General features: G+C 68.4%; 50 protein-coding genes and 4 pseudogenes (2 of these 54 only partly in view). 27 read left to right on the top strand and 27 right to left on the bottom strand.

The genetic code is table 11. The annotated features are described in order from the left end of the window. A protein-coding gene (locus ACGFZQ_RS36360) for a TetR/AcrR family transcriptional regulator (RefSeq protein ID WP_393843942.1) crosses the window boundary here: on the top strand, positions 1 to 246 show its final stretch. Its footprint begins 342 nt before the window's first position; only the last 246 of its 588 coding nucleotides appear in the window; the start codon falls outside the window, past its left edge; the stop codon is at positions 244 to 246. 341 nt (positions 247 to 587) lie between these two features. Here the strand turns inward: ACGFZQ_RS36360 and ACGFZQ_RS36355 are convergent, their stop codons facing one another. Continuing rightward, positions 588 to 1,199: a TetR/AcrR family transcriptional regulator gene (locus ACGFZQ_RS36355; RefSeq protein WP_393843941.1), complete on the bottom strand. Its 612-nt coding sequence runs from the start codon at positions 1,197 to 1,199 to the stop codon at positions 588 to 590. Between the two features lie 165 nt (positions 1,200 to 1,364). Here ACGFZQ_RS36355 and ACGFZQ_RS36350 point away from each other — a divergent pair, with 165 nt between their 5' ends. Both ACGFZQ_RS36350 and ACGFZQ_RS36345 read left to right on the top strand, forming a co-directional pair. Further along, complete coding sequence (locus ACGFZQ_RS36350) at positions 1,365 to 1,913, top strand: ester cyclase (protein ID WP_393843940.1); 549 nt, start codon at positions 1,365 to 1,367, stop codon at positions 1,911 to 1,913. Between the two features lie 72 nt (positions 1,914 to 1,985). Continuing rightward, positions 1,986 to 2,375: a hypothetical protein gene (locus tag ACGFZQ_RS36345; RefSeq protein WP_293989609.1), complete on the top strand. Its 390-nt coding sequence runs from the start codon at positions 1,986 to 1,988 to the stop codon at positions 2,373 to 2,375. A gap of 300 nt (positions 2,376 to 2,675) precedes the next feature. On the opposite strand, the pseudogene fabG reads toward ACGFZQ_RS36345, so the two are convergent. Continuing rightward, positions 2,676 to 3,394 (bottom strand): annotated as a pseudogene (gene fabG / locus ACGFZQ_RS36340) (3-oxoacyl-ACP reductase FabG). A 201-nt stretch (positions 3,395 to 3,595) separates the two neighbouring features. On the opposite strand from fabG, the gene ACGFZQ_RS36335 reads away from it, so the two are divergent. Beyond that, complete coding sequence (locus ACGFZQ_RS36335) at positions 3,596 to 5,842, top strand: SpoIIE family protein phosphatase (protein ID WP_393843939.1); 2,247 nt, start codon at positions 3,596 to 3,598, stop codon at positions 5,840 to 5,842. A gap of 1,545 nt (positions 5,843 to 7,387) precedes the next feature. Here ACGFZQ_RS36335 and ACGFZQ_RS36330 read toward each other — a convergent pair. Next, the gene (locus ACGFZQ_RS36330) at positions 7,388 to 7,636 is read right to left on the bottom strand and encodes a hypothetical protein (RefSeq protein ID WP_393843938.1); all 249 of its coding nucleotides are present in this window, start codon (positions 7,634 to 7,636) and stop codon (positions 7,388 to 7,390) included. Between the two features lie 20 nt (positions 7,637 to 7,656). Here ACGFZQ_RS36330 and ACGFZQ_RS36325 point away from each other — a divergent pair. Further along, a pseudogene (locus ACGFZQ_RS36325) lies at positions 7,657 to 8,136 on the top strand (glutamate ligase domain-containing protein); the annotation flags it as partial. Positions 8,137 to 8,222: 86 nt separating this feature from the next. Beyond that, complete coding sequence (locus tag ACGFZQ_RS36320) at positions 8,223 to 8,570, top strand: hypothetical protein (RefSeq protein WP_393843937.1); 348 nt, start codon at positions 8,223 to 8,225, stop codon at positions 8,568 to 8,570. Positions 8,571 to 8,681: 111 nt separating this feature from the next. Here ACGFZQ_RS36320 and ACGFZQ_RS36315 read toward each other — a convergent pair whose 3' ends face one another. After that, positions 8,682 to 8,810 carry a hypothetical protein gene (locus tag ACGFZQ_RS36315; protein ID WP_293989630.1) on the bottom strand — a complete coding sequence of 43 codons (129 nt, stop codon included), beginning with the start codon at positions 8,808 to 8,810 and terminating at the stop codon, positions 8,682 to 8,684. A 739-nt stretch (positions 8,811 to 9,549) separates the two neighbouring features. Between ACGFZQ_RS36315 and ACGFZQ_RS36310 the strand changes: the two genes are divergently transcribed. Continuing rightward, a complete protein-coding gene (locus ACGFZQ_RS36310; RefSeq protein WP_393843936.1) occupies positions 9,550 to 10,185 on the top strand; it encodes a YbaB/EbfC family nucleoid-associated protein in 636 nt (211 codons plus the stop codon). A 99-nt stretch (positions 10,186 to 10,284) separates the two neighbouring features. Here the strand turns inward: ACGFZQ_RS36310 and ACGFZQ_RS36305 are convergent, their stop codons facing one another. Continuing rightward, entirely contained in the window at positions 10,285 to 10,962 is a 678-nt protein-coding gene (locus ACGFZQ_RS36305) for a TetR/AcrR family transcriptional regulator (RefSeq protein ID WP_393843935.1), read from the bottom strand. A gap of 511 nt (positions 10,963 to 11,473) precedes the next feature. After that, the gene (locus ACGFZQ_RS36300; protein ID WP_393843934.1) at positions 11,474 to 11,752 is read right to left on the bottom strand and encodes a hypothetical protein; all 279 of its coding nucleotides are present in this window, start codon (positions 11,750 to 11,752) and stop codon (positions 11,474 to 11,476) included. A 189-nt stretch (positions 11,753 to 11,941) separates the two neighbouring features. On the opposite strand from ACGFZQ_RS36300, the gene ACGFZQ_RS36295 reads away from it, so the two are divergent. Next, positions 11,942 to 12,763, top strand: coding sequence for a hypothetical protein (locus tag ACGFZQ_RS36295; protein ID WP_393843933.1), 822 nt, complete (start codon positions 11,942 to 11,944; stop codon positions 12,761 to 12,763). Between the two features lie 275 nt (positions 12,764 to 13,038). Beyond that, a complete protein-coding gene (locus ACGFZQ_RS36290; protein ID WP_393843932.1) occupies positions 13,039 to 13,500 on the top strand; it encodes a hypothetical protein in 462 nt (153 codons plus the stop codon). A 17-nt stretch (positions 13,501 to 13,517) separates the two neighbouring features. On the opposite strand, the pseudogene ACGFZQ_RS36285 reads toward ACGFZQ_RS36290, so the two are convergent. Together ACGFZQ_RS36285 and ACGFZQ_RS36280 are read right to left on the bottom strand one after the other, a co-directional pair. Further along, a pseudogene (locus ACGFZQ_RS36285) lies at positions 13,518 to 13,760 on the bottom strand (IS5/IS1182 family transposase); the annotation flags it as partial. A 152-nt stretch (positions 13,761 to 13,912) separates the two neighbouring features. Then, on the bottom strand, positions 13,913 to 14,107 hold the full coding sequence (locus tag ACGFZQ_RS36280) for a hypothetical protein (protein WP_393843931.1): 195 nt from the start codon (positions 14,105 to 14,107) through the stop codon (positions 13,913 to 13,915). Positions 14,108 to 14,892: 785 nt separating this feature from the next. Here ACGFZQ_RS36280 and ACGFZQ_RS36275 point away from each other — a divergent pair. The 6 genes from ACGFZQ_RS36275 (at position 14,893) to ACGFZQ_RS36250 (ending at position 22,180) form a co-directional block, all read left to right on the top strand. After that, positions 14,893 to 16,158 (top strand): ParA family protein, encoded by a 1,266-nt coding sequence (locus ACGFZQ_RS36275; protein WP_393843930.1) that lies wholly within the window; start codon positions 14,893 to 14,895, stop codon positions 16,156 to 16,158. After that, complete coding sequence (locus ACGFZQ_RS36270; protein ID WP_393843929.1) at positions 16,155 to 17,492, top strand: ParB/RepB/Spo0J family partition protein; 1,338 nt, start codon at positions 16,155 to 16,157, stop codon at positions 17,490 to 17,492. Before ACGFZQ_RS36275 ends, ACGFZQ_RS36270 begins: the two co-directional genes overlap by 4 nt. An 885-nt stretch (positions 17,493 to 18,377) precedes the next feature. Further along, positions 18,378 to 19,379 (top strand): bifunctional DNA primase/polymerase, encoded by a 1,002-nt coding sequence (locus ACGFZQ_RS36265; protein ID WP_393843928.1) that lies wholly within the window; start codon positions 18,378 to 18,380, stop codon positions 19,377 to 19,379. Then, a complete protein-coding gene (locus ACGFZQ_RS36260; protein WP_393843927.1) occupies positions 19,376 to 20,905 on the top strand; it encodes a phage/plasmid primase, P4 family in 1,530 nt (509 codons plus the stop codon). Before ACGFZQ_RS36265 ends, ACGFZQ_RS36260 begins: the two co-directional genes overlap by 4 nt. Beyond that, positions 20,902 to 21,303 carry a DUF6009 family protein gene (locus ACGFZQ_RS36255; RefSeq protein ID WP_393843926.1) on the top strand — a complete coding sequence of 134 codons (402 nt, stop codon included), beginning with the start codon at positions 20,902 to 20,904 and terminating at the stop codon, positions 21,301 to 21,303. Before ACGFZQ_RS36260 ends, ACGFZQ_RS36255 begins: the two co-directional genes overlap by 4 nt. A 361-nt stretch (positions 21,304 to 21,664) precedes the next feature. Next, positions 21,665 to 22,180 (top strand): hypothetical protein, encoded by a 516-nt coding sequence (locus ACGFZQ_RS36250; RefSeq protein ID WP_393843925.1) that lies wholly within the window; start codon positions 21,665 to 21,667, stop codon positions 22,178 to 22,180. A gap of 30 nt (positions 22,181 to 22,210) precedes the next feature. Here the strand turns inward: ACGFZQ_RS36250 and ACGFZQ_RS36245 are convergent, their stop codons facing one another. The 3 genes from ACGFZQ_RS36245 to ACGFZQ_RS36235 all read right to left on the bottom strand — a co-directional run bounded on the left by ACGFZQ_RS36245 (position 22,211) and on the right by ACGFZQ_RS36235 (position 25,750). Next, complete coding sequence (locus tag ACGFZQ_RS36245) at positions 22,211 to 22,594, bottom strand: DUF6009 family protein (protein WP_393843924.1); 384 nt, start codon at positions 22,592 to 22,594, stop codon at positions 22,211 to 22,213. A gap of 199 nt (positions 22,595 to 22,793) precedes the next feature. Then, positions 22,794 to 24,275 carry a phage/plasmid primase, P4 family gene (locus ACGFZQ_RS36240; RefSeq protein WP_393843923.1) on the bottom strand — a complete coding sequence of 494 codons (1,482 nt, stop codon included), beginning with the start codon at positions 24,273 to 24,275 and terminating at the stop codon, positions 22,794 to 22,796. 539 nt (positions 24,276 to 24,814) lie between these two features. Then, a complete protein-coding gene (locus ACGFZQ_RS36235; protein WP_393844067.1) occupies positions 24,815 to 25,750 on the bottom strand; it encodes an SGNH/GDSL hydrolase family protein in 936 nt (311 codons plus the stop codon). Between the two features lie 285 nt (positions 25,751 to 26,035). Between ACGFZQ_RS36235 and ACGFZQ_RS36230 the strand changes: the two genes are divergently transcribed. Both ACGFZQ_RS36230 and ACGFZQ_RS36225 read left to right on the top strand, forming a co-directional pair. Further along, positions 26,036 to 26,230 (top strand): hypothetical protein, encoded by a 195-nt coding sequence (locus ACGFZQ_RS36230; protein WP_393843922.1) that lies wholly within the window; start codon positions 26,036 to 26,038, stop codon positions 26,228 to 26,230. A 420-nt stretch (positions 26,231 to 26,650) separates the two neighbouring features. After that, positions 26,651 to 27,217 carry an ester cyclase gene (locus tag ACGFZQ_RS36225; RefSeq protein WP_393843921.1) on the top strand — a complete coding sequence of 189 codons (567 nt, stop codon included), beginning with the start codon at positions 26,651 to 26,653 and terminating at the stop codon, positions 27,215 to 27,217. A gap of 109 nt (positions 27,218 to 27,326) precedes the next feature. Here ACGFZQ_RS36225 and ACGFZQ_RS36220 read toward each other — a convergent pair whose 3' ends face one another. The 3 genes from ACGFZQ_RS36220 to ACGFZQ_RS36210 form a co-directional block, all read right to left on the bottom strand. Next, positions 27,327 to 27,782, bottom strand: a complete 456-nt coding sequence (locus ACGFZQ_RS36220) for a MarR family winged helix-turn-helix transcriptional regulator (RefSeq protein ID WP_393843920.1) — start codon at positions 27,780 to 27,782, stop codon at positions 27,327 to 27,329. 273 nt (positions 27,783 to 28,055) lie between these two features. After that, complete coding sequence (locus tag ACGFZQ_RS36215; RefSeq protein ID WP_393843919.1) at positions 28,056 to 28,655, bottom strand: hypothetical protein; 600 nt, start codon at positions 28,653 to 28,655, stop codon at positions 28,056 to 28,058. A 187-nt stretch (positions 28,656 to 28,842) separates the two neighbouring features. After that, complete coding sequence (locus ACGFZQ_RS36210; RefSeq protein ID WP_393843918.1) at positions 28,843 to 29,580, bottom strand: MBL fold metallo-hydrolase; 738 nt, start codon at positions 29,578 to 29,580, stop codon at positions 28,843 to 28,845. A gap of 388 nt (positions 29,581 to 29,968) precedes the next feature. On the opposite strand from ACGFZQ_RS36210, the gene ACGFZQ_RS36205 reads away from it, so the two are divergent. Continuing rightward, complete coding sequence (locus tag ACGFZQ_RS36205) at positions 29,969 to 30,367, top strand: 6-pyruvoyl tetrahydropterin synthase family protein (protein ID WP_393844066.1); 399 nt, start codon at positions 29,969 to 29,971, stop codon at positions 30,365 to 30,367. 135 nt (positions 30,368 to 30,502) lie between these two features. Next, entirely contained in the window at positions 30,503 to 31,054 is a 552-nt protein-coding gene (locus ACGFZQ_RS36200; RefSeq protein ID WP_393843917.1) for a sigma-70 family RNA polymerase sigma factor, read from the top strand. Positions 31,055 to 31,087: 33 nt separating this feature from the next. Here the strand turns inward: ACGFZQ_RS36200 and ACGFZQ_RS36195 are convergent, their stop codons facing one another. After that, positions 31,088 to 33,187: a BTAD domain-containing putative transcriptional regulator gene (locus tag ACGFZQ_RS36195; RefSeq protein ID WP_393843916.1), complete on the bottom strand. Its 2,100-nt coding sequence runs from the start codon at positions 33,185 to 33,187 to the stop codon at positions 31,088 to 31,090. A gap of 586 nt (positions 33,188 to 33,773) precedes the next feature. Next, on the bottom strand, positions 33,774 to 34,328 hold the full coding sequence (locus tag ACGFZQ_RS36190) for a TetR/AcrR family transcriptional regulator (RefSeq protein WP_393843915.1): 555 nt from the start codon (positions 34,326 to 34,328) through the stop codon (positions 33,774 to 33,776). A gap of 191 nt (positions 34,329 to 34,519) precedes the next feature. Between ACGFZQ_RS36190 and ACGFZQ_RS36185 the strand changes: the two genes are divergently transcribed. The 3 genes from ACGFZQ_RS36185 to ACGFZQ_RS36175 all read left to right on the top strand — a co-directional run bounded on the left by ACGFZQ_RS36185 (position 34,520) and on the right by ACGFZQ_RS36175 (position 37,280). Next, positions 34,520 to 35,149, top strand: coding sequence for an isochorismatase family cysteine hydrolase (locus ACGFZQ_RS36185; RefSeq protein WP_293989597.1), 630 nt, complete (start codon positions 34,520 to 34,522; stop codon positions 35,147 to 35,149). Further along, entirely contained in the window at positions 35,146 to 36,723 is a 1,578-nt protein-coding gene (locus ACGFZQ_RS36180; protein ID WP_393843914.1) for an aldehyde dehydrogenase (NADP(+)), read from the top strand. The genes ACGFZQ_RS36185 and ACGFZQ_RS36180 overlap by 4 nt, the downstream gene beginning before the upstream one ends. 71 nt (positions 36,724 to 36,794) lie before the next feature. Next, positions 36,795 to 37,280: a lipocalin-like domain-containing protein gene (locus ACGFZQ_RS36175; protein WP_393843913.1), complete on the top strand. Its 486-nt coding sequence runs from the start codon at positions 36,795 to 36,797 to the stop codon at positions 37,278 to 37,280. A gap of 447 nt (positions 37,281 to 37,727) precedes the next feature. Here the strand turns inward: ACGFZQ_RS36175 and ACGFZQ_RS36170 are convergent, their stop codons facing one another. Beyond that, positions 37,728 to 38,837 carry an acetamidase/formamidase family protein gene (locus ACGFZQ_RS36170; protein ID WP_393843912.1) on the bottom strand — a complete coding sequence of 370 codons (1,110 nt, stop codon included), beginning with the start codon at positions 38,835 to 38,837 and terminating at the stop codon, positions 37,728 to 37,730. Between the two features lie 389 nt (positions 38,838 to 39,226). Here ACGFZQ_RS36170 and ACGFZQ_RS36165 point away from each other — a divergent pair, with 389 nt between their 5' ends. The 5 genes from ACGFZQ_RS36165 (at position 39,227) to ACGFZQ_RS36145 (ending at position 45,319) form a co-directional block, all read left to right on the top strand. Then, a complete protein-coding gene (locus ACGFZQ_RS36165; RefSeq protein WP_393843911.1) occupies positions 39,227 to 40,885 on the top strand; it encodes a penicillin-binding transpeptidase domain-containing protein in 1,659 nt (552 codons plus the stop codon). Between the two features lie 254 nt (positions 40,886 to 41,139). Next, the gene (locus tag ACGFZQ_RS36160) at positions 41,140 to 41,655 is read left to right on the top strand and encodes a (2Fe-2S)-binding protein (RefSeq protein WP_294010357.1); all 516 of its coding nucleotides are present in this window, start codon (positions 41,140 to 41,142) and stop codon (positions 41,653 to 41,655) included. Next, entirely contained in the window at positions 41,642 to 42,634 is a 993-nt protein-coding gene (locus tag ACGFZQ_RS36155; RefSeq protein WP_393843910.1) for an FAD binding domain-containing protein, read from the top strand. The genes ACGFZQ_RS36160 and ACGFZQ_RS36155 overlap by 14 nt, the downstream gene beginning before the upstream one ends. Beyond that, entirely contained in the window at positions 42,631 to 44,838 is a 2,208-nt protein-coding gene (locus ACGFZQ_RS36150; RefSeq protein WP_393843909.1) for a xanthine dehydrogenase family protein molybdopterin-binding subunit, read from the top strand. Before ACGFZQ_RS36155 ends, ACGFZQ_RS36150 begins: the two co-directional genes overlap by 4 nt. 25 nt (positions 44,839 to 44,863) lie before the next feature. After that, positions 44,864 to 45,319, top strand: a complete 456-nt coding sequence (locus tag ACGFZQ_RS36145) for a lipocalin-like domain-containing protein (RefSeq protein ID WP_393843908.1) — start codon at positions 44,864 to 44,866, stop codon at positions 45,317 to 45,319. 245 nt (positions 45,320 to 45,564) lie between these two features. On the opposite strand, the pseudogene ACGFZQ_RS36140 reads toward ACGFZQ_RS36145, so the two are convergent. From ACGFZQ_RS36140 to ACGFZQ_RS36095, 10 genes and pseudogenes are all read right to left on the bottom strand, one after another. Then, positions 45,565 to 45,986: pseudogene (locus ACGFZQ_RS36140) on the bottom strand (peptide-binding protein); the annotation flags it as partial. 368 nt (positions 45,987 to 46,354) lie between these two features. Then, entirely contained in the window at positions 46,355 to 48,490 is a 2,136-nt protein-coding gene (locus ACGFZQ_RS36135) for a SpoIIE family protein phosphatase (protein WP_393843907.1), read from the bottom strand. 255 nt (positions 48,491 to 48,745) lie between these two features. Beyond that, positions 48,746 to 48,910 carry a hypothetical protein gene (locus ACGFZQ_RS36130; RefSeq protein ID WP_393843906.1) on the bottom strand — a complete coding sequence of 55 codons (165 nt, stop codon included), beginning with the start codon at positions 48,908 to 48,910 and terminating at the stop codon, positions 48,746 to 48,748. Between the two features lie 357 nt (positions 48,911 to 49,267). Then, complete coding sequence (locus ACGFZQ_RS36125) at positions 49,268 to 50,281, bottom strand: CU044_5270 family protein (protein ID WP_393844065.1); 1,014 nt, start codon at positions 50,279 to 50,281, stop codon at positions 49,268 to 49,270. Positions 50,282 to 50,322: 41 nt separating this feature from the next. Beyond that, complete coding sequence (locus ACGFZQ_RS36120; RefSeq protein WP_393843905.1) at positions 50,323 to 50,961, bottom strand: RNA polymerase sigma factor; 639 nt, start codon at positions 50,959 to 50,961, stop codon at positions 50,323 to 50,325. A 477-nt stretch (positions 50,962 to 51,438) separates the two neighbouring features. After that, a complete protein-coding gene (locus ACGFZQ_RS36115) occupies positions 51,439 to 52,227 on the bottom strand; it encodes a DUF5707 domain-containing protein (protein WP_393843904.1) in 789 nt (262 codons plus the stop codon). Positions 52,228 to 52,600: 373 nt separating this feature from the next. Further along, positions 52,601 to 53,857 carry an Ig-like domain-containing protein gene (locus tag ACGFZQ_RS36110; RefSeq protein WP_393843903.1) on the bottom strand — a complete coding sequence of 419 codons (1,257 nt, stop codon included), beginning with the start codon at positions 53,855 to 53,857 and terminating at the stop codon, positions 52,601 to 52,603. After that, positions 53,854 to 54,651, bottom strand: coding sequence for a L,D-transpeptidase family protein (locus tag ACGFZQ_RS36105; protein ID WP_393843902.1), 798 nt, complete (start codon positions 54,649 to 54,651; stop codon positions 53,854 to 53,856). The genes ACGFZQ_RS36110 and ACGFZQ_RS36105 overlap by 4 nt, the downstream gene beginning before the upstream one ends. Positions 54,652 to 54,940: 289 nt before the next feature. After that, a complete protein-coding gene (locus ACGFZQ_RS36100; RefSeq protein ID WP_393843901.1) occupies positions 54,941 to 56,173 on the bottom strand; it encodes a CU044_5270 family protein in 1,233 nt (410 codons plus the stop codon). Next, a protein-coding gene (locus ACGFZQ_RS36095) for an RNA polymerase sigma factor (RefSeq protein WP_393843900.1) crosses the window boundary here: on the bottom strand, positions 56,170 to 56,580 show its 3' portion. 159 nt of this gene lie beyond the right edge of the window; only the last 411 of its 570 coding nucleotides appear in the window; the start codon falls outside the window, past its right edge — the gene reads right to left on this strand; it ends in the stop codon at positions 56,170 to 56,172. Before ACGFZQ_RS36095 ends, ACGFZQ_RS36100 begins: the two co-directional genes overlap by 4 nt.

Here is a 56,580-nt window from a genome sequence, read left to right as displayed (position 1 = left end):
GGACGCGACGACTCCCAGTTCAAGGACGCTTACGAGCTCCAGGTACGCACCTACCTGGAGCTCATCGAAGGCCTCGACGACTCCGAGGACGCCCGCGCCGAAGCCATGCTCACCCTCAGCGCACTCGTCGGCGCCATGCTCATGTCCCGCGCCGTCGCCGACCAGGACTTCTCCGAGGAACTCCTGGAGACCGTCGCCGAACGCCTGAAGCAGCGCGGGGCGCAGGCGTCGCCGGTCCTCGCCTGACGACAAGGCCTCGGCGCCCCCAGGCTCGGCCGGAGACGGCAACCAGGACCCGGGGCCTACGGCCTCTCCCCGGCCCGCCGTGACAGCGGAACGGCCTGCGACCCCCTGGCAGGCACCGTCGCGGCACACCGGGCAACGCGCGACGGCACCTCGACGTCCGGCGACGGTCGGCACGTCGGCCGGGGAATGCCTTCCCTGGCCGTGTCCTCGGGGCTCACGTGATCCCCCGGTTGCCGGCGGAGTCGCCGCCCGGCTCGTCCGACCCGCTTCCCCGGCGGCGCGGCCGCGCCCGGCCGTCCCCGCGCCGCGCGAACCGCACGTGCCGCGGCACGGGAGCCGTGTCAGAGGAGTGCCGCGACGGCGATCCGGCACAGGACGTCCTCGGCGCGGCCCCACGTCCAGCCGCTCTCCACCACCAGGGTGCGCCAGCCCGGAGGGCCGAACCAGTACCACAGCAGATCGGCCGTCTCCTCGACCGGACACGAGGGCTCCGGATCCAGCGTGTGCAGATGGCCGGCGACGGCCTGCAGCGCGTCCCGGTAGGCGGCGGTCGCCCGCTCCCACAGGGCCTCTCCGTCCTCGTGGACAGGAAGTGCCTTGTGGATCGCCTCGTGCACGGCGAACTGGCTTTCATTACCCAGACGCGTTCCGTGGGCCAGCGCCGCGAGGACCTCCCGCGGCGTTCGCAGGGCGAGTACGCCCTGCGTCGCCTGCTCGTAGCCCGAGGCGGCCACGCCCTGGTCGATGATCTCGTTCAGGATGTCGCTCTTGCTGCCGACGCTCGAGAACACGGTCTTCGAGGCGACCCCGGCGGCCGAGGCGATGTCGGCCACCGTCACTCGTCCGTAGCCCCGTTCCGCGAACTGTTCCGTGGCATGACGAAGGATCAGCTCCCGTGTGCGGATCGCGCCCCGCTCACGCAACGGGGACACATAGGGACGTTTCGACGACATAGATCGATGCTATCAGCATGAATTCATTAGGTATCCTGTTACTCGAATGGCGCTGTGCCCGGTCTCGTGCCGATGTCGGCACCGACCGCAACCGGACGGACCCCCGGTTCCCGAACGTTCACAGCGCCGAGCGGCACTGCCCAGAAAGGCATCACCACCATGGCAATGGACGCATCGGAACCGGGCCGCGGCCTCTTCCGCATCCTTGAGACAGGGGATCCCACACTGGCCGTCGAGGTGGTCCACCGGGACTTCCGCAACCGCGAGGCCGCCGCCTCGCCGACGGCCTGCTCAACTCCCGGGCCCGCCGGGGTCCTCGCCTCCAGCGCCTGGATGCGCTCCGCGTTCAGCGACCTGCGTTTCGCCGTCCTCGGAGTCATACACGACAGCGACCAGGTCTGGGTGCGGCTTCGCATGCAGGGCCGGCACACCGGGGCCTTCGTCCGCTTCAAGGACGGCGCGCTCGACCAGGCCGTGCCCCCCACCGGGCGCGAGATCGACTTCGAGCAGATACATGTGCTCGGCCTCCGTGACGGCAAGGTCGTCACACACGAGGCGGTGCGTGACGACGTCACCATGCTCGGCCAGCTCGGTGTGTTCCCCCCGACCCCCTCCGGCATGCTCAGCATGATCTCCTGGCGGCTGACCGGACGAGCCAGTCGCGCCGCCACCCACGTGAGCGCGCAGGCGGCGGCAGCGGCCGCGCAGGTGTAGGCAGAACCGGGGCGCATCCGCCTGCGCCCCGGACGTACAGGACCACTGATTCCCGCAGGAAAACCGAGGCACATGCACATCAACAAGAACGACGCGCCGGCCACCGTCGAGACCCCGGGATACACGGGCAAGTGGGCGGAACTGGGCGACATGCACTACGCCTTCGAGACCTGCGCGAACGGCTACAGCATGGACGACCTGCTCACCGCGTTCCCCGACCGCGCCTGCCCCGTCGAGCACTGGGGCTACCTCTTCCGCGGTGAAGTCCGGGTCGAGTACGCGGACGGCAGCGAAGAGTTCCTGAAGGCCGGGGACGCCTTCTACATCAAGCCCGGCCACCGGCCCTACATGACCGCCGAGACCGAACTGCTCCAGCTCACCCGGGTCGCCGACCACCAGCACCTCGTGAAGACGTTCACCGAGGCCGGCCTGCTCGGCGGCGAAGGACCCGCCCAGGCGTGACGCGGTGCTCCGACCCCACAGGCTCGCAGGGTCGAGGGTCGTGCCGGTTGGGACGCGAGGATCGCCCGCTTGTGACGTACCGATTCGGTGCGTCACAAGCTGGGCGAAGTCGCTCCGGCGTCGGCCGACAGCACCGTCCACGGGCCTCGGTACCGGGCACTGCCCGGTCCCCACAACGCCTCCATCCGCCCGGCGGCACAGGAACACCGCGAGACCCGAAGGCTGCGCCGGCATGGACGACCGCTGTTCCCGGGGGACGGCCTCGGGTCTCCCCCGCGCCGGCCGCGAGCCGGCGGGGTGTCAATGCCCCATTCCCACACCGCCGTCGACGGGGATGACCGCACCGGTGATGTAGCCGGCGGTCTCGGAGGCGACGAACGCGACGGCGGCGGCGATCTCCTCCGGCCGGGCCAGGCGGCCCAGCGGAATGTGCTGCACCACAGCCGCTCGCTGCGCGTCGGTGAACTCCGCGCTCATCGCCGTCTCGGTCAGACCGGGCGCGACCACGTTGAAAGTGATGTTGCGGGAGCCCAGTTCGCGGGCCAGGGAACGGGCAAAGCCGACCAACGCGGCCTTGGACGCCGCGTAGTTCGCCTGACCGGCCTGACCCGCCAGACCTGCGGCGGACGAGATCAGCACCACGCGGCCCCTGCGCGCCCTCAGCATGCCGCGGTTGGCGCGCTTGACCACCCGGAAGGCACCGGTGAGGTTGGTGTCGATGACGCTCGTGAAGTCCTCCTCGGTCATCCGCATGAGCAGCTGGTCCTTGGTGATCCCGGCGTTGGCCACCAGTACCTCCACGTTTCCATGGGCGGCCTCCACCTCCCTGAAGGCCTGCTCGACCTGCTCGGGCTCGGTGATGTCGCACCGTACGGCCAGCACACCGAGGTCGAGCAGGTCGCCGGCGGCTCACCGGAGCGGAAGGTGACGGCCACTTTGTCGCCCGCCTCGGCGAACGCCCGGGCGACCGCGAGGCCGATCCCGCGGTTGCCGCCGGTGATGAGGACTGAACGGGACAGCGCGCATCCTTCGCTGCGCCGACAGAGAGGCACCACTCAATCATTGACCATGCAAATACATGCACCGGGGATGCCACGGGCATGCCGGCCGGCACACTCAGGGTTCGCGCGTAGCCTCCTCCCGCCGAATAATGGCATATCGTACTGAAAGGTGACAGATCTCCTCTCGACATCCGGTGCCGCGCTGGAGGGAGCCGTCCCGTGACGAGCAGCAGACCAGGAAGAGATCCGAACCGCGGAGGCGCATCCGTCGCCATCCACGGCGCGGACCTCGCGGAGGTCCTGTACTGCGCCGCTCGCGAGGCCAGACGCGGGCTGAACGCCGTGGCGGCCGGCGTCTACATGCCCGACGAAGGCGAGGGCGAGCTTCGGCTCGCCCTGGCAGGCGGAAGCACGCCCTCGTGCTTCACCCTCCCCGGCCGGATGGGGCTGGACACGCCATCCGCCTCGGTCCAGGCGTGGAAGACAGGGGAAGCGGCCGTACTGCTGGACCCGAATCCCACCCGGCCCGACCGGAGACACGTACTGCCCTACCCCTACACCGCCCTCTCCGTCCCGGTCACCGCCGACGACCGGCGCTTCGGTGTGCTCACCGTGCTGCGTCCGGAAACCTCCGGCGACTTCAGCCCCGCCGAGCGCACCGCGCTCGGGGACATCGGGAGCCGGCTGGCCGACGCCCTGGCAAGGCTCGCCGGGGACGGAATCAGCCTGACGCCCGGTCTTCTGCCGACGCTGATCCCGCCGGAGGCCGACATCGACGCGCAGGCCTTCATCCCGGGCTGGGGGGTGCGCGATGTCCCCGGATCGACGGGTGCGAGCATGATGTACCCGCTGCGACGGCTGGCCGAACTGCTCAACCGGGCCGCCACGACGGACGAGATCGTGGCGGCCGCCCGGTACTGCGTCATGTCCCCGCTGCACGCCCGGGCTCTGGTGCTGCTCTGCGCCAAGGAGGGCCGGCTGTGGGTCCTCGGGCACAGCGGTGACTCCTCGCGCATGGTGCGCGACCTGCACGGGACCGGGCTCGACGCCCGGACGCCGGCGGCCGAGGCTTTCGAGGGACGTCCGCTGTCCGTCCATGAGAAGCGGGCGGCGGACAACGATCCGCTCGCCGACGACGAGGCCCGCACCGAGCTCTTTCTGCCACTCGTCGGCGACGGGCAGTTCATCGACCTGCCCCTGACGGACAGCAAGCAGGTCGTCGGCGTCTGCTGCCTTTCCTTCTCCGGCCCCCGTGGTTTCCCGCCCGAGGAACGCGCCCTGCTCGGCATGATGGCGGGTCTGCTGGGTGCCGCGGTGGAACGCGTCCGGCTGAACGCCCGGCAGCGGGAGGTGGCCCGGTGTCTGCAACGCTTCCTTCTGCCGACCCGGCTCCCTGACCTGCCGCGGCTGGCGACCACGGCGCGCTACCGGCCCGCCGACGTGCGCTCCAAGGCGGGCGGCGACTGGTACGACGTACTCAGACTGCCGAACGACCGCGCCGTCATGGTCGTCGGCGACGTCGAGGGTCACTCCATGGAGAGCGCCGCCGTCATGGGGCAGGTACGCACCGCGGTGGCCTCGTACGCCACCGAGGGCCACCGTCCCACGACCGTGATCGACCGCACCGGCGGACTCCTTGCCGACCTGGGCACCGACCTGACGGTGACCTGCTGCGTCGTCGCGCTGGACACCCTGGACGGCATCGCCGAGGTCGCCCTGGCCGGTCACCCCGCTCCCCTGGTACGGCGCCCCGACGGAAGCATCGGCGTCCTTGACGCACCGGCCAACCTGCCCCTGGGTGTATGCGCGGCCGACCCTTGTCAGGGACGCGAGCACGCCATCGGCTCCGGTTCGGTTCTGATGCTCTACACGAACGGCCTCGTCGGCCTGTACTCCGCGGATCCGCAGGACTGCGCACGCGAGCTGCTCGGGTCCGGCGACGGCGGATCCGCACCCGACCTCGAACGACTGGCGGATGCGGTCGTCGCGGAGTTCTGCACTCCCCAGATGCGCCGCGACGCCGCCGCCCTGCTGCTCGCGCGGTACGAGGGGGCACAGGGCCAGAACGAACCCCGGACGGCCGGTCTGCACATTCAGCGTCGCGATCTGCGCGGGGTCAGGGCCGCGCGCGGCTTCGTGCACGATCATCTCGACTCGTGGGGACTTGAGGACCTGTCGGACCCGCTGGAGCTGATCGTTTCGGAGATCGTCACCAACGCGCTCGTGCACGCCGGCAGCGATGTGGACGTCCGTCTGCGGGCCTTCCCTGACCGCGTCCGGCTGGAGGTCCGGGACTCGGACAGCAATCCGCCGGTTCCGTCCCCCCTGGCCCTCGCCGAGGAGGAGAACGCGGAAGCGGAGCACGGGCGAGGCATGCTGATCGTGCAGACACTGGCCGAGGAGTGGGTCAGTTCCCCCAACGGCCGGGGCAAGACCGTGTCACTCACCCTGCCCATCTCCTCGTAATCAACGGCACGTTCACCAGGCGGCAATGCAGGGGCAGCGGTTCAGCCCGGCCTCATCGTAGATATTTGCATGGTCAATCTCTTCATGGTCTACTTGCCGCGCCGGAGCGGCCGGTGTGATCACGCGGAACATGTAATCGATTACACCCGGAGCCGGTCCGGCCCGGCCTGCAAAGCCAGATACGTGTGCCGGTGTGCGGGCCATGACCGGTTGCTCCAGCGGATCCTGCGAGTACCGGCCGTTCCGCACATGCCTGTGTCCACCCGGGCGCCCTTTCGTGTCCACACGCCTCCGCACCCCCTCCGCACCCCCTCCGGAGGCCGTGACGGCCTCCGCCCACGTGCATTCGTGCGCCTCAATCACCGACTAGGACAAACAATGACAGACAGGCACGTCCAGGCGATCCCTTCTGGGCATGGCCTGCTTCACCACGGCCGCCGTGGCCGGCACCGGCATCGTCCGCGGTAACGACTCCGTGGACGACAGCACACTGGCGGCCGGCGCCCTGCCCGGGGTGAGCGAACCGACGCATGCGACGTTGACCCCGTTCAGGGACCCGTTGCGCATCCCGCCCACGCTGCGACCCGGCGCCAATGGCGTCACGGAGATCGACCTGGTCGAAGCCAGGCTGCGGCTGCACTCACAGATGCCACCCACCCGTCTGTGGACCTATCGGGGACACTTCCCCGGCCCGACCATCGAGGCGCGCAGCGGACACAAGTTCCGCGTCGCCTGGAACAACAAACGGTCAGGAACCATGCACGTCAAGGCGGTCTGGGTCCACCCCGAAGACCCCGGCCCCGGTCTGCTGCCTTACAACCGGCCGGGCTCCGCAGGCTCGTTCGCACGTCCCGAGATCGTCAGTCTCACCGCCTGGACGTCGGTGCACCTGCACGGCGGCCACCAGAACGCCCTCAACGACAGGGCCGCCGAGTACGGAGTCGGCCCCGGCAACGGGCAGTTGGCGGAATACGCCAACGACCAGGCGGTGACGCACCTCTTCTACCACGATCACGCCATGTCGGTGACCGCGCTCAACGTGTCGGTCGGCCTGATAGGCAATTACATCGTCGGCGACGCGCAGGAGTCACGGCTCGGCCTGCCGCACGGCACCTACGAGATCCCGCTGACGATCCAGGACGTCAACTTCGACACCGACTCACAGGGGCGCCTCGACGGGCAGATCGTCTACAAGAGGATCATCGGCGCGCACGACGCGCCCGAACCCGGCAGGCTGCCTTCCGCGCTGTCCACCCTCGCTCCGTTCACCTTGGTCAACGGAGTGGTCTGGCCACACCTCGACGTGGCGGCCCGCGCCTACCGCTTCCGCATGGTCAACACGTCGGACACCCGCGTCTACCGGCTCGCCGTGGTCGACGAGGAGACCGGCGAGGCCGTGCCGGGCGTCATGAAGCTGATCGGCGCCGACATGGGTCTGCTTGGCACATCGCAGACCATCGAGGAGGCGGTCTCCCTCTCCCCCGCGGAACGCGCCGACATCGTGATCGACTTCGCCGCGTTCCCCGGCAAACGGCTGAGGCTCGTTCAACCCCGTCGCGGGTCAGCGTCCCGGAACTGCGCCTGCCGGACCACGCCATCCCCTTCCCCGAGGTCATGCAGTTCCGCGTCGGCAAGCAGCGCCACGCAGCTCCCGACAACGTTGTCGAAATCGTTCCGCAGACTCAAGGCCTCCGACGTGCCGTCGGACGCCACCGAGCGTTTCGTCCTGATGGCCTTCGACAAGACCGGCGCCATGCCGCGGCTCTGGGAAATGCAGGAGGTGGCGACGGACACACCGGCCGGGGACGGCATCCGAACCGTTGGACATCGCGACCGTGCGCGACGCTTTCGCCTCGGTCACGTCCCCGGGCCGGATCGAGGTCGTACGCCGATGGCCCATGGTCGTCCTGGACGCCGCCCACAACCCGGCCGGAGCCCGTGCCGCCGCCGCTGTCCCCGAGGTGTTCGGAAGCGGCCGCCGCCTGATCGGTGTCGTCGGCGCCAGTGCCGACAAGGACGTCCGAGGACTGCTGGAGGCCTTCGAACCGGTCTTCGCCGAGATCGTGATCACTCGCAACTCCAGTGCCCGGGCGATGAACACCGGCGAACTGGCCGCCGTCGCCACCGACGTCTTCGGCAAGAACCGCGTCAGCGTGGTGCCCGCACTGGCCGGAGCCCTGGGCACCGCGGTCGCACGCGCCGGCGAGGAGTTCGGTCCCACGGGCGGGGGCGTTCTGGTCACCGGCTCCGTCATCACCGTCGGCGAGGCCCGGCTGCTCCTCGGCGAGGGCTGATACGGCCGTACGCCACCGGCATCGTCACGGAACGTCTGGTACCCGCACATCAAGATCGCACCACCGGCGCGAGGAGGAACTCACCCATGTACGACCAGCAGCTGACCGACTTCACCGTCGTCGGCGAGTCTCCGCACAGGCCGGCCGGACGCTCACGGGCGGAGGAACGACGCCTGCGCAAGGTCAGGATCAGAAGGCGACGGCGCGTCAGGTGGACCGTGGCGACCGGCGCCGTTCTCCTCGGCTTCGCCAGCGCGTACACGGCGCACCGTCTCCACCTCGTCACCGCCGACGGCATCCCGACCGACCCGCGGCCCGTCGCGACCGGCGCCGGAATGGTTCTTGCGCCGGCATCGGCCGCCGCCGCGGCCCCGCAAGGCGCCACCACGACGCCGGTCCCGCTTCTCGACACCCTCGACGGCCTCGGCGCATAAGACCACCGGGCACTCTGCCCCGGCCACTCCCCCTCGACCCGGCCGAACGGATCCGAAGATGCCCCGAAGAGGCTTCGCGCCGTCCGGGCCCCGGATGACAGAGCGGTGCCGTCAGTCGCTTCCGGGTGCGGTGCATGTTCCCTCGGGCGCCTGCGCGGTGGCGGACACGTCCCCGGCCCGATCCAGCGCCACCCGCTGGTCGTACTGGATCGTGTACATCTTCTTGGCCCCGAGGACCATCGCTCCATTGGACGGGAAGCAGTCGTCCGTGACCGCGGCCGGCCGGCCACGTACGCCTGCCCCGCCGGGACGCCATGTAGGTCAGCGGCGCCTGTGGGGAGGGCTGAGACCGGCCGGGGACTCGGCGCGGTCCTGATAGTCGGACCCGTACGCGGCCAGCGGGCGGATCCGGGACGGTGCCCTGCTGATCCGCGCGGCCGCACATGCCATACGGCCCGTCCACGGGAGTCGATCGGCTGCCAATGGACACCTCTGGCGTGAACCTCTGCGCCCCTCACACTCGTGTACCGGGTGAAGACTCCCGCCGTCGCGGATATTTGGCTGGCCCCGGCGGTGGGACAGGCGGTCGTCCTCGCGCCTTCCCCGGTAGTGAGGGCGACCGCCATGCTCCCAAGCCTGCACCGCCCTCTCCCGGCAAGGCCGCCCTCGCGGAACGCCGCCGAAGCGCACCGCTACGCAAATCGTCACTCACCTAGCACACCTCCATCGCGATCGCAAATAGATCTCAATCAACTTTCCCGTCGATTAGAGCAAGTGGATTCCCTGATGGCATATCCTGTACTTGCTATCGCAATGTGTGATCATGTCTTCGGTCGGCGCGTCGCCATTTTCCATCAGTCATGGATTTTTCGTGAACTATTCGTGATGGCCCTTCGTGTTCTTCATATACCGGGCAGCTGTTGACGCCACGGCCCGGTGTCGACCAGCGCCAAGTGGGGCATGCCGGCAGAGGAGAACGATGCACGCGTCACCGGACCACGGCCTGGAACAACTTCTCGCCGACTTCGCCGAACGGTATGAGGCCGTCGTCAGAGCACGGGCGCAGCTGGAGTCACTCGCGGTGACCGCTCAGTCCAGGGACGGGGTGGTGGAGGCCACCATAGACATCAACGGCACCGTGCCCACCGTTCGCTTCGTCGACAGGAGGTTCAGGAGCATGCCTGACTCCGAGCTGGCCAAGGACGTTCTGGACGCCTTGGCAACCGCGCAGGCTGAGGCGGTCCTCCGTATCGACGTTCTCAGAGCATGGGCCGAAGCTCTGCCTCCGACCGTGGAAAGCCGTTGGATGGGAAGCGGTTCGAGCACACGGGCCGCAACCTCCCGCACAGAACAAGGCCCCGGCATGATCGGTTCGCCGCTGGGATCCGGGCCGTCGGCCCTGCAGCCGCCAGAAGCCTGCTGCGAGCGGATGGGAACCGGCTCCAGTCCCGGCATCGCTCCCCTGCCCACCGATCTCCGTGATGCCGTCATCTCGCTGGGCAACGCGATCTGCGTCGCCACAGATTGCTTTTGCCTCACACCGGCATCCGAAGACAGCAACTGGTTCGACGGAGTACCCGACAGCAGCTCTCACGGTCCATCAATCACCACCTGACGGTCCGTCAGTTTCTTCGTCAGGAACGATTCTCCGCTCGAGGGCTTTCTGCGGGTGCGGCGCTGCAGACGGACAGAAAGCCACTGTGCTGGACCCATTTCAGCGGTCAGAGCGTGCTGCTCGTCCGTCGACCTCAGCGGGAGCGGAAACGCTTAGGCCATCGAGGAGCAGGTCCACGCCCCGGTGAGTGTCCGCGTCCCGATATCTCACGCCGGGCAGTGGACGAGCCAGTTGGGACATCGAGACGACAAGCTCGTGGAGTCCGACATCAGTACGGATCTGGCCATCGCGTCGGGCCCTTTCCATCAGCCTCTCCCCCGCGGTCTCCAGTCGGCCGCACAACACCGCCAGCTCGGCGGAGATCTGCTCGGTCGTGTCGACCAACAGTCCGCACACCACGCCCACCCGCTCATCGATGGCGTCGTGCATGAACCTGCGCAGAGCGGCCAGGGCATCCGTGTTCTCCGCCGCTTCTCGCTCCGCGTGCTCGGCCGTTCGGGACATGATGAACAACAGAACCGCCTGAAGCAGCGATCGGCGATCGGCGAAGTGCCGGTAGAGCGTGGCATTGCCGATACCGGCGCGCTTGGCAACCTCGTCCAGCGGGGCTTCGGGACCCTCGGCCAGAAACACATCCCGGGCGACGGCCACGATCCGCGCGCGGTTTCGCACGGCATCCGCGCGCGGACGAGAGACACGGCAGGTACCAGTTCCTGTGGTTCCGGCCTCCTCAGCCGTTGCCACACTCGACCCGGCGTTAGCTCCCAGCGACGGCATGCTGTTGTCACCTCTCTGTATGCGGCAAGTTGAGTCCAGACTCTTACTTGCACAGTCAAGCAAAGTTGATCACTCTCGGGAAGCCCCACTCCGCTCGTGTGAGGCGAGTCATGGCCTCTGGACGGGGAGGGGACTTCGTTGAGCGCCTCAGTGATTACGGCGTAATCACCCGCCGGGGGGCCGGCTTGCACTCCCCCACCCCAGCGCCCTGGCCAACTCGCCCTCTCACAACCACGTGCACAGCTGCACAGGGATGTGACTGAGCGCCGTAGTCGGTTGTGGCCGCGCTTCCGTGACGGCTACGGCAGGGGACGAGCCTATGGTGGACACGGCCTTTTCGGCGGGTGACGGAAGCCCATCTCTCGGGCAGGACAACCGTTGCCGAAGCGGTGGGAGATCTTCTCGCCGACGCAGGGTTCCCTCATGCCGCGCTCGACCTCGACTGGTTGAGCAACTCGTGACCCACACCTCCTGGTGACCGGTTCAACTTCGACATGCTGCTCTGCGGAACCTACGAAGCGTCGCCGGTCACTACCTCGACGCGGGAGGGACGCGCCTGGTACTCGCCGGCGTTATCGAGGAACAGGATGAGCAGAAACAATTGGCCGATGCAGTATGTGTTGATCTCACGGTGTGCCTGCTCCAGGCCGAACGGCCAGTCATGCAGTAGCGCTTGGCCCACCGACACGACAGCAAGCCCGAGGCACTGCAATGGCATCTGAACCCGGTCCGGCGAACAGACCAGCACGGGCGCCTGCCACCAACTTCGGTCAGGGGCCAACTGCCCCACGATCGCCGCTCCTCGACCGGATCCGCCAGGGCTTCAAGGCCGTGTCCACCACAGGCTCGCCTCCCCAGCTGTAGCCGTCACGGAAGCGCGGCCACAACCGACTACGGCGCTCAGTCACAAGGTCTCAGGACAGTCTCGATCAGGGATTCACAGTTTGTGAATCCCTGCCACAAGGGGGAGGCACACCCCATGGCCAAACCACAGACGCGGTCTCCTCGTCCCACAAGTTTGCTGCTCAAGGTACCTGTACGGATCGGCAAGCTGGACGCGAGCGCACTGGTGGGGCGGCTCCGCCACCTCCACGAGGCAGCGGAAGACCCAGATGTGGAGCGCATGCCTGCGGACGACGAGATCTATACGGCACTTCTGTACGTGGAGAAGCACGCCACCGCCCTCCGTAGATGTTCAGCAGAGTCCCAGCAGGAGGCGGCCTTGTACCGAGTGCGGTTGTGGGAGTACCTCCGGGAGCGGGCCGACATCCACCAAGCTCAAGCAGTCTCCGACGCACGGGCTGCCGGTGTCGAATGGGCCCACCTGGCACCCGAGCTGGCCGTCGCCGCTCCGAGCGCTGCCTATAACAAGGCCAAGAGGCTTCGCGCTGCGGCACTCAACGAAAGCGCCCCTCGGCAGCCGCTCCTTCGCCGCACCCCCGAGGCGGTACTGGACGCCGAGTCGCGTCTCTCAAAGGAGAGAGCCGTCGAGCAGCGCGCGCTTGATGCGGCACAGCAACGACACCGACTCCTTCTGCCTACCGCGCAGCGTCTTGTTTCCCATCAGGACGGCTTGGTGCTCGATGACGACGCCGAGTACTGGCTCGGTGAGGTCGAGGCAGTACTCCCCAGTTGCGAGACACCGACTCAGGTGATGGGCCTGAGTCGCTACTTGGGGGCCACAATCAGGGCTCTGCGGAGGATCGAACAGCGCACTGCCAGGCCCGTAGCCACCACCCCTGAGGCGGTGGCCGCACTTGAGGCTGCTGCAGCAGTCCTCCCGCCAGAGCACAAGCAGTGACACCGCTGCGCCAGTCCCGCACACAGAGGCCCTCAGAACGACCGGCACGGGCTCGGTGATTACGCCGTAATCACTGCTGTCCCCTCTACGGCACTGTCACATCGTCCTGACGGCGACCAGGCTCGGCCTCCTCGGTGATTACGCCGTAATCACCGAGGAGGGATCGGGAACTGGGTGCTATGCCCCGGGGACTAGAGCGTGTCTCTCATACGAGTTGATCAACGGATCGTTGACCTCCTGAAGGCTTGCAGCGTCGTCCATGGAAGCCTGGCGGCATGGATACGTTCGCGGGCCGGTTCGACGATGGAACGCGGTGGTGGCACGCCGCCATCGAGGAAGCGCAGGAAGGGCGCTGGATCCGTGACGCCGTGGAGCGGCAGGTGATCAAGGACATCGGGGCTGCCACGAACCCTCTTCATGGTGGACGGATGGCCCCGTTCACCGAGGACTCTTGGCACATACGCATCGGGAGGATCGCGAACTGGGCCGGGGTGCTGCGGCTCGCTGCTCGGTCAGGCGGGTGGGTGCTCCAGCCAGTCGTCGGACGCCGCCCGCCGCACCCCGCAGGCATGGCCGAGCTGTTGTCTGGCATCTACGCGGTCGGTGAGCAGGGAGAGATCTGGATGAAGCAGTTCCTGAAGGGTGAGCTGCCACCAGACGACGAGATCGCGCAGGCGGAGGGTTTCCTGACAGGACCAGGGTCCATCGAGGACCTCGAGCTGTTCTTCTACGACTGAGCCGCGTCTTCGTCCCGTCAGTGACGCGTCCAGATGAGCGCGGCGAGATGGAGGGCGGCCTGGCAGACGATGGCGAGCTTGTCTGTTCGCATGGCCAGGCAGCGCCACTGTTTGAGCCGGTTGATGCATCGTTCGACCGCATTGCGCTGCTTGTATGCCTCGGCGTCGAAAGTGGGAGGGCGGCCACCGAAGCGACCTCGCCGCAGCCGGTGACGGACCTGGCCGGATGGCTGAGGGATGACTGCGCGGGGCCCGCGCCGATCGCCTCCAGGGTTCGATGGTGATCAGCCCACCACCGACCGCGGACCGGATCGGCCGGCATCAGCGGCTCGATCCGGTCCCACCTCGCATCAGTGATCATCAACCGAACGGACACATCCGATCAACTGACGAACGATCAAGGAGACACGCTCTAGGCATCGCCGGGGAAGCCCATGAGGGGGACAGCGCGGGGGAGCAGCGGTCGGCCAATGATCTCAGCGCGCTCCTTGACGACCTCGCGGTCGGCCATGCAGACCCGGAAGGCGATCTCGGTGCCCTCCACGACAGAGATGAGCAGCTCGTAGCCGCACAACAGACAGCGCTGAGCCCTCGCTTGGAGGCGCACCTGGAGTCTGCGGTACAAGCCGGAAACTGGTACGGCCGCTGCATGCTGGCCCTCATACTCGCCACGATTGCCGGCCGCGCTTCTCTGGCCGCCCTGTTCCGTGCCCATTGCCGCGACCTGGGTGACGACCAGGACGACCTCACGACATCGCTCTCCGCATTCGCGCAAGAGGACCCCGCTGCTGCGCGCTCCATCCCTGGACCATGGGCTGAAGCCTCCGACAAGGATCTGCGTCGGACAGCGATCTGGCTGCTCGGGTACGTACCCGAGCCCGCCGATCCGACGCTGCTGACACAGGCAGCCCGGGACCCGGACGAGGGGAACGAAGAGCGCCCGCTTGTCCACCACACCGTGGAAGTCGTCGAGAGCCGAACACCTACTGCCACCGGGCGCGTAGGCCGGAGACCATTCAGCACACAGCGGGGAGCAGGCGCGGGCTCGATGAACCAACAGCAGAAGCTGCGGCCAAGGTCCTGGTCGTCACGGTCGGCGGGCCGTTGCGCGGAAGCCGACACAACTCCCAGACCTCGAAAGAGGCTCGCACCAAGGCCGTCGTCGACGCCACGACGCCTGGCGCTGGCGCCAGTTACCAGGCGTCAGGCGCCTCTGACGGGAGGGGAACACAGCGCCACAGGTGATTACGGCGTAATCACCTGTGGCGCAGCCGCCGCTTCCTTGCGGGTGATTACGGTGTAATCACCCGGGCGCTGAGACTGCGAAGCCCAACTTGGTGTAACTAACGTGTCGATGGCTTCAACGATCATGCGCGTTAGTATGCTGTCCCCATGAGCTCACCAGCCACATCCAGCGACCGCGAAAAGGTCGTTTCCAAGCTGCCGGGATGGCTCCGGCAGAACTTGAAGATCAGAACCGCTCAGTACGGCATCGACATCCAGACTGCCGTCGAACAGGGCATCAAAGACTGGTGCGACCTGGCTTCCACCGTCTCGACTGTCGACACCGCGGGCGCGGACTCCTTCGCCACCTTCCTGCCTCCAGGCCAATGGGACGAGTTCAAACAGATCACGACTGATCGCCGCGTCTCGCTCATCCAGGGGCTGGCGCAGTCGGTGCAGCTGTGGCTCGACGCGAATCCGGCACCGGACATTCAGCGCCCGGCCATCACCCGCCGCATGGTGGTGTGCAACCAGAAGGGGGGAGTGGGCAAGACAGCTATCACCGCGGGACTTGGCGAGGCCTTGGCGGAGGACCCCAACTCCCTGCACTCCGTGCGTGTGGCCAAGGCTCTCACCAAAGCCTTGCGGGCCAGCGACTTTGACAGCTCTGGGACCGAGTCCGACGACGATCCGCTCGAAATCGAGAATCTCCCCGGCCCCGGCATGCGCGTACTTCTCGTCGACTTCGACCCTCAGTGCCACCTCACGAATCAACTCGGCGCCACACCTCTGCCGATGAACGGAGACAGTCTCACTAATCACATGGCGGGGGACCCCAAGGGCGAGCTCCGCGATCTCATCGTCAGCGTCGACGAGGACGTCTTCGCCGGCCGGCTGGATCTGCTGCCCGCGTGCAACGACGCCTTCCTTCTCGACGTACGTCTGTCCGCCGTCCGCGCGCGAGAAGCAGCGCTGGAACGGGCACTCGCGCCGCTCGAAGCTGATTACGACGTAATCATCGTCGACTGTCCTCCCAGCCTCGGTCTCAGCATGGACGCCGCCGCGTACTACGGTCGCCGTCGGGAGAACGAGAGACCCGGACAATCCGGTGCTCTGGTCGTCGTCCAGGCCGAGGACAGTTCGGCTGACGCCTACGAACTGCTCACCACCCAGATCGACGATCTACGGGCCGACCTCCAGGTCGACATCGACTACCTCGGTATCGTCGTCAATCTGTACGACTCGCGTCGCGGGTACATCGCCACTTCCTCGCTCCAGGGATGGGTCGACATAAAGGATCCGCGCGTGGTCGGCCTCATCGGAGACCTCAAGGAACAGAAGGAAGCCGTGCGAGTGAAGAAGCCGCTGCTCTCCTACGCACCGAAATCCCAGCAGGCGGTCGGCATGCGTGCCCTGGCAAGGGAGATCATGTGAGCAAGGCCGATCAGTTGGGCGCCGGCCGGTTCGGCGGGGGAGTGCGCCCCGTCAGTGCCCGGCGGCAAGCGGTCGCCGCCGCCACAGGTGTACCCACCGACGGGGTGGCTCCACCCACCGAACTCCCCGTCGACCGCATCAGCCTCAATCCCGCCAACCCTCGGTCCAGCTTCGGGGATCTCACCGATCTTGCCGGCAGTCTCAAGACCCATGGCCAGAAGCAAGCCATCACGGTGATGAACCGTGATGCTTTCATCAGGGCGAACCCCGAGCGGGAGGCAGACCTAGAACCGCACACCACGCATGTGGTGGTGGACGGCAGCAGCCGTCTCGCTGCGGCACGCCAGGCAGGGCTCGCCTCGGTCAAGGTCATGGTCAGTGATGACCAGGGCACGACCTCGGATGAACTTCTTGAGTCGGCTCTTGTCGCAAACATTCACCGTCAGGACCTCGAAGAGCTGGACGAAGCACGAGCACTCCACCAACTCCTGGGCATCTACGGGAGTCAGAGGGCTCTGGCCAAGCGGCTGCACCGCTCACAGGGGTGGGTGTCCCAGCGTCTCGCTCTGCTGAACCTGGTGCCGGAGCTCCAGGCCCGCATCGGGGAGGAACCCATCGACCTCCTGAGGGCCGTGGGCAACAAACCTCCGGAACTTCAGGAATCGGCTCTGCACGACCTCAAGGCAGAGCGGGCGCGCAAGGAAGAAGAAGTACTGGCCGCCAGAGGCCAGCGCGAAGCCGACTCGGCCACCGGAGCTTCCTCGGCGGGGGCGATGCCTGCGGAAGCGCCCACAGGGGAGGAGCCTGTTGAGTCCGTCTCCTCGAACAGTCACGCGGAAGACGACGATGCTGTCGCCACTGCCCTCACTCCCCACACCCAAGCCGAAGTGGTGCCGGAATCGGACCCAGTAGAAGAGGAGGACCCGCAACCCCCAAGCCGGCCGGAAATCGTGGCGCAGAAGTCGGCGGCCCGCGACGCCGACGACTTCGTCCGGTCCAGTGGCACAGTGACTGGTTCCGCGGTGGTGGCCGCGGAGGAGGAACAGCCCAGGGCAGAGGAAACCGCGCCTGGAGTACCCGAGCCCCGGACCAGGAACGCGGAGCAGAGTGCGGATCTGTCCGTCACGACTGCCGAGCAGCCCCGCACGTTGCCCTACGACGACCCGGCCTTCATCGCCATGCACCTGGCAGTCAAGATGGACGACTCGGCCTTCTACGAACTCCTGCGCGTTCTCATGGGAATGAGCCGGGACCGGAATCCCGCGGAATTCGAGGCACTCGTCAACCAGTACATGAGCGGACCTGGCTCCGAAACTCTCTCAGCCGACTCCTGAATGACCTGCGCGGGGCGGGGAAGGCAAGCGCAGGCGGCGGCAAGGTTGGCGGAGCAGCGACTGAACAGGCAGCGACTCAAGAAGCAGCGACCGAGGGGCCAGTGGGCCACAGACTCGGACTCGGACTGGCTCAACGATCCTGCTTCAGTCGCTGCCCTGTTCTCAGTCGCTGTCGTATCCGATCCGCATAAGCGCAGATCAGCCAGCAGAAGCTTTGGTTACAAGCGACTGAAGCGACTCAGAGTTCGAGTTGCCTGCGGAGCGGCACCGAACCAACGGGCACAGCGGCGGGGCGGGCGGGGGAGGAGCCGAGTTCAGTCGCTTCGGTCGCTTCGGTCGCTCCGGCCTTTTGCCCCCGAATCGAGGCAGCGACTGAAGCAGGAGCTACTCAACGAAGCTTCAGTCGCTGTTCAGTCGCTAATAAAAGCGCAGGTCAGATGGGGTGTCCTGGCAGGGCAGCGACTGAAGCGACTCAAGGTTGCTATATATGAAGACATTCGTGTGTGCGCGTGTGCGTCATATATAGAAGGCTTCAGTCGCTTCAGTCGCTGTTTGGTTAGAAGCAGCGCTCTGACCTGCGATTTTTCTGAGACCCACAACAGCTACCGAACGAGCGACGGTAGCTGTGCCCTGTGCTTCAGTAGCTGGCCCCTTGCTCAGGCCTCAATCGACACGGCACTCACGTTGTTTCGCATGTGCTCCACAACCGCGGCGTCCACGTTCGCTAGTCTGTGTCCATCGTTGAGTCGCTTCGGTCGCTGATAGGGGGTGTAGATGTCTGCTGAACTGGGCTTTTCCACCAGCGACCCACGCTCCCGTCCGCCTGCGCTTTCGGTCCCTGCCTCCCTGGCCACAGCCAGCTGGTGCGCCCGCCGGGGCTGGCCTGTGCACCCACTTGCCGCCGGGCGCAAGACACCACCCGCCAACTGCGCGGCCTGCCGCGCCGCCCGGCACACGCCCGCACAGTGCCCCTGTCTGGCCGTCGGCCGTTGGTGTCACGGATTCCATGCCGCGACGCTCGACCAGCGCCGTATCAGCCGGTGGTGGGGCTCAAGGCCCGACTTCGGCGTCGGTGTCGCCTGCGGTCCCGCAGGTCTCGTCGTCATCGACATCGATGCCCACCAGGACCAGCCCCCCAGCCGAGACCGCATCCTGCCGGGAATCCCTATCGCAGAGCACGTAGACCTCACGGGGCTGGCCAACGGCTTCCACACGCTCGCGGTCCTGGCCGCGCTCCGGGGCCGGCCGAGCCCCACGGACGACCAGGCCACCCTCCGGGTGCGAACGCCCTCCGGCGGCCTGCACGTCTGGTACCGGGCCGCCGACAACCGGCGCTGGCAGTGCTCCTCCGGCTCGAGCTCCGGCCGTGCCCTCGCCTGGCAAGTCGACGTCCGAGCTCACGGCGGATACATCGTCGCTCCGGGCACCACCACGGAGCAGGGCACGTACACCGTCGTCGGCGACGTCCGTGAGCCCGCGCCTCTCCCTGGTTGGCTCGCCCAGGAACTGGAACGCACCGGACACCTGCCCGCCCCGCACATTCCTGCCCCCCGTCCAGTGCCGCCACGTGCCCAGCAGGCCGTCCTGGCAGCAGGAGGCGGCAAGGACCGCACGCAACGCCTCCTGAGGGCTGTACTGGCCCCTGTAGAGGCTTGTGGAGAGGTCAGCGAGGGCGCGGGCTTCTCCGACACCCTCAACCGGGCCGCGTACACGCTGGGCGGTCTGGTGGCCGCCGGGCGCCTTTCCGAGGAAGAAGCCACGCGTCTGCTGACAGAGACCGCCGTCGCCGCCCGTCCGGGTCAGGAGCGCCGCGTCGAGCAGATCGTCCGCAGCGGCCTTGCCGCAGGCCTCAGGAACCCCCTCCACTCCCAGGGCGGACGCCCATGACGACACCGGGAAGCAACGAGACGCTCTTCGAGTTCAACCCCGAGGCCGTCGCCGCCCAGATCCGGGCTCAGGGCCCCAAGGTGCCCCTGCCGGCCCAGTCCGACGCGAAGCGGGCCCCGATGGGTCCCGCGACCGAGGCGGGTCTGCTCCCCGACACGCTCTCCGACCGCGGCAACGCGAAGCTGTTCGTGCGGCTGTACGCCAACGACTACCGGCACGTTCCCGGCATCGGCTGGTACCGCTGGGACACGACGCGCTGGCAGATCGACGAGGACGACACCGTGTTGTGGGCCGCGGGTGACCTCGCGGAGAACATCGCGGGTCACGACCCCCGCGGCCTTTTCACCAGTTCCGCCCTCAACCAGCACCGGCGGCGGGCGCTGTCCACCACGGGTATCAACGCGATGCTGACCCAGGCCAAGTCCGCTCCCGGCATGGTGCTCAACGCAGCCCTGCTCGACGCCGACCCGTACGCCCTCTGTACGCCGGACGGCATCGTCGATCTGCGTACCGGCCTGGTGAAGACCCCCGATCCGAACAAGGACTTCCACTCACGGTCCACCAGCGTCGGTCCCGAGCACGTACCCGCTCCCCGCTGGGAGCGCTTTCTGACCGACACTTTCGGTGACGACACCGAGGGCCGAGAGATGATCAGGTACCTTCAGCTGTTGCTGGGGTACTCCGTCACCGGGGACGTCGGTGCGCAGGTCCTGCCCTTCCTCTTCGGCTCGGGAAAGAACGGCAAGTCCGTCCTCCTGGACGTGCTGATGAAGCTGCTCGGTGACTACGCCGATGCCGCGCCGCCCGGATTCCTCATGGCTCGCCCCTACGAAGGCCATCCCACGGACCTGGCCGAACTGCACGGTCGGCGCGTCATCGTGTGCTCCGAGGTCAAGCCCGGCGACAAGTTCGACGAGGCCCGGGTCAAGCTGCTCACCGGCGGAGACCGCATCAAGGCACGCCGTATGCGCCAGGACTTCTTCAGCTTCCAGCCGACGCACAAACTCTGGCTCCTCGGCAATCACCGTCCCGAGGTCGGAACCGGCGGCTTTGCGTTCTGGCGCCGTATGCGTCTCATCCCTTTCGAGCGCGTCGTGCCCGACGACCGGAAGATCGACAACCTTGCAGACATCCTGGTCACGGAAGAGGGACCAGGCATCCTGGGCTGGCTCATCGACGGAGCCCGCCGCTACCTCGCCGGGGACCGGGATCTCACCGGTCCCGAGCGCGTCCGCATCGCCACGACTGCTTATGCCGAGACCGAGGACCACACCGGTCGTTTCTACGAAGAAGCCTGCGTGATGGCCCCCGAGCTCAGGGCCGAGCAGACCGCCCTCTACAACGTCTACAAGGCGTGGTGCCACAATGAGGGAGCACCGGCCATGTCTTCCAGGGCGTTCGCCGCCCGTACCCGTGAACTTGTGGGGTTGAATTCTCCCAAGGAGATGATCCTGTCGAACCAGCGCAAGCACTACCCGGGTATCGGACTGCTCACCGATGATGAGGAAAGGGACGCCCGCCCATGAGCTCCCTGATCACCGAGGACGAGATCAGCCACGAGGTGGACCTCGTCTGGCTGGAAGACATCGACGATCTCGATTACGTGCGCCAGAGCCTCGACAGGCTGCCCACCAGAAAGGGCAAGCCCGCCTACCACCGCGACGGCCGCATGGTCGGCTACGCCCTTCTCGGTCCCACGGCCAAGCCGTCCCGCTCGTCGGGCACTTTCCGCCGCCGGGTCTTCTGGCTCCTGCCCCACGACCGGGACTCGGAGCCGGAGGGCCTCTATGCCAAGGGCGCTCCGGCAGAAGCCGTCGATCCCCGCACTCTCGCGGCGCGTGTGAAGGGCTTCAAGACGGAGCGCTCCGAGGGCGGGCCTCCTTCAACCGCCATGCGGGAGCTGGGGATACAGCTCCCGCTCTAGACGACCGGACGGACCGGCCCCGCGGGCCTCGCGGAGACCTGCGGGGCCCCCGCTCCCGCTGCCCGTGAACCGCACCATTCCGGTATCGTCCGGCTGTTGATGACAAGGATCACAGTCCGGCGTACGAGCCTTTGAGTCCCCTTCCACCGTGTCGGTTTCAGAAGCACCCCCACGACACGGAGTTTTCATGGACATCTCAGTTGTGCACCCGGACGTCCTGCCGCGGGATCCCGACCCGCTCTCGCCCGGTGCCCACTCCTTCCGACTCGGTGGTATCGCTCAGCGTTATCACGTCTACGGAAACGGTCCAGTGTGCGTGGCGCACCCCGGTGGGCCGGGGCTGTTCTGGCAGTACCTGCGCATGCCCGCACTGGAGAAGTACTTGACCATGGTCTACGTGGAGCCGATCGGTACGGGTGAGTCGGGTCGGCTTCCCTCGCACCCGCACGGCTACACGGAAGACCGCTACAGCCGGTTCCTGCAAGTGCTCATCAACCGGTTGTGCGTGAGCGAGGTGTACCTCCTCGGTCACGCACACGGCGCTCATGTCGCGGCTCACCACGCAAAGCACCGTGCGGATCGGCTGGCAGGCGTGATCCTCTACGACGCGATGACGGTCCGTGACCCCGATGACGGTCCCCTGGACCGCTGGCAGGCTGTGTCCGTCTCCGGGCTCGACGAAAACCTCTCTCCGGCGGTGGTCGACGATCCCGTCGACCTCGAAGGGGTTCCGGTCCCGACCCTGCTGATACCGGAGGGGCACGTTCGTGACCGTAGTGGTCGTCTGCCGCACGTCGGCAGGCCGCTGCGTTTCAGCCGGACGGTTCGTGAGTTCGTGCGCGAGACCACCGGTGACGCTGCTCCGGCTCTTGTCTGATACGTGTTGCCGGACCGGGTGAGGCAGCCCTCAGAGTGCCGCGGGCGCCAGGCGCGGCGCACGGGCCTGAGACCGCGGGGTCTTGATCCCCGGCTTGCGGGGAGCGATGGACCGCGGGTTCACCGCTTCCCCGGGGGCCCCTTCGTGGTAACAGCTTTCCGGGCGGCTGTCGCGGTCGTGCGGCAGCAGGAAGAACAGGCGCCGCCGGTACAGGCCGCTGTCCGGATCGGGGCTGGCCTCGCTGTTCAGGAGGGCGTAGCCGATCATACGTCCGTCACGCGTGTACGGGGGCTTCCGGTCGCGTCGCCTTGTCTTGTCCAGCGCCTGGCGGACGTAGTCGAGCCGTTCGGTGTCCTCCAGCCACACCACCTCTTCCTCGTGACTGAGGTCGCTCTCGGTCAACAGGGCACTCATGGCGCAACCCTTCTCCGTCGGTGCCTGCCCCGGCCAGGGGGTGGTGTCCTACGACGCGTCCGTGCCGCTGCGTGCCGTGTTCGCCCGCTGTGTGGTGTGTGGAGGCCGCCGTGCGGGTGGCCTGAGGGCCATCGTAGAACGGAGGTTCACGGTGGGGGAGGGGCTTGCCCCAGGGGACCGGCGCGACAGGGTCGTCGGTTCACATGGGGAGCACCGCGATTCCCGGGTAGTACTTGCGGCCGTTCGACTTGATCATGTCGGTCGGTGAGGCCAGGCCGACTTCCTGGCGGACGCGCTGCGCGAAGGCTCTGGGCGTCGCCGGTCGGATGCCCTCGACCGTGTGGCACCAGGAGGTGTACTCCGAGTGGAGAAGGCCCTGTTCGACGCGGAGTTCGTGGCCGGCGTCGCGTTCCCGCCTGCAGCGCTCGGCGAGGAACCGGCCGATGTGGTCCTCGGCGGTGGCATAGGCGGTGGTGGCGGCCGTGACCGGACCGGGTCCCCTGAGCGGGTCTCTGGTGGCCAGGTAGCGCTGTGCCCCTTCGATGAGCCACTGAAGAATGCCGGGTCCTTCGTCCCGTACGAGGTCGAGGGCCAGATTGTCTATCTTGCGCTCGGTGGGCACCGTCCGGGTGCACGGGATCAGCCGGATGCGCCGCCAGAAGGCGAAGCCTCCTGTTGTCACCTCGGGACGGTGGTTGCCCAGGAGCCACAGATGATGCGTGGGACTGAACGAGAAGTAGTCCTGATGCATCCGCCGTGCCTTGATCCTGTCCCCTCCGGTCAGGAGACGGACCCGGGCCTCGTCGAACCTGTCATTGGTGCTCAGTTCGCTGCACACCACCAGACGCCGCCCGTGGAGTTCGGTGAGCGCCGTCGAGTGTTCGGCCGCTCCGCGTTCGGTGAGAAAGCCCGGTGAAGCGGCGTCGGCGTAGTCGCCGAGGACCTGGATCATGGTGTCGAGCAAGACGGACTTGCCGTTCCTGCCTTCCCCGTGCAGGAACGGAAGTACCTGGGCACCCACGTCCCCGGTGATGGAGTACCCCAGCAGAAGGTGCAGGAAGTCGATCATCTCCCGGCCCTCCGCGTCCTGGCCGAAGGTGTCGCCGAGGAACCGGTGCCAGCGAGGGGTCTTCATGGTGTGCGGCGTGACGCTCGTGGCGCGGGAATGGAGGTCGTGGGCGGGATCCGCCCTGCGCAGGCGACCGTTCCGCAGGTCGACCACGCCGGCGGGTGTGCACAGTGCGTACGGGTCTCCGTCCAGCTGATCGGCATCCACCGAAAGCTCGGGCGCGGCCTTCGCCTGGGCGAGGAGAGCTTTCATGCCGGCCGTGGAGAGCGTCCGACGCTTGTGATGCGCGATCATCCGGTCGCTGAAAGCGCCGTGGGGATCGCTGTCGGGCATGCGCTCGGCCATTTCCCCCGCGGCCCATATGGCGGCCTTTCTGCCTCCCTCGCGTCTCCAGCGATGGCCGTCCCACGAGAGCCAGCCCAGACCCTCCACATGGCGGAAGCGTTCGCGGTGGAGCACGGCGAACAAGCGGGCGTTGCCACGGTCGGAGAGCGACGGTGGCAAGGGGCCCGCCGGGAGGGTGTGCTCAGACCCTGAGGCGAAACGTTCCGCCGTTGTCAGAGCAGGTTTCGTGGCGGCATTCGGCCGGTTCGCGGCCGTCGTTTCCAACATCACATCGTCACCGAAGTCCGTGTTCAGGGCGGACCCTTGGAGCCGGGACGGCCATACAGGGCGGGTACGGTCCGTCCGCGTCCCGCCGTCCGCCGGTGTGCGCAAGCGGTGGCCCGGCTCCGGATGACCCGCGGCAGGTTTGAGCTTCGCTCGGCACAGACTCAGTCCTTGTCACGTCTGATCGCTCGGTCCTTGAGAAACCTCCTGTCCGCAGGCAGGGACCGAAGGGACTCCGTGCGGGAGCAGAGTGTAGGTGACAACTCCGCGAGGTGCCGGACCTGGGCACGTATGTATACGCCCCGGCACGGGAAGTGCAAGGTATGCGTTCGCCGGGAACCTGGTCCGGGCGAAGGTGTGAACCTTTCCGCGCTCTGGCCACGTCTTTGAGGTATGAGCACGGGCGGCCGGCGAACGACAGATGTCGGCTGCCCGGCGGCGCTGCCGGATCGCTGGTGACGCCGCACACACCTCGCCTGTCAGTCGTGGGGACGGGACGGCGGGATGGGGCCCGGCACCCGTGCCGGGCCCCTGGTGCGTTCTCAGCGGGTGGCCGTGGCCGGCTGCCGTGGCGGGCTGGTCACCGTACCGCCGCGGAATTCCGACCGGTGTCCGGCGTGGCCGAACAGCCCCCGCCGGACAGCGTTCGCCATTGCACGCTCACCAGTCGCGTTGGGATGCACGGGGGCGGCCGGGCTCTCCGGAACGAACGGCTCGATCCACCGGTCACCGGCGGGCCGGCAGAGGTCGTGTCCGATGGTGGGCTTGTAGGTGTTCACATACCGCGCCCGGCCGTCGCGTGCGGCACGCGCGAGCATCGCGTTGAGCTCCTTCTCCTTGTCCCGCAGATAGGAGAAGTCTCCGGCCGCCAGCGGCACCTTGGCGCTCGTGCAGCCGATGCCGTCCTCCGGGAAGAGGTCGGGGTAGCCCACCACGACGACGCGGGCGTGCGGAGCACGGTGGTGGATGGCGCTCAGCACCGAAGCGACCTTCGGCGCGGTCTGCTTGATGGAGTCGGCGACCGCGTCGCTGCCGTCGGCCGTGAAGTGGGCGCGGCAGGGGGCACCGGCGGGGTCCGTGGCGGAGACCTGCGCGCAGGTCCCGAGGACGGTGGAGAAACCGATGTCGTTGCCACCGATGGTGAGGGTGACCAGTTCGGTGCTGCGGTCGACGGCGTCGAGCTGAGCCGGCACCGAGCCCTGAACAAACATCATGTCGGCGGTTGTCGCCCCGGAGCAGCTCACATCGGTCAGCTGCGCGCCTGCCGACCGGGCCAGCAGGGACGGGTAGTTGTGGTCGGACCGCAGGCAGGTCGGGTCGACCTGGTTCGGGACCAGGGGAGCGGAAGCGTACGAGTCACCGAGGGCGACGTAGTCCACGTGGGGCCGCACGCCGTTGGCGGCGGCGTCGGCGGTCGTCGTCGTCCCGGTGGTGGCCAACACCGTTCCCGCGGCGAGCAGCGCGGCGCCCAGTGTCATGGCGCGCGCGGGGCGGGAGGTGGCGATCAGCTTTCGCAAAGCGGGTCCTCTCATGGGCTGCATGCCCTTGGACGGCGTGTGGTTGAGGCGTTCACTCTTCACACGTATGAGGACATGAGAAAGTGTCACGTTATCTGTGACGCCTTTCGTACCGGACAGGGGTGTGTGAGCAAGGCCATGTGTGGCACAAGCCTCTCCGTCACCTCATTGACAGGTGACGGAGAGGAATGCAGCCTTGGGTCATCAAGCCATCGGACCCGGTCGCCACGACGGAAGGAAGACACCGTGGACACTTCCCCAGAGCAGGACGCGGCGGCAGCGGCGCGGCATGCGCGCTTCGGCAGCCTGCCGAAACGCATCCAGTTCCATGAGATGGTCGAGGAACAGGCGGCAGGGCCGAACGGGGCGATCGCCACGGCCTACGACCCCGAGGGCTCGTGGAAGCACTTCTCGTGCCTCGCCTTGGACCTGGGTCTCTGAGGCCGACTTGGCGGCGCCCCCTGGGGAACAGGTGTGTGTCGGCCGGTGATTACTGTCACGTGAACCGGGGCCCGGGAAGTCGGCGAACGGGCGGACGCGAAGTGCTCACCACCTCCTGCCGTACGACAACATTGCGGTTGTGAAGAACAGTTGGATGCTCATCCAGAGCACTCGACAGGCGCGGGCCGCGTCGCCGCGGGGCGGCCGTCCAGTTTGCCTGCACAGGTAAAATCAGCACGTCAATTCGGCAGGGGGCACGCACGTCGTCCATGCCTGCTCGGCGCTGCGTTTGCCGCGGTGCCGAACGCCCCCGCAGGGCTGAGCGTGGACACGGGATCGTGATGCCTGTGTCACGGAAGGTGGCCGCCCTGTTCTCCTGGCGGCCGCAGTACATCCGGATGGAGCATCTACACCATGGGAATGACCGACAAGGACCCCGCCGCCGGGCTATTCCGAGTGCTTGAAACCGGGGATCTCGCTCTGGCCGCGGAAGTGGTGCACAAGGCGTTCCAGAACCGTGAGGCGGCTGTGTCACCTCCGGCCTGCCGGATCGCGGGCCCGGCAGGTGTGCTGGCGTCGAGCGCTTGGATGCGTTCCGCCTTCGACGGCCTGCGGATGCCCGTCCTGAAGAGCATCCACCACGGCGACCAGGTCTGGGTGCGACTGCGAATGCAGGGGCGTCACAGCGGCGCGTTCGTCCTCTTCAAGGACGGTGCCCTGGACCAGGTGGTACCGCCGACCGGGCGGGAGATCGACTTTGAGCAGATCCATGTACTGAGCCTCCGTGACCGCAAGGTGATCAGGCACGAGGCGGTGCGTGACGATGCCACGATGCTCGATCAGCTGGGGGTCTTCCCACCGAAGCCCGCAGCCGGGATACGTATGTTCGCCTGGCGAGCCAACGGACGGGCCGCCAGGGCCGCGGCAGAGGTGACGACCAAGGCGGCCCAGGCAGCCGCGACGGCGCTGCACCTCCGCATCGCGTGAGCCCCGACGGCACCGTCTGAGGGCGCGCAAGCAGCCCGCGGACGCCGAACGGGGGGCAAAGCCGTACTCGCCTCCCGCCCCCGTCGGCACGGCCGCCCCGCGGACGGCGTCACTGCGGAGCTATGCGCTCCAGCACTTTCACAGCCGCGCGGATGTCGCAGCCGTCCAGGCGTGAGAAGACATGGCGCCGGACACTCGCGAGGTTGGTCGGCCAGGCCCGGTCCAGTTGTGTCCGCCCGGCGTCGGTGAGGACGGCCAGCCACGCCCGTCCGTCATCGGGCGCCTTCTCGCGCAGGACCAGCGACTGCGCCTCCAGCCGGTTGACCACCCGGGTCATTCCACTCAGCGACAGCCCGCACAGGTTGGCGAGCTCACTCATCCGCATCCGGTTGTGCGCCACCTCGGAGAGGTGCATCAGGACCATGTACTCTGTGCCGGAAATCGGATGTTCATCGAGCATGTCTGCATCCACCAGGCGAGGCAAAGATGTCATCACTCTACCCAGAGCCCGTAGGAAGGCCTCTTCGTCACGATCGAGAGGCTTGATGTTTTCCACGTCTGCCATGGCCACAGTGTAATTGGCGTAACGCTGAAGCCGGGGGCGGGTGTTCGCCGTCCGTCCGTTCATCTGCCAGGGGTGAATGCGGGCCCGATTCGTGCCGCGGACACGAGAGCCGATGCCACGTCTCGGATATTGCCGCGCAAATTAAAGCGCATATACTACGCGCGGCAATGTATTTTCAAATGTGTTTTCCCTGGCCTTCGCGCTCGATGTGTCCCGTTCCCGATCACCGGACGGGACACATCGTGGGTGGGCGTGAATTTCGGCCGTGTCAGGTCAGCCGGCGTCCTTCGTCGCGCCGGAGGTGTCCGGCTCTGTGGACGTCGCGACGGTGTACATCACCGATCGCTGCTGCTTGTGCCGCTGGACACGCCCCTTGGCGACCAGGGACTCAATGGTGTTCCGCACAACCTGGGGTGTCGGATTCCGGTCCGGGTGCTTCACCAGCAGCTCGTCCCGCAGCTCCTTCGCCAGGCGCGGCTCGGTGTGCTCCCCGAGCAGGCTCAGCAGGACGTCACCGAGCAGGGGCTGGCGCGACTTCCCCTTCGCGCCGGACTGCATCGGACTCGTGCGCCGCGCCGTCGACGACGAGGACCGCCGTGATGTCCGCCCGGACGGGATGGACGTGTTCTCGCGTACCTGCGTTCCCTGTCCGAGTGTGTCTTCGCCCTGCGCCTGCCCGGGCAGCGACGACGGGTCCGACAAGCCCTGGTACCGCTTGGCGAGAGTCAGAATGTCCACCAGGAGGGCTTCCTCCTGCTGCAACATCGTGATTTTCTCTGCCAGTTCCTGTTGCCGGCGGCGATTTTCCTCAAGATCCGACGCGGCTTGCTCGACATACCGCGATCGGAGCGTGGCGGCTGATTGGCTGGTCACAACCGTTCACTCCCTCTCATCAATGACGCGTCGCATGGTACCCAGGCATGCGCAAGAGACATGCGGCCCCCTACTGGACAGTAGCCCGATCATATGGCGACGGTGAGCAATGAGGTACTCCCATGTGGTCGCACGTCATGTCCAGGGTCAGGTGTGTACCTGGGGTGGAAGCCCGTGGCGGAAGGAGCTATTTCTCCGCGCTTGCCCGGGCCGAGGCCACCGCTTTCCCGGGGGAGCCGTGGTGGACAGGTCCGTGGCCGGGTGCGAGGACGTCCGCGTCCAGGTCCTCGATCAGCCGCAGGGCGCCCAGGGCCCGGGCGTGGTCGGTGTGAAACACGCCGGGCAGGAACTGGGGACCGATACGGTGTGACGTGGGATGGGCCGTCACCAGGGCGCCGCCGGTGATCAGGATGCCGCTGTGGGGCAGATGGTAGACACGGTGCCCCTTGGTGTGTCCGGAGGTGTGCACGGGCCGGGGGCGCCCGGCAGGTCCAGTGGTCCGGTGTTCGCAAACGCCTGCGGGCCGAGAACGGGGAAGTGCGCCTTTCCCCCGGAGGGCGTGAACGGCCCAGGGGACCGCTCCCGGCCGCCAGGCCCGGGCGAGCACCTGGCCCACGGAGACCTGGTCCACATGGTCTCGGCGGGCGTGCGCGACCTCGTCCTCGTGCATGAGGACCGGGACGCCGTACTGAGAGCGGAGACGCTCGGCCGATCCGATGTGATCGTTGTGGGCATGGGTCACCAGGATGGCTGTCACGGCGTGCGGACCCAGTCCTAGAGAGTCCAGCGACGCCAGCAGGATGTCGTGGTCACTCGGGTACCCGGTGTCGACCTGAGTGCAGTTGTCGTCCTCCCTGATGATCCCCCAGTTCGTGTTCGCTGCCGGAGACGAGGTGGACTTCGTCACCGACGTGGACGAGGTCATCCGCCCGAAGGACCTTCCGCATTCTCTTCCGACTCCCCATGACGTGGCGGCGTCCGGGAGCATGTCGAAACCGCCGCGTCGGCACCGCGACGGTCTGCTCCTTCACGAGAAACACGAAATGACGACAGTCGAGGTTCACCTCTCCGGTGAGGCTGTTCCCGGCCGCCGTTCACCCGCACGGGGCGGTCTTCCGCCCGGCGTACCGCAGGGTATGCTCCTAGCCCTCCGACGAGTCTTGATCTTTGGCCGCACCGAAGACGTGCGGGTCGTCGCGGGGATCGAGGCGCTTACACGTGTGTTCAACGCCGGGCGCCGTCGGAGATGCCCAGCCGCTCGGACGGCGCCCGAGCGGTATCGACGGGCGGCCCAGAACCAGAGGAGAGGTCTGTTGTTCAGCATCACGGTTCGCGACCACATGATGATCGCTCACAGTTTCCAGGGAGAGGTCTTCGGCCCGGCCCAGCGGTTGCACGGAGCGACGTTCATCGTGGACGCGACGTTCCGCCGGGACCAGCTGGACGACGACAACATAGTCGTCGACATGGGCAAGGCCGGCGCGGAGCTGCGCGCGGTGATCGAGGATCTCAACTACAGCAACCTTGACGACAAAGAGGAGTTCAAGGGGGTCAACACCTCCACGGAGTTCCTGGCCGCGCTGATCGCGGACCGTCTGGTGGCCCGGATCCACCGGGGTGCATTGGGGGACAACGCACGGGGGATCTCCCAGGTCGCGGTGACCCTGCATGAATCGCATGTCGCGTGGGCAAGTTACGAACGTTCAGTGTGAGCCGTATCGCTCCGCAGTGTGAGCCTGTCCGGCGCGACCGGTGACGCCAGTCCGGCGTCACAAGTGCGGCAGTTTTCGGTCACTTACCTCTGCCTACAGTGCGCGGGCGGGGGCCGTTTCCGGCCTCCGTTCGTAGTGACGGAGAACCAGGACGGCTCAGAAGACATGGTTACGCCCCCCACGAAAACATCCTGTTCGGACCTGCTCGGGCTCATCATGAGGGAGTACCGCGACGGCCTGGTGTCGTATGCCGAGAAGATGTTGGGTGATCACGGTGTCGCCGAGGACATCGTGCAGGAGACGATCATCCGGGCTTGGCGCAACATGGACCGTCTGCTGGGCATGGAGGGATCGGTGAAGGGATGGTTGTTCACGGTCACCCGGAACCTGATCGTGGACTGGGTGCGCAAGCCTCACATGCGTCGCGAGGTGGTGGGCGGGACCTACAGCGATCCGTCCGTGGGGGCCGATCCGATCGAGGAGCTGCACCGTGCGATGGCGGTGAGGCCGGCGTTGGGGCGGCTGTCCGCGGAGCACCGGGCGGTGCTGGTTCACCTGTATCTGTGTGACCGCACCATCAAGGAGACGGCGGAGCTGCTGGGGATACCGGCGGGGACGGTGAAGTCCCGTCACCACAATGCCCTGCGCAAGCTCCGCGCGACGTTCCCCGTGGAAAAGGCCGCCTGACCCCGGGTCGCACGACGCCCGGAGCCCGTTCGCTCAGCCGCCGTCCGGCCGCAGGGAGTTGTGGAGCGTGGAGGTCAACTGCCGCTGGAGCGACTCGCCACGCGGATGATGGCGTACCTCCTTGGCCAGCGCGGGCAGGAGATACCGCTCCGCGACGATCCACTCGGCGGCCTCGGCGGGACAGCTGAACTCCTGCGGGCGCACCCCGGGGCGCGGCGGCGGCAGGTCGACCGTGCCGCGCTGCGGGGCGAGGACTGCGGTCGCGGCCTCGGCGCTGTACAGATAGTGCTCGATCATGCGGGCACGTGCCTGGGACCGGACATGGGACGTGTCCAGGACCGTGCTCAGTTCCGCGGCGAAGGCGCGCAGCAGATCATGACAGGTGTATCGGCCGGGGATCAGCTCGACCAGCAGGTGGTGATCGGCCAGCTCGGACAGGTGCTCCAGGGTAGCCCGCAGATCCGTCCCGGCCAGACTCGCGGCCGCCTTCGGTGTGATCTCACACGAGGGGTGCAGGCTGATCAGCCGGAACAGCGTCGCGGCGGCCGTGCTCAGCGCCTCGTAGGAGCGGCGGAACGCGCTGCGGGCGTCCGTGCGGGTGTCCTGGCTCGACAGGGCCACGAGGACGTCCCGCAGCTGGGACGCGAGCGAGGCGAGCGGAAACCGGGGCCGGGACAGCGCCCGCGCGCCTGCCACTGCCAGGGCGAGCGGAAGCCCGCCGCACATGTCGACGACCTCCTCGGCGGATGCCCGTTCTGCCTTGACCCGGTCGGTACCCAGCCGGCGTTCGAGGAACTGGAGACTCTCCTGCCGCGTCATGGCGTTCAGCGTGATGATCTGTGCGTTGTGGGTGACGGTCAGTCCCTCCAGCCGACGGCGGCTGGTGACGATCGCGAGGCAGCCCGGGGCGGCGGGCAGCAGCGGACGCACCTGCTCGCAGTCCTGCGCGTCGTCCAGGACGATCAGCAGCCGGCGCCCGGCCAGCGCACTGCGGTAGGCGGAGTTGAGCGCGGCGGCGCCCGCGGTCCTGTCCCGGGGGACGCCCAGCGCGTCGAGCAGCGCGCTCATGGCCTGGCAGGGATCGAGGGGCGGCTGCGAGGAGTGGTACCCCTGGAGGTCCACGTAGAGCTGTCCGTCGGGAAAGCGTTCCGCGGTCCGGTGCGCCCAGTGAACGGCGAGCGTGGTCTTGCCGACCCCCGCCATGCCGCACAGGGCCACGATGGTCGCGGGGGACTCGCTTCCGTCGTCCGGGGGAGTGAGTCGCAGCCCCTGGTTCAGTGCCTCCTGACGGCCGACGAAGGGCACGGAGTCGGGCGGCAGATGAGCCCGGCCGCCGGCTGCGTCCGGCCGCGCCGCGGGCCTGTCCGCGTCCGCGGAGAGTTTGCGCCGCAGCAGGCGGTGGTGTGCGGCGCGCAGTTCGACGCCGGGTTCGACACCAAGTTCGTCGGCGAGGGTGCGCCGGATGGTCTCGAACTGCCGCAGGGCCTCGGCCTGCCGCCCGGTCGCGGCCAGTGCTGTGATGATGCGGGAGTGCAGCGCCTCGTCGAAGGGATGGCGTTCCACAGCCCCGCGCAGAGCCGACAGCACGTCCTCCGTCAGCGCCGGAGCGGAGGCCAGCACGACGTCGGTGGCTTCCTTGACCGTGGCCACGAACTCGTGGCCGACCGAGGTGAACACCGGGTGCCGGGCGACCGAGGTGCCGTCGGCGACCACGGGACTGCGCCAGAGCCGGAGGGCCGCGGTGAAGTCGTGGGCGGCCTGCTCGGGGTCACCGGCCTTGACCGCTAGCTGCGCCTGCGCACGCAGGTCGCGGAAGCGCAGGAGATCGGAGGCCGACGCGTCGACGAGAAGGCGGTATCCGTCCGCTGCCCGGGCCAGGTGTTCCGCGTTGGTGCGGCTGTGCAGTCCCGGCTCCAGGATCTTCCGCAGGCTGCCGATGTGCCGGTGCACCACGTTGACCGCGCTCGCGGGCGGTTCGTCGGGCCACAGCACGTCCACGGCGTCGTTCAGCGAGACGGGACCGGGCGCGCGCAGCAGCAGCAGGGAGAACAGGGCCAGTCTCTTCGGGGGCCCCAGGTCGAGCTCCGTGTCCCCGCGCAGCGCCCGGACGGTACCGAGCAGGGTGTATCGCACTGTCGCGTCCATGTGTTGCTGCCAATCGTCGTCTGTCTCGGCGCTGTTCTTTCGGTGCTCGTCGTCGCCCTGGCCGGCGGCGGCACGTCTCTGTGCGCACGAGGAGCGATGCGTCCGGCGGCCGCGTACAAGCGGTCCGTCCGGGGGCCGGACGGACCGCTCGGCCGTCGGTCAGGGCCGGCCGGCCTGCAACGCCGTGGGGGAGGGACCGCCTCCGGGTGCGTGGGTGCGGTCGGCCGCGAGAAGGGCGGGCGTGCCGGTGCGCGGTCGGCTCGGGTGCGGCCCTTTTCGGGATGAGCCTGCCGCGCTCGTCCGCGGGCGTACCGCGTGCCGTCGGGCGCGCGGCCGATCAGGAAAATCGCCCGCCCCGATTCCGAGCGGGGCCTGGTCGAGGACGAAATTGCCCAACCACCGGTGCAGATCCTCGATTGATCATGAATCAGATTCTCTGTCTACCGAACATGAGGGAGACGGACATGCCCAGGAACGACGGCGGACGGTATATTATTTGCCGCATCAAGTAAAATGGCACGTTAGTTTCCTCGTCAAGGAAGCGGGTGGAAGCTCGGGGCAGCTGTCCCGAGCTTCACCTCAGGCGTTCGGCGACGGTCTCCAGCAGTTCGTCGGAGAAGTTCTGGTCGGTGACGGCGCGGGACATGAGCATGGCGCCGACGAGTGCGCTGAGGGTGAGCATGGCTTCGGCGCGGGCGTCCTCGGAGTCGTCGAGGCCTTCGATGAGCTCCAGGTAGGTGCGTACCTGCTTTTCGTACGCTTCTTTGAAGCCCTGGTCGCCGCGTCCCGCGGAGGCGCCGAGAGAGACGAGCGCGCAGCCGGTGTCGGGCGTGTCACGGTGGTGCCTGGCGAGGTAAGCGTCGATGAGACCGGCGCGGGGGTCCTGCTCGTTCTTCCGTGCGGATCTCTGCATCTTGGCGGTGCCTTCGGCGAGTGCGACGGCCGCGGCCTGTGCGATCAGGTCGTCGCGTGAGGCGAAGTGCTTGTAGAAGCCGCCGTGGGTGAGCCCGGCTTCCTTCATGAGCTCCGCCACACCGGGGCGGGTGACGCCTTCGGTGCGGACCTTGCGTGATGCGAGCTGCAGGACGCGTGCGCGGGTCGCCGCCTTCTCTGCCTGCGAGTGGCCCATGTCCGTGCCTGCCTTCCGCGGGGGCGGCCTCTTGTGGGGTTGCCGCGCTACTGGATGATACCCATCATACACCCGTGTCCCGTATGAGTGCTTTAGGGCTCTTGGGTTTGACTTTCAGGATGATGGGCGTAATCTTCGATGTGGATGGCGGTAGTCATCCAGATTGGACATCCAGATTCGGAGTGGAACCCATGCCCCCCATCTATGACCCTCGTCGTACGGCTGTTCTGCTGGTCGATCCGTTCAACGACTTCCTGTCGGAGGGCGGGAAGATCTGGCCGCGGCTGGCTCCGGTGGCTGAGGAGGTCGGTCTCCTGGAGCATCTGCGTGCCGTCGTGGGCTCGGCCCGTGAGGCGGGTGTCCGTGTGGTCTTCGTCCCGCACCGCCGCTGGGAGGAGGGGGACTACGAGGGCTGGGACCACGCCAATCCCACGCAGCTGAGCATCATGGAGCGTCACAGCTTCGCCCGTGGTACCTGGGGCGGCGAGTTCCACCCCGACTTCCAGCCGCAGCCGGGTGAGATCGTCGTTCAGGAGCACTGGGCGCAGAGCGGTTTCGCCAACACCGACCTGGACTTCCAGCTCAAGCAGCATGGCATCAGCCATGTCGTGCCGGTCGGTCTGCTCGCCAACACGTGCATCGAGTCCACCGGGCGTTACGCCATGGAACTGGGCTACCACGTCACCCTGGTCCGCGACGCCACCGCCGCCTTCCTCCCCGAGATGATGCACGCGGCCCACGACCTCAACGGCCCCACCTACGCCCACACCATCACCACCACCACCGAACTCACCACCGCATTCGAGGGAGCCCGCGCATGACACTCACCGGAGAACTGCTGATAGGCGCGGCCCGCGTGCCCGCCACCGCGGGAACCATGAAGGCGCTCAACCCCGCCACCGGTGAACTCATCGAACCCGAGTTCGCCTTCGGCGGCCCGGCAGAGGTCGACCGCGCCGTCCGTCTCGCCGACGAGGCCTTCGACAGCTACAGCCACACCGGCCTGACCGAGCGGGCCGCCTTCCTCGACCGCATCGCGGACAACCTCGAAGCGGTCAAGGACGAACTCGCCGCCCGCCTCGCCCTGGAGACCGGCCTTCCCGCCGCCCAGCTCGAGGGCGAGGCCGTACGGACTGCCGGCGTGTTCCGCAAGTTCGCCACCGTCGTGCGTCAGGGCCGCTTCCTCCAGGCGACCGTCGACCCGGCACAGCCGGACCGGCAGCCCGCGCCGCGCATGGACCACCGGCTCCAGAAGGTTGCCCTCGGCCCCGTGGTGATCTTCGGCGCCAGCAACTTCCCGATCTCGTACTCCGTCGTCGGCGGCGACACCGCCTCCGCCCTCGCGGCCGGCTGCCCCGTCATCCTCAAGGCGCACAACGCGCACCCCGGCGCCTCCGAGATCCAGGGCCGCGTCATCCAGCGCGCCGTCGCCGAGGCGGGCCTCCACGAAGGCGTCTTCTCCCTGGTCCGCGGCGCGGGCAACGAGATCGGCGAGGCACTCGTGGACCACCCGCTGGTCCACGCGGTCACCTTCACCGGCTCCGAGGCCGGCGGTATGGCCCTCTTCCGCCGGGCCCAGCAGCGCCCCGACCCCATCCCCGTCTTCACGGAGATGACCAGCGTCAACCCGACCTTCGTCCTGCCCGCCGCACTGGCCGCACGCGGCGCCGAGATCGGCACCGGCCTGGTCCAGCGCGCCATGTACAACGTCGGGCAGGCCTGCCTCAAGCCCGCCATCCTCCTGGCCGCCGACGGACCAGGCTTCCAGGAACTGCGGGACGCGCTGAGCGCGGAGGTGGCGAAGGCCGCCGCACGCACCATGCTCACGCCCGGCATCCACGACGCCTACGTCCGCAACGCGCAGCGCCTGGAGAACGACGGTGCCACCCGGGTCGCCGCCGGACAGGCTCCCGAGGGCCTGTGGGACGGCCAGTCCCTGCTGTACGAGGTCAGCGGAGAACAGCTGCTCGCCGAGCCCGGGCTGCGCGAGGAGGTCTTCGGCCCGGCCGTCCTGCTGGTGCGGCTGACCGGTGCCGAACAGCTGCTCGAGGTGGCCCGCGCCTTCCGCGGCCAGCTGTCCGCCACCCTGCACGCCGAGGCCGACGACCGCGCCCACGCCCAGCGGCTCCTGCCGATCCTGGAGCGCCGCACCGGCCGCATCGTGTTCAACGCCTTCTCGATCCCGCAGGAGGTCTCCTACGCCTCCACCCACGGCGGCCCGTTCCCGGCCACGTCCGACAGCCGCTTCACCTCCGTGGGCATGGGCGCGATCGAGCGGTTCATCCGTCCGGTCACCTACCAGAACTTCCCGGACGACCTCCTGCCCGACGCGCTGCGCGCGGCCAACCCCGAGAACCTGTGGCGAGTCGTGGACGGCGAACTCGTCAAGGACTGACCCGTCTCCACCGGGCCCCGGCCACTCCCGCGGCCGGGGCCCGTCCCCTCACACTGACCAAGGAGCCGCTCATGACCGCCCAGCACCAGGACGCCGCCGCGCGTGCACACGAGGCCCGCGAGGAGGTCCGCAGGAAACTGCTCGGCGCCTGGCAGCTCGTGTCCTACACCGCGGTGAGCACCGACGGCGACGTCGTCCAGCCCCTGGGACCCACCCCCTACGGCCTGATCGTCTACACCGCGGAGGGATACATGTCAGCCCAGCTGGGCCGCGGCGACCGCGCGCCGCTGCCGTCGGCCCGACTGGAGGACGCGGCCTCCGACGACCTGGCCCGGGCGGCGATCGGCTACATCGCCTACGGCGGACCCTTCACGGTCGTCGACCCCGCCACCGTGGAGCATCACGTCACCACCAGTCTCTTCCCGAACTGGATCGGGCGGTCCCAGGTACGCACGGTGACCTTCGACGGCCCGTACCTGCGACTCGCCGTCGCCACTCCCACCCGCCTGTGGGGCGCCGACCGCACGGCAGAACTCACATGGAGCAGAGCGGCCTGACCCCGTGCCGCCAGGTCCTGACATGTGCTCACACCTCTGAGACGGCCGGGGCACACCCGCCTGTGGCAGCAGGCGGACCCAAGGCGTCGCGTCGTCAACCTGGTGCGGTACGGCGAGACTTGCGGTGCCCTCCAGAAACGTAAGGGACGGCATGCAAGGCTGGAACTGGCGGTATCCGGCCTTTTCCCATACGTCTTCCCCGGGGCCGAACCGCTGCCGCCCTTCAGCGATGTGACGGTGGACAACCAGTGAGCGATCGGACTCCGGTCTGGGACGCGGAGCAGGTGACCCCCCTCCCGCCGGTCGACGAGGCGACTGTTGGCCTGCGGATCCCCGATCCGCCGCCCGGTCGAGGAACGTCCGCGCACCAAGGGCAAGCCGGACGCGCTCGTCGAGTAGGAGCAGAGGAGCTCCCGCGGACCGGACGGCCGGATTCCACCGACCGGGTCAGCTGAAGATTCCGCGTGGCAGGGTCATGGAGACGAGCCACTTCGGGAGGTCCACCGTCTCGTTGATCTTCAGATCTCCGGCCACGCTGCACAGGGCGTACGCCTCGTGCAGGCTGACCCCCTGGTCCTGGACGAGCCAGTCCACCATCTCCCGTACGGCCGTCTTGGCGTTCTCCATCAGATCGGGCCCGGTGCCGGTGGTCTGGTAGTAGCCCTGCTCCAGCATCTGGGCGGGCATGGCCAGTTGGGTGGGGTCCGCGGCGGGTACGACGGCTCGGGTGGAGGCGATCACGGTGTGCTTGTGCAGGGCGAACCGCAGGGTGACGGACATGAGCGTTTCGACGGCTGTCCCGGTCACCTCGCCGTCGCCCTGCGCCATGTGCCCGTCCCCGGCGGAGAACATGGCTCCCGGCACGTACACGGGCAGTTGTACCCGTGCTCCCTTGACGAGCTGCCGGATGTCGGTGTTGCCGCCCATGCCTCCGCTGACGTCGGGCGGGAAGGTGCGGTACATCCCCCTGCGCAGCGGAGCGACGCCCATGATGCCCATGAACGGCGCGATCGGAACACGGGCCGACCGCCCGGTGTCGACACCGGTGAAGGAGGCGAGACCGCTGTTCTGGCCCCTCTCGAACGTGAAGGTCTGGAGAAACGGCGCACCACTGTTGTGCGGCTGGTCCCCGGGTATCGCTCCGGCCGCCGGGCCGGGGGAGGGGTCGCTCAGCTGGGAAGCCTCGCTCCAGGCCGCGAGCGGAGCCAGAAGCTCCGGACGCAGCGACCCGAACAGGCCGAGAGCCGGGCTGATGGCGACGTAACCGAAGTCCACCAGCGGGCTCACATCGAGGATCTCGACCTCCAGGATGTCTCCCGGCTCGGCCCCCACGATCTCCAGCGGACCGGTCAGCGGATGGACCAGGCCCAGGTCGATGGTGAGCGTTCCCTCCGCCGTCATCGTCCGGGCCGCCTCGCCGATGTCCAGGGCGTCCCGGCACAGCAACTGGACGACCTCACCGGGCCGTACGCTCGTCACCGGGGGCAGGTCCCTGTTCCAGCGGTTGTGCAGCACCCGGCCGTAGCCGTCGACGACGAGGTCCCCATGCGGTCCCACGGTCACATCCGGGGTACCGGACCCGGCCACGTCCAGACCGCCGAGCCCTCCCTCGCCAGCGGCAAGCCCGGACAGAGCGGACGCGCCGGATCCGGCGGAAGCCTGCTGAACGAGGCTTGCGCCCTGTACGAAGCCGGAGTGGACGAAGCACATGGCGACCTCCCGCGCTCCCGCGCATGTCGCTACGGGCCGGACCGTCGGCGAAAGCGGTCGTAGCCGCAGCCGGGCTTCAGGATCACTCAGCTCACTCGGGCCGGCAACCCGGACGGCAGGGTATTCACATTCGGTGGTCATACATATGAACCGCTCCCGGCCGCGGCACTCACACCCACGGCGGTTGGAAACACCCAGAAACGTTGCTTGCAGGAGGCATGCATAGGATCCCAGGTATGAAGAGAGCTGTGAAGTTCGGCGTCGCCGGCTCGGGTATCGCCCTGCTCTTCCTGGGCGGAGCGGGCGTCTACGAAGTCGTGAGCAGGATGACCCACGACTTCTGGTCCGGCGACCGCTTCAAGACCGCGCGAGGTTTCGACCCGACGGCGGTGTCCAGCACACCGCCGGCGAACGACAAAGCGGCGGAGTTCGTTCGCTCGTTCCTGCGGACCTGGTCACAGGACCACACCGAGGAAGCGGCACAGAGCACCGACACCCCCGCGACCGCATCTGTGTCGCTGCGAGGCTACGCCGACGGCCTGCACCTGAAGAAGGTGTCGTTCGACCACGTACTCTCCGCCGGTCCCTCGTCGGTGACGAAGGGCGCCACAAAGGTGACCTTCGATGTCACCGCACAGGTCGCGGGCGGCACCTGGAGCTATCCGAGCGCGGTCGCCGTGCAGCAGAGCACCGACGGAGTGCTGGCCGTCCACTGGAACAATTCGGTGCTCTACCCGGGCCTGGGGGACCGGCAGTCGCTGACCGCCGGTGAACTGCCGCCGGGCGCGGTCCCGGCCAGGGCGGTGGCCTCCGACGGACACACGGACCTGTCCACGTTCCCTTCACTGCGGGACATCTCCGCGACGATCAGCAAGAACGCCAAGCCGAACGGGATCAGCACCGGCACGGGAGTGGCGATAACCGACGCCACGGGCAAAGGAGTCAAAGCACTCAAGATCTTCACCAAGGGGAAGACCCAGCTGGTGAGGACCACCATCGACGCTTCGCTCCAGGCCGCCGCCGAGAGCGCAGTGCTGGACTCACACCTCCAGGCCAAGCCCGCGGGAACCGTGGCACTCGACTGGAAGAACGGCCACATCCTGGCCGTGGCCCACTCCGGCAACGACGGCGACATCGCCATCAACGGCATCAAGTCGCCCGGATCCACCATGAAGATCATCACCTCGGCGGCTCTGATGGACCAGGCCGGTCTCACGCCGGACAGCGCCGCACCCTGCACGGACGAGTTGGCCGCCAACGGCCAGATCTTCCACAACGACCCCGGCGTGCGACCCGCCCCCGGCTCCACGCTCGCCCAGGGCTTCACGGTGTCCTGCAACACCTCCTTCATCAAGGACGGCTTCCATTACCTCGTGCACAGGGGAGACGCCTCCGCCCTGCACGACGAGGCCGTGAACGTCTTCGGCATGGGCAGCTGGTCGATCGGCGGCGGGGTGGCCACCAGCGATCCGAGCGTCCCGCCGGACGTGGCCGGCGGTGACCAGGCCGCCCAGTTCATCGGCCAGGGCAAGGTGACGGCCACACCCCTGTTCATGGCGTCGGTGGCGGCGACCGTACGCAACGCCGCCTTCGAGCAGCCGATCATCCTGCCGGAGCAGCACCAGAACAAGGCACACCAGCCCATCTCCACCCGCACCGCGGGCTATCTGCAGTCGATGATGCGTGGCGTGGCGACCGGCGGCACGGCGGCTCCGCGCCTGCATGATCTGGCGGACGTCGGCGCGAAGACGGGAACGGCCGAGGAGGGGGAGCACACCAACGGTTGGCTCACCGCCTACAACTCGCACATCTCGGTCGCGGCCCTGGTGGAGGGCGGCAGCTCCGGTGTGGACTCGGCCGGGTACGTCGTCCGCCGACTGCTGAGCGATGACTGACACGGGACGGACGGTTCCGTCCACGGCATCCGGGTGCGGCTGCCGTCACCGCACGGAACGGGCTTCGTCCGGGTCCGCCGCGGTGCCGGACGGCGGTCGTGCGGATGCGGTGCGCCCTCGGGACTCATACGGTGGTCTCACACTGGCTGGTCACCGCATGCCGTGGTAAGCGCGCAGAGGTACCGGGGGAGCGCGCTCCGTGTCGTTGCCGTGACCTGTGAAACAGGCGGCGGGGCGCCGGAGACCGAGGTGCCATGACTATGCGGGCGAAGCCCGGCGCGACACGGGCCGTTCCCCAGGCGGAGTTCACCCTGCGGGTCAACAACACCGAGTACCCGCTGTGCGTGGACACACGTGTCACCCTGCTCGACGCGCTGCGCGACCGGCTGGGTCTGACCGGTACCAAGAAGGGCTGTGACCAGGGCACCTGCGGTGCCTGTACGGTCCACGTCGACGGCAAACGAGTGCTGTCGTGTCTGACGCTCGCCGCACAGTGCGACGGCCGGGACGTGACGACCATCGAAGGCGTCGGCACCGCCGAGCAACTGCATCCGGTGCAGGAGGCGTTTCTGCGGCACGACGGCTTCCAGTGCGGTTACTGCACGCCGGGACAGATCATGTCCGCTCTCGGCCTGCTGTCCGAGGACAGAGCGGGGACGCCCGAGGACATCCGGGAGTACATGAGCGGGAACATATGTCGCTGCGGCGCCTACGAGAACATCGTGGCCGCGATCCGGGAAGCGGCCGGTGATCACGATGAGACCCTTTGAGTACGTACAGGTTCGTGAGGTGTCCGCGGCCCTGGCCGAGGCGGAGGCGCACGTCGAAGCCGACTTCCTCGCCGGTGGCACCACCGAGCTGGACCTGATGAAGGACGGCGTGCTGCGGCCCAGCCACCTCATCGACATCACCCGGCTGCCGCTGCGCGGCGTGGTGGAGCGCCAGGGCGCACTGGTCGTCGGAGCGCTGGTCACGATGGAGGAGCTGGCGGCCGAACCCACTGTCGTACGTCGCCTGCCCTTCGTCCGGGAGGCCCTGCTGCGCAGCGCCTCCGTCCAGCTGCGCAACATGGCGACGATCGGCGGCAACCTGCTGCAGCGCACTCGCTGCCGGTACTTCCGCGATCCGACGGTGGCGGCCTGCAACAAGCGCGAGCGCGGCACCGGGTGTGCCGCCCTCACCGGCGCACACCGCACCCACGCGGTGCTGGGCACCAGCACGCACTGCATCGCCACGCACGCCTCCGACGTCGCGGTCGCGCTGATCGCCATGGACGCGATCGTGCACGTCACCGGCGCACACGGCCACCGCGAGATCCCGCTGAGCGGCTTCTACCGGACCCCGGGCGACACCCCGGACGTGGAGAACGACCTGCGCCACGGAGAGCTCGTCACCGCCGTGGAGATACCGCTGTTGCCGGAGGGCGCCCGGTCGGACTATCTGAAGGTGCGCGACCGGACGAGCTACGAGTTCGCGCTGGCCTCCGCCGCGGTGGCCGTGGTACTCGGCGACGGCGACGTCATCCGCTGGGCCCGGGTGGGTCTGGGCGGTGTGGCGACGGTGCCCTGGCGCGCCCTGGAGGCGGAGGCGGTGCTCACCGGCAGCCGTGCGAGCGGCGAGGTGTTCGCCGGCGCCGCCAGAGCGGCCCTGGCAGGTGCCGTACCCCTGCCGCAGAACGCCTTCAAGGTGGAACTGGCCCAGCGCACGCTCGTACGCACACTGCGTACCGTCACGGGAGTCACCTCATGACGACGATCTCACGTCCCCGGCTGCTGGGGCCCGGCATGAACCGGGTCGACGGTCCGCTCAAGGTGACCGGCTCGGCCCCGTACCCCAGCGACTTCGCCTACCCAGGCATGGCCCACGCGGCCCTCGTACGCAGCACGGTGGGCTCCGGACGGATCACCGAGATCGACACGGCAGAGGCCGAACGTGCTCCCGGAGTCGTGAGCGTGCTCACCCACCTCAACGCCGGACACCTCGACCGCGGACCGATGACGCCCCTGGGTGTCTCCCCGCCCGCCCCCCTCCAGGACGACCTGATCCTGCACTACGGCCAGCAGGTCGCCGTGGTGGTCGCGGACAGCTTCGAGGAGGCCACCGAGGCGGCCGGCCTCGTCCGCGTGCACTACGCCGTGCGACCGGCCCTGCTCGAACTGGACGACCCCGGTGCCGAACTGCGCACGAACCCCTGGAAGCGGGACGCCGCCTGGGGAGACGCGGCAGGGGCGCTGGCCACCGCCGAGGTACGGGTGGACGAGACCTACTTCACGGCGGACAACACCAACAACCCGATGGGCCCTCTCACCACCGTCGCCCGCTGGGAGGGCGACACCCTCCTGATCAACAACTCGACCCAGTGGGCGTCTCTGGAGAGCACTTCTCTGGCGGTGACCTTCGGCATCCCCGAGGAGAACGTCCACGTCACGGCGCCCTACGTCGGCGGAGGATTCGGAGCCGGACTGCGGGTCTGGTCCCATGTGATCCTGACGGCGCTGGCCGCCCGGGTGACCGGGCGCCCCGTGAAACTCGCCTTGACCCGGCCGCAGATGTTCACCGCCTGCGGCCACCGCCCGAAGGGCCGGCAGCGGATACGGCTCGGCGCGACGCGCGACGGCCGTCTCGTCGCCATCGACCACGAGGCACTGACCGCCGCCGCCATGGACGACGACAACTTCGAACCCACCGCGACCGTGTCCGCCACGTCCTACGCCTGCCCGAACGTCGCCACCCACGACACACAGGCCCGCCTCAACATCCCCGTCCCGAACTCCATGCGCGGCCCGGGCGCGGCGACGGGCAATTACGCACTGGAATGCGCGATGGACGAGCTCGCGTACAAGCTCGGCATGGACCCGCTCGAGCTGCGCCTGCGCAACGACGCCGACCCGCATCCCCCGACGGGCCTGCCCTGGTCCAGCCGCGCGCACCGGGAATGCCTCGAACGCGGCGCCGAACTCTTCGGCTGGTCCCGGCGCACGCACGAGCCGCGCTCGATGCGCGAGGACGGGATGCTGGTCGGGTACGGGCTGGCGGCCGTCGGCTACCCGTGGTTCCGCGCCCGCTGTCTGGCACGGGTCACGATCCGCCGCGACGGCACCGCGTACGTGTGCAGCGCCGGGACGGAGATCGGCAACGGCGCGTACACCGTCTTCGTCCAGCTGTCGGCGGAACTGCTGGGCCTGGATCCCGCACAGGTCACCGTCGGGCTCGGCGACTCCACCATGCCGCTCGCTCCCCAGACGGGCGGATCCGGACTCACGAGCGCCATCGGCAGCGCGATCCACGAAGCCTGCCGGAACGTCATCGGCGCCGTTCTGGACCTGGTGGCCGACGACACCGGCTCCCCGCTGCACGGCTGCACGGTCGACGACGTCGAGGCAGCCGACGGAGGCGTCCGGCGGCGCGACGACCCGTCCCGGTTCGCGTCGTACCGCGACATCCTGGCCCGGCTCCACCGGCCCGACCTCACGGCCGAGGGCGAGAGCGTCCCCGGTACGCCGCAGGACCTGGGCATGGCGCCGGCCGGCGCGTTCGGCGCGAAGTACGTCGAGGTGCGGGTGGACCCGGACCTGGGCCGCATCCGGGTCGCCCGGGCCGTCTCCGTCATCGACGGCGGACGCATCCTCAACGAGAAGACCGCGCGCAGCCAGATCATCGGAGGGACCGTCGGCGGCATCGGCATGGCCCTCTTTGAGGAGACCGTGAGTGACGCCCCGACCGGACGCATCGCCAACGCCACCCTCGGCGACTACATCGTGCCGGTCAATGCCGACATCCCCGACATGCAGGTCGAATTCGTCGGCTCGTGGGACCGCGCCAACCCCATCGGCACCAAGGGCATCGGAGAGATCGGCCTGGTCGGCCTGGCACCCGCCATCGCCAACGGCATCTTCCACGCGACCGGACGTCGTATCCGGTCCCTGCCCATCACCATGGACCAACTGCTGTGAAGCGGTGGAAGGATGCGGCGAATCCATGACCCCCGACGAACTGCGTGCCGCACTCATCGGAACCTGGCGCCTGGTCTCCTACGAGGCCACCGGCGTCGAGGACGGAGAAGTGGTGCGACCCTACGGTGAACACCCGCTCGGCCTGATCATGTACACCGCTGACGGATACATGTCCGCCCAGATCACCACCCCGGACCGGCCGCTGTTCGCGGAGCAGCGGCAGGAGTACGGCAGCCCCGAGGAGCTGGCCGAGGCCGCCCGTCACTACCTGGCCTACACCGGCTCCTACCGGGTGCCGGACGGAGAGACCGTCGTGCACGAGGTCGCCCTCTGCCTGTACCCGAACTGGATGGGCGACGGCCAGACCAGGGTGGCACGCCTGGACGGAAGGACGCTGCAACTGGCGCCGCCCGTGCCCCTGAGCGTCCAGGGCAAACCCCGTACGGGCGTCCTGACCTGGGAACGCGCGGAACCGCGCTGATCTTGCTCGGAAATGTCGAAGGTCCCGCCCCTGGATCACAGGGGCGGGACCGGCAGAGCAGACGAGGTCTGCCCCGGCAGGTGACGCCTCGCGGACGCCGACTAGTCACGGCGGGACACAGTTAGCCGGTCGGCATCAGCGTTGCGCAGATACTTGCACGGTGCAGCATAGTGGGCGTTTCGGGCTCACTCGGCAGCGGGCGCATATACGTATCTGGCTCCGGTCGTCGAACACATGGCAACGGCTCAGCCGTCGTGGGCAAGCTCCCGCATCATCATGATCGACGACGGGTCCAGCGCCCGGTGCGTGCCGATATGTCCTTGTGGGCCGCGAGGTACTGCTTTCCCTGCCACAGCGGTATCAGCCGGGCGTCACCCGCGAGGATCTGCTGGACCTCCCGGAACTGCGGAACCGCATAGGTGCGATCGATCTCCCGCCGCGACTCCGGCAGCGGTTTGTCGGTGATCTGCGGCGACTCGTACGGGGTCCCCAGGGCGTTCTGGGCGCTCACGAAGGGACTGATGTAGTTGTCGGCGTCGGGGAAGTCGGGATACCAGCCACGCCCGAACACCGGATACTCGCCCTTCTCATAGCCGTCCACGAACGTCGTCCAGGGACGGCCTTTGAGCGTCACCGTGAAGAGCCCGGAGGCTTCGAGCTGGCGCTGGGGACCGGCCGGTGCACGAGGCCGGAGTGCGCCGGCGTCTTCGAGCCTGCCCGGGCACTGGGCGGTGTGGGCCGGCGGACGCCGATGGTCCAGCGGTGGACTCGGGTTCGGCAGTGGGAGGGGAACCGCCGTGCCGCGTACTGGATCGACTGCCAGGCACGCCTCCACGGAATGATCACGAAACGCTGCCCCAGGAGGGTTCACCGAAACCACGGGACCGTCAGGGACTTGACCGGCAGCGAGGCGGCCGAGGCCGGGTGCCCGCCGCGGTGTCAGGGGGCGCCCGCACCCCGGTGGCTGTTCTGTGTCGGCACGCGTTCTGCACGTTCGCCGCGCTGCGGTTTTCGGCGGGTGCCACGGCGGACGGGCTAGTCCGCAGTCGTGGATGAGCCCGTGATGCGGACCAGCAGCATGGCGATGTCGTCGATGCGCGGGTGGTGCGATGCATCGCCGAGGAGGGTTTCGGTGAGGTCTTCGAGGTCGTCGTCCGGGGCCTGGGCCAGCCGGTCGGCGAGGGCGGCGACGGCATCGTCGATGTCGATGCCCGGTGCTTCGACGAGCCCGTCGGTGTAGAGCGCCAGCGTGAGGCCGGAGGACAACGGAACGCCCACGGCCGGGTAGTCGGCGTCCGCGACGATACCGAGCAGCGGTCCCGGGGGGAGGGCGAGAGCTTCCGTACGGCCGTCCGGATGGCGTAGCAGGGGCGGAAGGTGTCCGGCCGTGGCCACGAGGGCGCGGTGCCGGGCCAGATCGAGCTGGATACAGAGGCAGCTGGCGAAGAGGCCGGGATTCAAGTCGCACATCACCTGGTTGGTACGGGTCAGGAGATCGTCCGGCCGCATGCCGACGACGGCGTGGGTGTGAACGGCGGTGCGTAGCTGGCCCATCAGGGCCGCGGCCCGGACGTTGTGGCCCTGGACGTCGCCGATGACCGCTGTGGCGGTTGTGGCGCCGCAACGGATGAGGTCGTAGAAATCGCCGCCGACATCCATACCGTGAGCCGCGGGCAGGTAGCGGGCGGCGGCCCGCAGGCCGGGAACGTCAGGGAGCCGTTGCGGCAGCAGACCGGTCTGCAGGGTGCGGGCGAGATCGTCGCTGGCCTCGTGCAGACAGGCCCTGTCCAGGGCCTGGGCGACCAGTCCGGCCACTGAGATCAGGAGATTGCGTTCCGTCGGCGGGAACCGCCGGGTCCGATCGAAGGACAGTACGAGGATTCCCACCGGCCGGCCGCGGATCACCAGCGGCAGAAACGCCCATGCGTTTCTGGTCCCGTACTGGACGGCGTCCGGGTACGTCTGCTGGAACTCGGCGAAACTGCCGAAGAACAAGGGGCTGTGGCCGGTCAGGGCGTTTGCGGGCGGATTGTCGGAGGCCAGGGACTGGCCGTCGAAGAGGGACAGGAAGGCTGTGCTGTAGCCGCGGTGACCGACGATCCGCAGCCGTCCTTCGGACGCGGTCATCAGGATCAGGCCCGCGGCGCCGAAGGCGGGCAGGAGCTGGTTGGCGAGGGTCTCGGCCACGTCGCTCACCCGCACCGTCTCCGTGAGACCTGCCGCCAGGTGCATCAACTGGTGGAACGGCTTGATCTCGCTCGGTTCCACGAGAGGCAGGACGTGTCGGCGCTGACCGGCCGGCGACTCCTGGGCGAGGGACGCCATATGGATGCTGACACCGGAGGCGTCCGGGTAGAGCTCGAAGGACAGGCACACGTCGGGTGCGCGTGTGACGGTGAAGTGAACGGGCCGGTGGCCGATGACCGCGGCACGGAACCGGTCCTCGAAGCCGGGACCACCGAGCCACCGCAGACGGTCCCACGGTCGTGCACCCAGCAGGTCGGCGGCGCCCACTCCGAGCAGGTCGCATGCCGCATCGCTGACGAAGGTGGTCCGGCCTTCCAGATCCAGGGACATCGCCCCCGGCAGGCGCACGGCGTAGTCATGAGCCGCCAGTGCTTCGGCCTGATCGGGGGTGTGGGGCTGTTCCGCCGCCAGGGTCATGGGACGTTTCCCGGGCAACAGGGGATGTCCGCGTCGCGTCGAGCGCTCCAGCAACATGCCCGCTCGGTGGCAGAACGCCTCGATCGCCGCCGTTTCCTCCGTGCTCAGGTGTCCGGGATGCGAGGGCGGCCACAACAGGCAGACCGCACCCCGCACGGCCTCACCGGCGAAGACCGGGGCGGCCGCCACGGCGTGCTCGGGAACCATGAGGGCGAGCCGGGGATAGTGCAGTGCCAGCCCCTCGGAGTCGCCGACCCAGACCATGCGCCGCTCGCGCGTCGCCTCGGCGGCCGGGATCGCCTCTTCCACATGGATCCGTGCCCAGGGGGAGAGAACGGTCCAGGACGTGCCGTACAGCATCGACAACTGCAGCACCGGCTCCTCGGGCGACAGAAGGAACAGCATCGCGCTCGAGGCGCCGGCGTCCGTCACCAGACGCCGGAAGAGAGCGGCCAGCTCCTCCCAGTCCCGTGCGGAGCCCGACGCGGCAGACACTACGACCGTCACCGACCTTTCTGGACACCGGGCACACGGTCGGTCACCGCGTACCCGGCAGGCTCCGGTCTGGTGCCGACCCGGCCGAGAGGGCCATCCGTGCATAAGACATACACCGACAATAGCTATGTAGATTTATGAAAGCTCTGCAAAAGGGTGTAATCGCCCTTGAGACACCTGCACGGGGGCAGTGCCGGGGCGGCTGACATACGGGCATCGCCGGTTCCGGACCCGAGACGGTACCGGAACCGGCTGTGTGCCGATCGCCTATCGCCGGCGTCGTCCCACCAGGACGATGCCACCGATCACGATGGCCGCGACGACGAACGCAGTGACGGCGTACACCGCCACCGGGGGAATGCGCTGCTCGGTGATGGCCATGATGAGGGGGTGGGTGCGCACAGTGTTCCTCTTCGCGTAGTCGTCCGTCACCGCTCGGAATCCCTGGTCTGCCGGAGGCGATCCGCGCGGTGGTCTTCGTCATGACCTGGTCGCGACGGAGGCCGGGTTCCCGTGACGGCGATCACAGTGCTCAACATGGTCGGCCCATGTCCTGCGCAACGACCTCAAGTGACACCGCACCGGCTACCGGACCAGCGGTGGCGCATGCCCGCGCCCATCTCGAATGCGGCAGCAGCGGCAACAGCCGCCCGATGCTCCCGGTTTCCGACTCGCCGCGGCCCGAGCAGCGCGTAGCGCCCGCGGCCCGGACGGCATCTGCCGTCCGGGCCGCGGGCGCGCGACAACTCTCCGAAGCAGAGCTTCACTCCGGTCCCTGAGTTCTACGTGTCACACCTTGCCGCCGGAGGGCAGCTGGCCGATCTTGTCGGCCACACCCCGGTCGAGCACCGCGGAGATACCGGTGAGCTGGCCCGCCTTGCCCGCCTTGCTGTCCTTGACCAGGTAGCTGCGCTCACCGAGGTAGGTGTGCGTGGTCTTGTCGAAGATGTATTCGGTGCGTTCGTTCAGGGACTCGAAGGCCAGGGCGTCGCCGTGGCGGCCCGCGGCGTCGACGGCGTTGTGCACCACCTCCACGCCGGGGATCTTCCCGGCGGCCAGCCAGATGGCCGCCTCCACCTTCGGTGGGACGATCGTCTCGCCGATCGTCTCGCCGACCCAGTCGAAGGCCGCGGCGTCATGGCCGGGAGCGCGACCCTTGGTGGTGGTGTAGATCTTCTTCAGCAGGGCGTCGGGGTCGGTGGGCAGCGCGGCCACCTGCGCGTACGTCGTGTTGCCGGCACCCGGGGTCGTCGGCGCGCCACCGTCGATGCTGACCTGTGCGCTGCCACCGCCGAGGTTCTCGTCCTCGCCGCCCTCGCGGATCAGCCCGGGGCGGGTGGGGTTCTCCGGCAGCCAGACCTGGCGCTCGTGCACGGCGTCCAGCTTGATCGGGCCGTCCATGGTGCGCTCATGGATCTGACGGCTGAAGCCGACCTCGCTCTTGACGTAGACGTACTGGTCGGCGCGGATCGTCAGCGGCTTGCTCTCGCCGGTGGCGGCGGCGACCTGCTGCACCAGCTCGGCGGTTCCCTGGGCCGAGGCGGGCAGCACCTTCACCACGGGAGCGAGGGCGACGGACGGCGCGGCAGGGGTGGTGGAGCCGGTGACGTTCAGGACCACGGCGGTTGCCACGGCGGCGACGGCCACCGGTATGGCCACCAGGCGCCAGCGCGGGCGGCGGGGGGCAATGGCCACGGGAGCCGCTTCGGTACGAGTGATCTCACGCATCAGGTGTTCCTCGAGAAGTGCCGTTCGGGCGGAGGAGAGGCCGTGCGTCGCGGTGGAAGGAAACTGATCCGCCATGGCCTGGCGTTCGGTTTCTTCACCTCGCTGCGGGAAGGCGTTCATCGGACTGTCTCCTGTTTCGACCGGACCGCGGTAGCGCGGTCACCTCGTATCTGTTCGCGAACGGCGGGTGGTTCCCCGGCTTTTCTCTGCTTTTTCAGTTCCTCCTCGGTGAGCTGGTGCAGCCGCTTGCGGGCGCGGGCCAGCCTGGAGCGGACCGTGCCGACGGCGACGCCGAGCGCGTCGGCCGCCTCGGCGTAGCTGAGGTCGGACCACACACAGAGCAGGAAGACGTCCCGCTCGTTCTTGCGCAGCCGGGTGACGGCGGCCTTGACGGCGGTGAGTCTGTGGTCGGCGTCCAGGCGCTCGGCGACCTCGTCGGAGAAGTCGGGGATGGTGTCGAGTGCGGGCATGCGTTCCATGGCGTCCTTGTGGCGGCGCGCGGCACGGCCACGGTTGCGCAGCAGGTTCGTCGCGATGCCGTACACCCATGGGCGCACGCTGTCGTCATTGGGGTCCAGCTTCTCCCGCAGCCGCCACACCTCGAGGAACGTCAGTGACACGATTTCCTCGGCGGTCGACCAGTCACCGGTGGCGCGCATGGCATGACGGTGCACCGCTTGGGCGAGTTCCTGGAACAGTTCCCGGAACGCCTCCGGGTCGCCTGCCCGGAGCCGGGATCGTAGAGATACGTTCACGCAATGACCTGTTCGGAAAAGGCGCCCGAGTTCCCGTGAGCCATGTCACATCTGGGGGCGGCCGAGCGGCAGGGCGAGGACCATGGTGTCGGTCCCGACCCGCCGCGCTCCTCGAGTCGTCCAAGGGTGCCACGAGGCAATGAACCCATAGCGAAAGAAATAGGGTGATCTGCGCCGCAGCGGTCACGTTTCCCTCGTGGCCACGCGCACACTTCGCTTCCCGCGCGCATACGCCCGTCCGCAACGGGTTTCGCCGCTCGGTGGGCAGAGAGGTGTCCGGCACTGTGCGGGGAAACCCATGGCCGTCAGGGCGACGGCAAGTCGGGGCGGACGGGGCAGCCCGACGGCGGCTCCGGACCACCCGGCCGATCGTGGTGGCGTCCTGCCGATGCCGCATCGGCATCGGCAGGACACCTGGCCCAGGTGCCGCTCCCGCGCCGCTGTCACCCGGGGAACCGGCTCGTTCGGCCGCGGAGGTCAGCCGGCGGCGACGAACTGCGGCGCGGAGGTGGCCGCGGCGGTCGTCCTGTCACCCGAGTAGGACCAGCGCCAGTAACCGTCCTCCTCCGGCTTCACGGACGCCTGGAGGGAACCCGTGGACGCGGACCTCACCGTCCGCACCGTGGTGAAGTGGCTGCTGCCCTCCCGTCGGAACTGCAGCCGCGCGGTGACGCCCGCGTATCCGGCGCTCTGTCCGGTCTCCCAGTCCGCGCGATCGAGTGTCCCCGTCACCAGGACGCCGCCGCCGTCCTTGACCTGCTCCTTCGACGTCCGGAGCGACAGGGAGGACTCCCTCCGGATCTTGACGTTCGCATAGCGGTCGGCGTCGGTGACCTCGTGGGACGTGGACGCGCTCATCGCGTGGACGTCCACGTGCCACGTGCCCGCGTAGGAGTTGGCCCAGTCGTGGTACGAGACTTCCAGAACTTCGGTGCACGTGGTCGTGGTGGCGTTCACCTTGACGCAGTCACTGTCCGACGGAAGCAGATACGCGTCGGCGGCGTCGAAGCTCTTGCCGTGCCAGAGTGCGACATCGACGGTTTCGATGCCGGCCCTGGCCTGTGCGGTCACCGTGACGGGGATCTGGTGCGGCTGTGTGGGATCTCCGAGGACGACATTCTTGCCTTCGTTGACGACGACGTCCTCGATCCGAGGCGTGTTCGGTACGGAGCCGACAGCCGTGGCCGCCTGAGCGGCGGTGGGCAGAACGAACGCCGACAGCGCGGCCGCGCCTGACACGGCGGCCGTCGCGAATTTCCTGTGCATCGGTTTCTCCTCAACGGGTGCGTCATCCAAGTGGCCCGTGCGTCAGTCGCGGTGCCGTGAGCGGCGAGGGTTCCGGCCTGGCGGCGTTGGGTGCCGACTTTCCCCGGCGTGAGCCGTCACGACAGGGGCGATCACCGTGCGCACTGCTCAACGGCATTGGTACGAGGCCGACTCGGGCCCTCCTGTTAGGACGACGAGACTCCTCCTGGTTCCGGATCACGAAATCTCGTGAAAGTGCCTCAGATCACGTTGAGGTGGAATTCCCGATACCGTACGAAAGGGTCTTGAGCAGGCCGCTGACGAGGGCCGTGGGCAGTGGCCGAAGTGCGTGCGCGCACAGTCGGTTTGACCTCGGCCCGGCGCTCGTCGGCGTCTACCCGAGAGCCGACCCGGACTGCCACTGCTGCCAGGTCATGTTCCAGCCGTTGAGGCCGTTGTCGGGGGCGATCGTGTGGTCGTGGGAGTGCTCGACGACGACCACGTCGCCGATGAGGGAGCTGTCGTAGAACCAGGCCGCGTCCTGGCCCGGGTCGCCGCCGCCGCGGACGTCGTCCAGGCCGACACAGCCGTGACTCACGTTGGAGTGCCCGAAGACGGAGTCCGGCGCCCAGTAGTTGCCGTGGATGAAGGTGCCGGAGGTGGACAGACGCATCGCGTGCGGCACGTCGGGTATGTCGTATTCCCCCTTGTATCCCACCGTGGCACCGTCCATCCGCGTGGAGATGAGCTTTTCGGAGATCACCATCTGCCCGTTGTACGTGGTGCGGCCCGGCGCACCGGAGGTGATCGGGACCGTGCGGACCGTCCGGCCGTCACGGACGACGCGCATGGTGTGCGCGGCGGCGTCGACGGTGGAGACCTGCCGGCGGCCGATGGTGAAGCGGACCGTCTTGTCCTGGGTGCCGTACGCGTCCGCGCCGCCCTTCACGCCGTTCAGACGCAGGCTCAGGGTGACCCGCGTGTGCGCCTTCCAGTACGTCTGCGGACGCAGGTCCAGGCGCTGGTCGCCGAACCAGTGGCCCACGACCTGCTGACCGCTGTCGTCGGTGACACGTATGCCGCGTTCGACGGCCTTCTTGTCGTCGACCGGTTTGTTGAAGGTCACCGACACGGGCATGCCGACTCCGACGGTCGACCCGTCCTCGGGCGTGAACATACCGATCAGGCGCTCGTCCTTCGCGAGCGTGGTGAAGGACAGGCGCCGTGTCCGGGCCCGGCCCGCTTCGTCCGAGGCGCGGACGACCAGACGGTACGAGGTGCCGTAGGCCAGACCGGCATCCGGGGACCAGTGACGGTGATCGGCTGCCACGGTCCCTCGTACGGCTTGCCCTTCCGTGGTGGTGAGGGCGACCGACGAGATCTTCCCGCCGGAGACCTCGACATCGCCCGCGCCGCCGACGGACGCGTGGCGCTCGCCGTCGGCAGCGCCCGTGGAGAGCCGGAAGGCGGTCGCGACCTGCTGCTCGGACGACGATGTCCTGGACGGCGCTGTCTCTCGCGCGGCGGACGCGGTACGGGAGTGCGGGCCCGCGCAGGCGCTGAGGACCGACGCTCCGACTGCGGCGAGGGCGATCACGGTGAGGCGGGAAAGGGAGGGCACGCTTGCTCCTGGGGACCGGGGGACTGTCATCGGGCGAGAGAGGCCGCGTCGCCCATGACGACGACGGGGTGGTCGGCGGGATCGAGCGCGCGCAGCAACTGCTTCATATGTGTCCTGGAGAGGCTGACGCAGGCGTGCGTGGGGCCGCCGTGGTCGACGTGGATCCATATGCCCCCGCCGCGGTTCGCGCCCATCGGGTGGGTGCCGTCCATCGGTGACGTACCGGGCTGCCGGTTGTAGTTGATGGCGATGACGTAGTCGAACGCGCCGCTGAGTGGTTCGCCCTCGAAGCCGCTGCCGCTGACGGAGAAGGCACCGGACTGGTGGTAGGGCAGCTTGCCGCCGGGGTCGCCCAGGCGGCCGCCCGCGTCGGTGAGACCGAACACCCCTATGGGGCTGTGCAGATCGCCCGCGTAGTGCTCGTCGGTCCAGCCCTTGTAGCCGTTGTGAGCGGCCCACACCGTCCCGGGGCGCCAGCCGCCGTCGACACGCTGCCAGAGCACGGCCTTCGAGGACGCGGAGTTCTTCCCGGCTCCCGTGACCAGGAGGACCTGCCGGGTGTCGTCCGGGACGTGCGCCGACGTCCTGGGACCGAGCCCCGGCAGTTGGGCGGGGAACTCCGGCCGCGACTGAACCGTCGCCCGTGGTGTGGCAGGGGTGGGCACCGGCTGTGCGGTGGCGGCCCGGGCGGCTTCCTGGACGACCGAGGCCTTGCCGGAGACCGGGGTGGGGGTGTCCTCGGGGATGTAGTGATAGGCGGCGACGCCCAGTGCGGAGACGATGATCGCCGCGGTCGCCGAGAGGGTGGCCCTGTGGAGGCGCATGGGAGCAGGCTTTCTCAAGAGGACGGGAGAACTTGGGGCCGGCCCGGGCTGCGGAGGAGGTTCCGCGGCGGGGCAACCGGACGGACCCCGGCAGGGTTTGCCGGGACGCGGGGGGAGTGCCGAGATCACCCGGGGGGAACCGCCCGGGGCATGGCTGTCTCCCGGAGATCTGCCGTGTGGCATCAGCGGCGGATCGCCGAGGCATGTGTGAGGTGGCGGGGGGAGAGACCGACCTGCCGCGCGTGCTCCTTGCCCGGCAGGTCGGCTCGGCTCCGGATCAGCAGTGGGCTCAGCTGCGGGCGTTCTTCGGCACGGTGATCTGCTGCTCGCCCCAGCCCATCCGGGTGGTCGCCGCGTAGTCGACCGTCGTGCCCGCCTTGAGACCCGCGGTCCTGGCCCTGGTCGAGGGCTCGACCAGCAGGGTCTGGTCGCTGAGCATGGCGCCGGTGGACGGGTCGACGACCAGTCGCTCCCGCGTGGTGCCCAGCGGCGTCGGGTAGGCCGTGGGGAACTCGACTCCGACACCCTCGCGGCCCAGCGGGTCGGTGACGTGCCCGACCACCCGGACGCCGGGCAGATCGGCCATCACGCGGTACGCCGCCGCCCGGACGCCGGGCTTCACGGGCATCGTGATGAGGTTGCCTGCCTGGCGCAGCATCCATTCACTGCGGCCCGACGTACCGCTGTCGGCGTTGTTGTCCTGCGCGTACAGCGCCTCCAGATAGCGGCGCAGTCCGTCGCTGGTGGAGGGCAGCGCGCGCAGGTCCTTGTAGGAGACGTTGTTCGGGCCGACGGCGTAGATCTTGTCGTCGACGCTCGTCTGCATGACCATCGGTCGCCCGGCTCCGATGGTGTAGGCGATCTTGGCGTTCCCGGACCCGTTCTTGATCTCGGCCACGACCGTGTGGGGCGAGCCCGCGGCCTTCCAGCGTTCCTTGTCCGTCGCCGTCCTGGGCTCGGTCGCGGAATTCTCTCCGGAGACCATCAGGCTCTTCGTTCCGGGCCGCACTCCCACCGACCAGTTGTCGGTCCCCGTGTCGCTCACGGCGATGAGCTGCCCGTTGGCTTCGGCGGCATCCACGTGCTGCGACTGCGTGATGGTCTGCCAGTACGTTCCCTCGGCGGGCGAGGATTCCGCGTTCCTGGCCGCACTGAGCAGTTCGATGTGGCCGTCGACGCGGATGTCCGCCCCGGAGCCGGGCTTCTGCGCCGGGACGGAGGACTGCGGCTGCGCGGTCGGCCGATCGGCCGGTCCCTGCCGGCCGATCGTGCCCACGGCCGCCACCACGGACGCCGCGACGGCCACGAGGGCCACCGCCCCCAGAGGGCGGAAACCGCTTCTGCGGCGCGGTGCGACGAGGCGCACCGCGCGGTCGTCCGCCGGCTCGGTGACGATGCGCGCGAAGTCCTGCTGCCGCCGTGCCGGGTCCACCAGCAGGGACGGATCCAGTGCGTCGGGCCGTGCGTCCGCGAGCACCTTCATGACGTCGGGCCGCTCGGACCGCTTGTTGGTCTTCTTCACGCAGGGGCTCCTTGGTGGTGGGTGGGAAATGATGCGGTCTCCGGGGAAGCCGCCGACGCCGCCTCTGACGCCTGTGCGGTCTCCAGGGCCTTCTCCAGACGGCGGCGGGCCCGGTACAGCCGGACGGTCAGCGTCGCGGTGGTGCAGTCCAGAACCCGGGCGGCCGCCTTGGCGTTCAGGCCGTGCCAGGCGATCAGCGTCAGCAGTTCCCGGTCGGCCTCCGGCAGGCTCGCGAGGGCCTGCAGCGCGATGTGCCGGTCGGTGACCACTGCCGCGACATCACCGACGTGGTTCTCGGCGTCGCTGCCGATGCGCTGTGCTTCCTCGGCGGCGAGGAGGTACTGGAGCGCGTCCCGGCGGCGCAGTTCGCGCACGAGGTTGCGGGCCACGCCGAGAAGCCAGGGCAG

This window comes from Streptomyces sp. NPDC048254 (assembly GCF_043201895.1).
In the GTDB taxonomy this organism is placed as follows: Bacteria; Actinomycetota; Actinomycetes; order Streptomycetales; family Streptomycetaceae; genus Streptomyces.
The sequence above is the reverse complement of the archived record's forward strand: the minus strand, read 5'-3'. Positions and strand labels throughout refer to the sequence as shown.

Coding starts and splice junctions, on each gene's coding strand:
- ACGFZQ_RS36355 (WP_393843941.1), bottom strand. CDS start 1,199: ATGTCGTCGAAACGTCCCTATGTGTCCCCGTTGCGTGAGCGGGGCGCG.
- ACGFZQ_RS36350 (WP_393843940.1), top strand. CDS start 1,365: ATGGACGCATCGGAACCGGGCCGCGGCCTCTTCCGCATCCTTGAGACA.
- ACGFZQ_RS36345 (WP_293989609.1), top strand. CDS start 1,986: ATGCACATCAACAAGAACGACGCGCCGGCCACCGTCGAGACCCCGGGA.
- ACGFZQ_RS36320 (WP_393843937.1), top strand. CDS start 8,223: ATGTACGACCAGCAGCTGACCGACTTCACCGTCGTCGGCGAGTCTCCG.
- ACGFZQ_RS36315 (WP_293989630.1), bottom strand. CDS start 8,810: ATGGTCCTCGGGGCCAAGAAGATGTACACGATCCAGTACGACCAGCGG.
- ACGFZQ_RS36310 (WP_393843936.1), top strand. CDS start 9,550: ATGCACGCGTCACCGGACCACGGCCTGGAACAACTTCTCGCCGACTTC.
- ACGFZQ_RS36305 (WP_393843935.1), bottom strand. CDS start 10,962: ATGCCGTCGCTGGGAGCTAACGCCGGGTCGAGTGTGGCAACGGCTGAG.
- ACGFZQ_RS36295 (WP_393843933.1), top strand. CDS start 11,942: ATGGCCAAACCACAGACGCGGTCTCCTCGTCCCACAAGTTTGCTGCTC.
- ACGFZQ_RS36290 (WP_393843932.1), top strand. CDS start 13,039: ATGGATACGTTCGCGGGCCGGTTCGACGATGGAACGCGGTGGTGGCAC.
- ACGFZQ_RS36275 (WP_393843930.1), top strand. CDS start 14,893: ATGAGCTCACCAGCCACATCCAGCGACCGCGAAAAGGTCGTTTCCAAG.
- ACGFZQ_RS36260 (WP_393843927.1), top strand. CDS start 19,376: ATGACGACACCGGGAAGCAACGAGACGCTCTTCGAGTTCAACCCCGAG.
- ACGFZQ_RS36255 (WP_393843926.1), top strand. CDS start 20,902: ATGAGCTCCCTGATCACCGAGGACGAGATCAGCCACGAGGTGGACCTC.
- ACGFZQ_RS36250 (WP_393843925.1), top strand. CDS start 21,665: ATGCCCGCACTGGAGAAGTACTTGACCATGGTCTACGTGGAGCCGATC.
- ACGFZQ_RS36245 (WP_393843924.1), bottom strand. CDS start 22,594: ATGAGTGCCCTGTTGACCGAGAGCGACCTCAGTCACGAGGAAGAGGTG.
- ACGFZQ_RS36240 (WP_393843923.1), bottom strand. CDS start 24,275: ATGTTGGAAACGACGGCCGCGAACCGGCCGAATGCCGCCACGAAACCT.
- ACGFZQ_RS36235 (WP_393844067.1), bottom strand. CDS start 25,750: ATGACACTGGGCGCCGCGCTGCTCGCCGCGGGAACGGTGTTGGCCACC.
- ACGFZQ_RS36225 (WP_393843921.1), top strand. CDS start 26,651: ATGACCGACAAGGACCCCGCCGCCGGGCTATTCCGAGTGCTTGAAACC.
- ACGFZQ_RS36220 (WP_393843920.1), bottom strand. CDS start 27,782: ATGGCAGACGTGGAAAACATCAAGCCTCTCGATCGTGACGAAGAGGCC.
- ACGFZQ_RS36210 (WP_393843918.1), bottom strand. CDS start 29,580: ATGACCTCGTCCACGTCGGTGACGAAGTCCACCTCGTCTCCGGCAGCG.
- ACGFZQ_RS36190 (WP_393843915.1), bottom strand. CDS start 34,328: ATGGGCCACTCGCAGGCAGAGAAGGCGGCGACCCGCGCACGCGTCCTG.
- ACGFZQ_RS36185 (WP_293989597.1), top strand. CDS start 34,520: ATGCCCCCCATCTATGACCCTCGTCGTACGGCTGTTCTGCTGGTCGAT.
- ACGFZQ_RS36180 (WP_393843914.1), top strand. CDS start 35,146: ATGACACTCACCGGAGAACTGCTGATAGGCGCGGCCCGCGTGCCCGCC.
- ACGFZQ_RS36175 (WP_393843913.1), top strand. CDS start 36,795: ATGACCGCCCAGCACCAGGACGCCGCCGCGCGTGCACACGAGGCCCGC.
- ACGFZQ_RS36165 (WP_393843911.1), top strand. CDS start 39,227: ATGAAGAGAGCTGTGAAGTTCGGCGTCGCCGGCTCGGGTATCGCCCTG.
- ACGFZQ_RS36160 (WP_294010357.1), top strand. CDS start 41,140: ATGACTATGCGGGCGAAGCCCGGCGCGACACGGGCCGTTCCCCAGGCG.
- ACGFZQ_RS36155 (WP_393843910.1), top strand. CDS start 41,642: ATGAGACCCTTTGAGTACGTACAGGTTCGTGAGGTGTCCGCGGCCCTG.
- ACGFZQ_RS36150 (WP_393843909.1), top strand. CDS start 42,631: ATGACGACGATCTCACGTCCCCGGCTGCTGGGGCCCGGCATGAACCGG.
- ACGFZQ_RS36145 (WP_393843908.1), top strand. CDS start 44,864: ATGACCCCCGACGAACTGCGTGCCGCACTCATCGGAACCTGGCGCCTG.
- ACGFZQ_RS36125 (WP_393844065.1), bottom strand. CDS start 50,281: ATGGCGGATCAGTTTCCTTCCACCGCGACGCACGGCCTCTCCTCCGCC.
- ACGFZQ_RS36115 (WP_393843904.1), bottom strand. CDS start 52,227: ATGCACAGGAAATTCGCGACGGCCGCCGTGTCAGGCGCGGCCGCGCTG.
- ACGFZQ_RS36110 (WP_393843903.1), bottom strand. CDS start 53,857: ATGACAGTCCCCCGGTCCCCAGGAGCAAGCGTGCCCTCCCTTTCCCGC.
- ACGFZQ_RS36105 (WP_393843902.1), bottom strand. CDS start 54,651: ATGCGCCTCCACAGGGCCACCCTCTCGGCGACCGCGGCGATCATCGTC.